50 protein-coding genes and 3 tRNA genes (2 of these 53 running past the window's edge) are annotated in these 56,815 nt (G+C 60.0%); 35 read left to right on the forward strand and 18 right to left on the reverse strand.

The genetic code is table 11. From position 1 onward, the window contains the following. Positions 1-364 carry the 5' portion of a TonB-dependent receptor gene (locus tag ACYVI2_RS06780; protein WP_415820508.1) on the reverse strand. Its footprint begins 1,655 nt before the window's first position, so 364 of the gene's 2,019 nt are visible here — the first part of the coding sequence; the start codon lies at positions 362-364; its stop codon lies off the left edge, out of view. A gap of 364 nt (positions 365-728) precedes the next feature. Between ACYVI2_RS06780 and ACYVI2_RS06785 the strand changes: the two genes are divergently transcribed. From ACYVI2_RS06785 to ACYVI2_RS06795, 3 genes are read left to right on the forward strand one after another with little or no spacing between them, the layout of a single operon-like run. Next, a complete protein-coding gene (locus ACYVI2_RS06785; RefSeq protein WP_094822418.1) occupies positions 729-1,016 on the forward strand; it encodes an iron uptake protein in 288 nt (95 codons plus the stop codon). A 33-nt stretch (positions 1,017-1,049) separates the two neighbouring features. Then, the gene (locus ACYVI2_RS06790) at positions 1,050-2,729 is read left to right on the forward strand and encodes a PepSY-associated TM helix domain-containing protein (protein WP_415820507.1); all 1,680 of its coding nucleotides are present in this window, start codon (positions 1,050-1,052) and stop codon (positions 2,727-2,729) included. Next, positions 2,722-3,048, forward strand: coding sequence for a DUF3325 domain-containing protein (locus ACYVI2_RS06795; RefSeq protein ID WP_415820506.1), 327 nt, complete (start codon positions 2,722-2,724; stop codon positions 3,046-3,048). Before ACYVI2_RS06790 ends, ACYVI2_RS06795 begins: the two co-directional genes overlap by 8 nt. A 49-nt stretch (positions 3,049-3,097) precedes the next feature. Here ACYVI2_RS06795 and ACYVI2_RS06800 read toward each other — a convergent pair whose 3' ends face one another. Further along, positions 3,098-4,048, reverse strand: coding sequence for a DUF3829 domain-containing protein (locus ACYVI2_RS06800; protein WP_415820505.1), 951 nt, complete (start codon positions 4,046-4,048; stop codon positions 3,098-3,100). A gap of 340 nt (positions 4,049-4,388) precedes the next feature. On the opposite strand from ACYVI2_RS06800, the gene ACYVI2_RS06805 reads away from it, so the two are divergent. Then, positions 4,389-4,952, forward strand: coding sequence for a DUF4878 domain-containing protein (locus tag ACYVI2_RS06805; protein ID WP_415820504.1), 564 nt, complete (start codon positions 4,389-4,391; stop codon positions 4,950-4,952). Further along, positions 4,949-5,569: a YiiX/YebB-like N1pC/P60 family cysteine hydrolase gene (locus ACYVI2_RS06810; RefSeq protein WP_415820503.1), complete on the forward strand. Its 621-nt coding sequence runs from the start codon at positions 4,949-4,951 to the stop codon at positions 5,567-5,569. Before ACYVI2_RS06805 ends, ACYVI2_RS06810 begins: the two co-directional genes overlap by 4 nt. Before the next feature lie 366 nt (positions 5,570-5,935). Here the strand turns inward: ACYVI2_RS06810 and ACYVI2_RS06815 are convergent, their stop codons facing one another. After that, complete coding sequence (locus ACYVI2_RS06815) at positions 5,936-7,768, reverse strand: PhoX family protein (RefSeq protein ID WP_415820502.1); 1,833 nt, start codon at positions 7,766-7,768, stop codon at positions 5,936-5,938. 291 nt (positions 7,769-8,059) lie between these two features. On the opposite strand from ACYVI2_RS06815, the gene ACYVI2_RS06820 reads away from it, so the two are divergent. The 3 genes from ACYVI2_RS06820 (at position 8,060) to ACYVI2_RS06830 (ending at position 13,304) form a co-directional block, all read left to right on the forward strand. Next, positions 8,060-10,171: a hydantoinase/oxoprolinase family protein gene (locus ACYVI2_RS06820; protein ID WP_415820501.1), complete on the forward strand. Its 2,112-nt coding sequence runs from the start codon at positions 8,060-8,062 to the stop codon at positions 10,169-10,171. A gap of 1 nt (position 10,172) precedes the next feature. Continuing rightward, positions 10,173-11,843, forward strand: coding sequence for a hydantoinase B/oxoprolinase family protein (locus ACYVI2_RS06825; protein ID WP_415820500.1), 1,671 nt, complete (start codon positions 10,173-10,175; stop codon positions 11,841-11,843). Between the two features lie 75 nt (positions 11,844-11,918). Beyond that, on the forward strand, positions 11,919-13,304 hold the full coding sequence (locus ACYVI2_RS06830) for an MFS transporter (protein WP_415820499.1): 1,386 nt from the start codon (positions 11,919-11,921) through the stop codon (positions 13,302-13,304). Between the two features lie 67 nt (positions 13,305-13,371). Here ACYVI2_RS06830 and ACYVI2_RS06835 read toward each other — a convergent pair whose 3' ends face one another. Next, on the reverse strand, positions 13,372-14,340 hold the full coding sequence (locus ACYVI2_RS06835; RefSeq protein ID WP_415820497.1) for a LysR substrate-binding domain-containing protein: 969 nt from the start codon (positions 14,338-14,340) through the stop codon (positions 13,372-13,374). A 356-nt stretch (positions 14,341-14,696) separates the two neighbouring features. Here ACYVI2_RS06835 and ACYVI2_RS06840 point away from each other — a divergent pair, with 356 nt between their 5' ends. Then, positions 14,697-14,915: a dodecin gene (locus tag ACYVI2_RS06840; protein ID WP_415820496.1), complete on the forward strand. Its 219-nt coding sequence runs from the start codon at positions 14,697-14,699 to the stop codon at positions 14,913-14,915. A 691-nt stretch (positions 14,916-15,606) separates the two neighbouring features. Here ACYVI2_RS06840 and ACYVI2_RS06845 read toward each other — a convergent pair. After that, positions 15,607-16,161, reverse strand: a complete 555-nt coding sequence (locus ACYVI2_RS06845; protein ID WP_415820494.1) for an NADPH-dependent FMN reductase — start codon at positions 16,159-16,161, stop codon at positions 15,607-15,609. A gap of 316 nt (positions 16,162-16,477) precedes the next feature. Between ACYVI2_RS06845 and ACYVI2_RS06850 the strand changes: the two genes are divergently transcribed. The 6 genes from ACYVI2_RS06850 (at position 16,478) to ACYVI2_RS06875 (ending at position 23,169) form a co-directional block, all read left to right on the forward strand. Further along, positions 16,478-17,023, forward strand: a complete 546-nt coding sequence (locus tag ACYVI2_RS06850) for an antibiotic biosynthesis monooxygenase (RefSeq protein ID WP_460490281.1) — start codon at positions 16,478-16,480, stop codon at positions 17,021-17,023. A gap of 177 nt (positions 17,024-17,200) precedes the next feature. Further along, on the forward strand, positions 17,201-18,499 hold the full coding sequence (locus tag ACYVI2_RS06855; RefSeq protein WP_415820493.1) for an imelysin family protein: 1,299 nt from the start codon (positions 17,201-17,203) through the stop codon (positions 18,497-18,499). Next, entirely contained in the window at positions 18,496-20,004 is a 1,509-nt protein-coding gene (locus tag ACYVI2_RS06860) for a di-heme oxidoreductase family protein (protein WP_415820492.1), read from the forward strand. Before ACYVI2_RS06855 ends, ACYVI2_RS06860 begins: the two co-directional genes overlap by 4 nt. Before the next feature lie 20 nt (positions 20,005-20,024). Further along, positions 20,025-21,098, forward strand: coding sequence for an imelysin family protein (locus ACYVI2_RS06865; protein WP_415820491.1), 1,074 nt, complete (start codon positions 20,025-20,027; stop codon positions 21,096-21,098). Beyond that, on the forward strand, positions 21,088-22,233 hold the full coding sequence (locus tag ACYVI2_RS06870) for a DUF1513 domain-containing protein (RefSeq protein WP_415820490.1): 1,146 nt from the start codon (positions 21,088-21,090) through the stop codon (positions 22,231-22,233). Before ACYVI2_RS06865 ends, ACYVI2_RS06870 begins: the two co-directional genes overlap by 11 nt. Before the next feature lie 114 nt (positions 22,234-22,347). After that, complete coding sequence (locus tag ACYVI2_RS06875; RefSeq protein ID WP_415820489.1) at positions 22,348-23,169, forward strand: mechanosensitive ion channel family protein; 822 nt, start codon at positions 22,348-22,350, stop codon at positions 23,167-23,169. A 52-nt stretch (positions 23,170-23,221) separates the two neighbouring features. Here the strand turns inward: ACYVI2_RS06875 and ACYVI2_RS06880 are convergent, their stop codons facing one another. Then, positions 23,222-23,983: an IclR family transcriptional regulator gene (locus ACYVI2_RS06880; RefSeq protein ID WP_415820488.1), complete on the reverse strand. Its 762-nt coding sequence runs from the start codon at positions 23,981-23,983 to the stop codon at positions 23,222-23,224. 175 nt (positions 23,984-24,158) lie between these two features. On the opposite strand from ACYVI2_RS06880, the gene ACYVI2_RS06885 reads away from it, so the two are divergent. After that, positions 24,159-25,151: a Bug family tripartite tricarboxylate transporter substrate binding protein gene (locus ACYVI2_RS06885; protein WP_415820487.1), complete on the forward strand. Its 993-nt coding sequence runs from the start codon at positions 24,159-24,161 to the stop codon at positions 25,149-25,151. Between the two features lie 85 nt (positions 25,152-25,236). On the opposite strand, the gene ACYVI2_RS06890 is transcribed toward ACYVI2_RS06885, so the two are convergent. After that, complete coding sequence (locus ACYVI2_RS06890) at positions 25,237-26,022, reverse strand: RNA methyltransferase (protein WP_415820486.1); 786 nt, start codon at positions 26,020-26,022, stop codon at positions 25,237-25,239. 152 nt (positions 26,023-26,174) lie between these two features. Between ACYVI2_RS06890 and ACYVI2_RS06895 the strand changes: the two genes are divergently transcribed. From ACYVI2_RS06895 to ACYVI2_RS06905, 3 genes are all read left to right on the forward strand, one after another. Further along, on the forward strand, positions 26,175-26,957 hold the full coding sequence (locus ACYVI2_RS06895; protein WP_415820485.1) for an inositol monophosphatase family protein: 783 nt from the start codon (positions 26,175-26,177) through the stop codon (positions 26,955-26,957). A 284-nt stretch (positions 26,958-27,241) separates the two neighbouring features. Further along, positions 27,242-28,825 carry a TerC family protein gene (locus ACYVI2_RS06900; RefSeq protein WP_415820484.1) on the forward strand — a complete coding sequence of 528 codons (1,584 nt, stop codon included), beginning with the start codon at positions 27,242-27,244 and terminating at the stop codon, positions 28,823-28,825. Positions 28,826-28,849: 24 nt separating this feature from the next. Next, positions 28,850-29,716: an undecaprenyl-diphosphate phosphatase gene (locus ACYVI2_RS06905; RefSeq protein ID WP_415820483.1), complete on the forward strand. Its 867-nt coding sequence runs from the start codon at positions 28,850-28,852 to the stop codon at positions 29,714-29,716. Positions 29,717-29,818: 102 nt separating this feature from the next. On the opposite strand, the gene ACYVI2_RS06910 is transcribed toward ACYVI2_RS06905, so the two are convergent. The 3 genes from ACYVI2_RS06910 to ACYVI2_RS06920 form a co-directional block, all read right to left on the reverse strand. Continuing rightward, complete coding sequence (locus ACYVI2_RS06910) at positions 29,819-30,589, reverse strand: UDP-2,3-diacylglucosamine diphosphatase (protein ID WP_415820482.1); 771 nt, start codon at positions 30,587-30,589, stop codon at positions 29,819-29,821. Further along, positions 30,582-31,091, reverse strand: a complete 510-nt coding sequence (locus tag ACYVI2_RS06915) for a peptidylprolyl isomerase (RefSeq protein ID WP_415820481.1) — start codon at positions 31,089-31,091, stop codon at positions 30,582-30,584. The genes ACYVI2_RS06910 and ACYVI2_RS06915 overlap by 8 nt, the downstream gene beginning before the upstream one ends. 131 nt (positions 31,092-31,222) lie before the next feature. Further along, entirely contained in the window at positions 31,223-31,828 is a 606-nt protein-coding gene (locus ACYVI2_RS06920) for a tetratricopeptide repeat protein (RefSeq protein WP_415820557.1), read from the reverse strand. A 261-nt stretch (positions 31,829-32,089) separates the two neighbouring features. Here ACYVI2_RS06920 and cysS point away from each other — a divergent pair, with 261 nt between their 5' ends. The 7 genes from cysS (at position 32,090) to ACYVI2_RS06955 (ending at position 39,109) form a co-directional block, all read left to right on the forward strand. Continuing rightward, positions 32,090-33,553 (forward strand): cysteine--tRNA ligase, encoded by a 1,464-nt coding sequence (gene cysS / locus ACYVI2_RS06925; RefSeq protein ID WP_415820480.1) that lies wholly within the window; start codon positions 32,090-32,092, stop codon positions 33,551-33,553. A 15-nt stretch (positions 33,554-33,568) separates the two neighbouring features. Beyond that, entirely contained in the window at positions 33,569-34,213 is a 645-nt protein-coding gene (locus ACYVI2_RS06930; RefSeq protein ID WP_415820479.1) for a DNA-3-methyladenine glycosylase family protein, read from the forward strand. A gap of 37 nt (positions 34,214-34,250) precedes the next feature. Then, complete coding sequence (locus ACYVI2_RS06935; protein WP_415820478.1) at positions 34,251-35,216, forward strand: acetyl-CoA carboxylase carboxyltransferase subunit alpha; 966 nt, start codon at positions 34,251-34,253, stop codon at positions 35,214-35,216. A gap of 25 nt (positions 35,217-35,241) precedes the next feature. Beyond that, a complete protein-coding gene (gene tilS, locus ACYVI2_RS06940) occupies positions 35,242-36,234 on the forward strand; it encodes a tRNA lysidine(34) synthetase TilS (RefSeq protein ID WP_415820556.1) in 993 nt (330 codons plus the stop codon). Positions 36,235-36,698: 464 nt separating this feature from the next. Next, positions 36,699-37,964 (forward strand): aspartate kinase, encoded by a 1,266-nt coding sequence (locus ACYVI2_RS06945; RefSeq protein ID WP_415821698.1) that lies wholly within the window; start codon positions 36,699-36,701, stop codon positions 37,962-37,964. 70 nt (positions 37,965-38,034) lie between these two features. Continuing rightward, positions 38,035-38,127 (forward strand) — tRNA-Ser (locus tag ACYVI2_RS06950). A gap of 124 nt (positions 38,128-38,251) precedes the next feature. Further along, positions 38,252-39,109: a polysaccharide pyruvyl transferase family protein gene (locus tag ACYVI2_RS06955; protein ID WP_415821697.1), complete on the forward strand. Its 858-nt coding sequence runs from the start codon at positions 38,252-38,254 to the stop codon at positions 39,107-39,109. A 100-nt stretch (positions 39,110-39,209) separates the two neighbouring features. Here ACYVI2_RS06955 and ACYVI2_RS06960 read toward each other — a convergent pair whose 3' ends face one another. Then, positions 39,210-40,163 carry a M14 family metallopeptidase gene (locus tag ACYVI2_RS06960; RefSeq protein ID WP_415821696.1) on the reverse strand — a complete coding sequence of 318 codons (954 nt, stop codon included), beginning with the start codon at positions 40,161-40,163 and terminating at the stop codon, positions 39,210-39,212. 327 nt (positions 40,164-40,490) lie between these two features. On the opposite strand from ACYVI2_RS06960, the gene ACYVI2_RS06965 reads away from it, so the two are divergent. The 4 genes from ACYVI2_RS06965 (at position 40,491) to ACYVI2_RS06980 (ending at position 44,828) form a co-directional block, all read left to right on the forward strand. Further along, positions 40,491-41,636, forward strand: coding sequence for a muconate/chloromuconate family cycloisomerase (locus ACYVI2_RS06965; RefSeq protein ID WP_415821695.1), 1,146 nt, complete (start codon positions 40,491-40,493; stop codon positions 41,634-41,636). 48 nt (positions 41,637-41,684) lie between these two features. Further along, positions 41,685-42,620 (forward strand): catechol 1,2-dioxygenase, encoded by a 936-nt coding sequence (gene catA / locus ACYVI2_RS06970; RefSeq protein ID WP_415821694.1) that lies wholly within the window; start codon positions 41,685-41,687, stop codon positions 42,618-42,620. A gap of 68 nt (positions 42,621-42,688) precedes the next feature. Then, positions 42,689-44,032: an MFS transporter gene (locus ACYVI2_RS06975; RefSeq protein WP_415821693.1), complete on the forward strand. Its 1,344-nt coding sequence runs from the start codon at positions 42,689-42,691 to the stop codon at positions 44,030-44,032. A 16-nt stretch (positions 44,033-44,048) separates the two neighbouring features. Further along, the gene (locus ACYVI2_RS06980; RefSeq protein WP_415821692.1) at positions 44,049-44,828 is read left to right on the forward strand and encodes a 1,6-dihydroxycyclohexa-2,4-diene-1-carboxylate dehydrogenase; all 780 of its coding nucleotides are present in this window, start codon (positions 44,049-44,051) and stop codon (positions 44,826-44,828) included. A 94-nt stretch (positions 44,829-44,922) separates the two neighbouring features. Here ACYVI2_RS06980 and ACYVI2_RS06985 read toward each other — a convergent pair whose 3' ends face one another. After that, positions 44,923-45,594 (reverse strand): O-methyltransferase, encoded by a 672-nt coding sequence (locus tag ACYVI2_RS06985; protein WP_415821691.1) that lies wholly within the window; start codon positions 45,592-45,594, stop codon positions 44,923-44,925. Between the two features lie 114 nt (positions 45,595-45,708). On the opposite strand from ACYVI2_RS06985, the gene ACYVI2_RS06990 reads away from it, so the two are divergent. Together ACYVI2_RS06990 and ACYVI2_RS06995 are read left to right on the forward strand one after the other, a co-directional pair. Beyond that, positions 45,709-46,566 carry a LysR substrate-binding domain-containing protein gene (locus tag ACYVI2_RS06990; protein ID WP_415821690.1) on the forward strand — a complete coding sequence of 286 codons (858 nt, stop codon included), beginning with the start codon at positions 45,709-45,711 and terminating at the stop codon, positions 46,564-46,566. 50 nt (positions 46,567-46,616) lie between these two features. Continuing rightward, a tRNA-Arg gene (locus ACYVI2_RS06995) sits at positions 46,617-46,693 on the forward strand. A 110-nt stretch (positions 46,694-46,803) separates the two neighbouring features. On the opposite strand, the gene ACYVI2_RS07000 is transcribed toward ACYVI2_RS06995, so the two are convergent. After that, positions 46,804-47,157 (reverse strand): DUF1428 domain-containing protein, encoded by a 354-nt coding sequence (locus tag ACYVI2_RS07000; protein ID WP_415821689.1) that lies wholly within the window; start codon positions 47,155-47,157, stop codon positions 46,804-46,806. Between the two features lie 221 nt (positions 47,158-47,378). Between ACYVI2_RS07000 and ACYVI2_RS07005 the strand changes: the two genes are divergently transcribed. Then, positions 47,379-47,972, forward strand: a complete 594-nt coding sequence (locus ACYVI2_RS07005) for a hypothetical protein (RefSeq protein ID WP_415821688.1) — start codon at positions 47,379-47,381, stop codon at positions 47,970-47,972. Positions 47,973-48,058: 86 nt separating this feature from the next. Here the strand turns inward: ACYVI2_RS07005 and ACYVI2_RS07010 are convergent, their stop codons facing one another. The 3 genes from ACYVI2_RS07010 to ACYVI2_RS07020 all read right to left on the reverse strand — a co-directional run bounded on the left by ACYVI2_RS07010 (position 48,059) and on the right by ACYVI2_RS07020 (position 50,449). Next, on the reverse strand, positions 48,059-49,171 hold the full coding sequence (locus ACYVI2_RS07010) for an alkene reductase (protein ID WP_415821687.1): 1,113 nt from the start codon (positions 49,169-49,171) through the stop codon (positions 48,059-48,061). Between the two features lie 62 nt (positions 49,172-49,233). Next, positions 49,234-49,527 (reverse strand): ArsR/SmtB family transcription factor, encoded by a 294-nt coding sequence (locus ACYVI2_RS07015; protein ID WP_415821686.1) that lies wholly within the window; start codon positions 49,525-49,527, stop codon positions 49,234-49,236. A gap of 118 nt (positions 49,528-49,645) precedes the next feature. Then, the gene (locus ACYVI2_RS07020; protein ID WP_415821685.1) at positions 49,646-50,449 is read right to left on the reverse strand and encodes an AraC family transcriptional regulator; all 804 of its coding nucleotides are present in this window, start codon (positions 50,447-50,449) and stop codon (positions 49,646-49,648) included. A gap of 222 nt (positions 50,450-50,671) precedes the next feature. On the opposite strand from ACYVI2_RS07020, the gene ACYVI2_RS07025 reads away from it, so the two are divergent. After that, on the forward strand, positions 50,672-51,955 hold the full coding sequence (locus tag ACYVI2_RS07025; RefSeq protein WP_415821701.1) for an MFS transporter: 1,284 nt from the start codon (positions 50,672-50,674) through the stop codon (positions 51,953-51,955). A 47-nt stretch (positions 51,956-52,002) separates the two neighbouring features. Further along, positions 52,003-52,079: transfer RNA gene (locus tag ACYVI2_RS07030), tRNA-Arg, on the forward strand. 131 nt (positions 52,080-52,210) lie between these two features. Here the strand turns inward: ACYVI2_RS07030 and ACYVI2_RS07035 are convergent. Next, positions 52,211-53,725, reverse strand: coding sequence for an efflux transporter outer membrane subunit (locus tag ACYVI2_RS07035; RefSeq protein WP_415821684.1), 1,515 nt, complete (start codon positions 53,723-53,725; stop codon positions 52,211-52,213). Further along, positions 53,722-56,815: the 3' portion of an efflux RND transporter permease subunit gene (locus ACYVI2_RS07040; RefSeq protein WP_415821683.1), read on the reverse strand. The gene runs 92 nt beyond the window's last position; 3,094 of the gene's 3,186 nt are visible here — the last part of the coding sequence; its start codon lies off the right edge, out of view; it ends in the stop codon at positions 53,722-53,724. Before ACYVI2_RS07040 ends, ACYVI2_RS07035 begins: the two co-directional genes overlap by 4 nt.

The raw sequence follows: 56,815 nt of genomic DNA on the forward strand, positions 1-56,815 counted from the left end.
CGACGCGCTCGATGAACTCCATGGGCACGTGGCTGATGGGCAATATGCCGTACATGCCGTTCAGGCCGATATCCGTTGCCGTGACGCCAAAACCGCGAATGGTGAAGTTCTCGATCAGATGCCCGCCGTTGGTCGTGTACTGCACCGACGGATCGTTCAGCAGCACATCGCCCAGGCTCATGGCAATCTGGTCTTGGGCCAACTCGGATGTATACGACTTGACGCTGAAGGCCGCATCCATGACGTTGGCGTTGCCCAGTATCCCGAGCCGCGCGCCTGTGGCGGTCTTGCCGCCAGGTGCGACCGCAGGCAGGTTGTTATCGCTTTCGCTCGTGCCAGTGACTTTGACGTCTGGCAGCGTCACCGTCGCCTCCGTGGCGTTTTGAGATTGGGCCGTGGCAGACAGATGGGCGCCCATCATGGCAAGGGCGGACAAGCAGGCAAGCGTGGTGACGCGTCGGTTCGGGAGGCGGGGTGTCATCGGAAAAATGGGATGCGAGGGCGTGGATCCTCCTGCCGCATTGTTGGGGACGGTACGATCGGCTGGCAGGGAGGATATAAAGCCCTTGAATTCTAAACAAGAATCAATCTTATAATCGAATTTTAAAAAATTCTTTCTTCTATGCGATTTTGTGTCAATATTGACAGTTAGCTGAAAAAGTGAGGCTGGGCGCATGCCGTCCAGAGGGCTGGTGACACGCCATCAGCGCAAGACTCGCATATCAAATATGACTACAGAACAGATTCACATCGCCGGGCGTATTGGGGCGGCTTTGCTGGGCGGCTATGTCTTTACCTGGGGTGGGATCGCCCTGGGCGTGGCAGGCCTGTTTGCGGCAGGGATGGAGTTTCACGATGCCGAACACCTGTGCAACATCTTGGGATTCCTGGTGTTCCTGGTGGTTTTTTTATGGGCGTTTGCCGCTCGCAGCATGCCGCGCGTGTGGCTGGTGCTATTAGGCGGAGGCGGGCTGATGACGGCATCGGCTTCTTTGATTCAGCACATGTTGGTCTGAACCGACGAAAATTAAAAAGAGATCGGAGCCTCTATGTTCCAGAATTTACGCCTCAGTATGGCTTGGTTGCACACCTGGTTCGGCCTTGTGCTCGGGTTTGTGTTGATGATTGTGTTCTTCTTTGGCGCCTTGTCGGTATTTGACCGCGAGATCGATCGGTGGGCGATCCCGTCCTCGCGTTTCGAGGCGCAGCCCATGCCGTCGTTTGATCAGGTGCTCAAGCCCGTTTTCGAAACGATGCAGCCCTCGGCCGAACGGATCGATCAACTGCGCAACAAGGTCAATGGCCCGGTTCCCACGCACTTTACGACGCCGTCAGTCTGGGGCGCGTACACCACGCATCGGGATCCCGTGCTGGGGTTGTTTGTCGGCTATGAAGTGCCCAATGCCAAAGAGCACGATACGCGTGTGTTTGCGCTGCGTACGATTGATCCCCGTTCCGGAGTGTCTCTGCCGGACGACAGGCTCAAGATAGGCAGCAGCTTTTTCTATCCTATGCACTACAGCCTGACGTTTTATTGGAAGAATGTCGGCTATTGGATCGTAGGGTTGGCGGCACTGATCATGTTAGCGGCCCTGGTCAGCGGTGTGATCATGCATCGCAAGCTGTTTCGGGAGCTGTTCACTTTCCGGCCCAACAAGAACAAACAGCGCAGCCTGCTCGATCTGCACAATCTCACCGGCGTGGTGGCGTTGCCGTTCCATTTCTTCTTTGCCTTTACCGGCCTGGTGATATTTGCGGGGATTTATTTTCCCATCACGCATACGCAGCTGGAGCCGTTGCACGAGCTGCACGAGCGTCTGGATGCCGAGGAAACGGGATTGCCGCATGACCGGGCCGGCGTTGCTGCGCCGATGGCTTCTGTCGATGCGATGGTCGTCGAGGCGCAACGCCGCTGGGCAGAAAAGGGCATGGCCGGAGAGGTCGGGTTCCTGGCGATGCGGCACGTCGGTGACGCGAATGGCTACGTCAGTGTTTACCGCGCCGGCACGGATCGTATCGCCTTGACCGGCGAGGGGATTCACTTCAAGGCGTCCACGGGTGAGCTGTTGCGCGAGGATCCGCCAAGCAGTGCGGTCGATAGCGTGAACGAGTTTCTGACTGGTCTGCATTTGCAGCACTTCCGTCATTGGCTATTGCGATGGCTGTATGTGTTGGGCGGGCTGATGGGATGCGTGTGCATCGCCACGGGCTTTTTATTCTTTGTCGAAAAACGCAAACGGCAACACGCCAAGCAGGGCAGTCAAGGGGCGCGCGTGGTAGACGCGTTGGCGGTGACCACCGTGACAGGCATGGTGGTCGCGACCTTGGGGATTTTGATTGCCAATCGATTGCTGCCTGATTCCATGGGAGCGGGCTGGCCGGAACGGCAGGCGATGGAACGCTATATTTTCTGGGGTGTCTGGGCGTTCGCCATGGTGCATGCGTTTTGGCGGTCGGGGCCGGTCGCGCAGGGACGGTTGAATCCGGCGTGGCGCGAGCAATGCCTGGCGGTGGCCGGTTTGGCCGTCGTCGCGGTGTTGCTCAATTGGGCCACGACGGGCGATCACTTGCTGCGTACGCTGGGTGCGGGCTACTGGCCGGTGGCGGGAGTGGACCTGTTCATGTTGGCGGGTGCAGTCGTCGCTTTATTTGCCGCTCGCAAACTGAAGCAGCGCGCGCAACGGGTGCCCGTGTTGCAGCCTGAGTCCTCGGGGCCTGCCCATGCCTGATAGCTTGGTGTTGTTGTTTGCCTTTGTGCTCGCCCTTGCCGGGATGGGGTGGCTGGCATTGGCGATGGAGGCGCACTGGGAGCAAGTCTATGGCGAGGTTGCATGCTCGCCGGCATTAGGGCGACGGCTCCGGTGGCTGGGCGGACTATCCCTGCTAGGGGCTTTGATGCTGTGTCTGGCGGTGGATCACGCGACGATGGCGGCGCTGGTGTGGTTTATGACCTTGGCTGCTGCGGCGCTGGTCGTCGCCTTTATGCTGTCGTGGCGCGCGCGTTGGTTGGCGGTATTGCTACCGGGAATTCGTACCGAGCTGAACTAGACGCGAGCGGGCTCGGGTTGCCCTGAGCTCGCTCGCTCACGCTGTGCGTTTAGCAGCGTTGTTCGTTCAGCTTGTTGATTAGATTGTTGAAATCCTGGGTAAAGCTCTGCGCGTCCATTTGCATCGGGCCCATGAGCATGCCTTGGCCGCGCTGGTAGTCTCCGCGAGCGGCGTGCGCAATCGCGTTGCGGCCGCTGCTCAGAAAGCTGTTCATCGCCATCGTCACGCTGGAGCAGCCACCGGGCTTGGCTTCGGTCACTTTCTTGTTCCAGCCGTCCACCATCTCAGCGGTCTTGTTCAGGCTTTCCTTGAGAGCGTCCGTGGCTTTCTGTTCGCCCTTGGTTTCAAAGAAGGCGTCCGAACGATTGGCGGCCTCCTTGGCGTACACGATCAGGCCGGCGCGGTAATACTCGATAGTGTCTTTGGGAGCCTTTTCAAAGGCCGCGCGCGTGTTGATTTCATCACGCTTGGCGATCGCCTCAAAGAACGCGTTCTGGGTCTTGGCGACCTCGGTGAGCGCGGCGACAAATTCCGCTTCTTTTTCCTGAGCTTTTTTGCTGTCATCGGCCAGATAGCCTTTTGATTCCGCGTAGTTGCTCAGCTCGGCATTGATAGGCTCGAGCTTGGCCAAGGCTTCTTTCAGCGGCTTTCCAGTTGCGTCGAGCTCGGGCAAGTTGCCGGGCAGGGCCAGGGCCTTGTCCAGCTCCTCGCGCGTGGCTTTGATGTTATAGGTGCTGACCACAGAATAATTGGTCAGAGGCTTTTTATTCTTGATATCGTCCGCGTAGTATTTCAAGTGATCAGCGAGATCCTTGGCAAACGAATTGCCGTTGGCCGCGTCGATGAACGCGTTGTACTTGATGATGTCCTGTTGCTCCGCGGACACCTGCGCAGCTTCGGGTTGTTGGGCGGCCTGTTTGTTGTCGTCATTGCAGCCGCTCAGAATCAGCGTGCCCGCAACAACGAGGGCAGCAAACAGGGGTTTCATTTGAAAAGACATATAGACTCCAACACAGTTGCCGGCCTGACGGCAAGCTGCGTCATTTAACGTAGTGGTGGAACAAGACAACCGTCGTATTCAGATTTTCGTCAGGAACATTGACGCATCGCGGCGCACAGGCGAGAGACCCGCGCAAGAGACTGATGAGGAAACATCAGACAGAGAGAGAACGGTGCTGACAGGGCAATGCCACTATTCATGACACCGGGCCGGCCATGCGCAATCGGATGGCCATTTACTGCTGCGAAAAAAATATGCATATCGACGGTCAGGCTTAACATCGCCTAAAGGCGCTTTTGTCAGCCTATGAGGCAGGCGGGAGTGTACGCCTTAAATAGGGATGGATCAGCTGCATGACAACAAAAGAACCGTAAAGATACGTTTAGTTATTCGTGTGCATCAAATTGATGCATATGCGCAGGCATGGCGAAAAAAATCTGGATATGATTCGGCGCGATGCGCACGTTCAATGCCGCGTTCTCATTTATCCAAGGAAAAGAAGATGTTCCCCTCTCGCATATTTTCGGCTTTCTTCATGGCGGTATTCGCTCTGGCCTTGACGGCATGCTCCGGTGGCAAGCCCGAGTCGACAGTAGAAACTTTTTACGAGGCCGCCGCAAAGGGTGATGTAGAAAAAGCCACACAGCAAATCTCATTTTCGAGCGTTCCCGCCGCGCAGATGATGGCTGCCAAAGGAAAAGTGCAAATGATCGTCGGCGAGATGCAGGCACGCATCCAGGCGAACGACGGTTTGGACAGCGTAGAGACCCTGGAATCGAAGATCAACGAAGAGGGAAAACTGGCCACCGTCCGCTCCAAGGTCAAATTCAAGAACGGCAAGGAACAGACTGAAAACCATCGCCTGATCAAAGAAGACGACAGCTGGAAAATCCTGTTGAAATGATTTCGGTCCGTCTACATCGGCTAGCCGCGCTATGTCTCGGCGGCTGCCTGATACTGACACAAGCCTATGCAGATCAAGTGGTATTGCCCGACGCGGCGCAGCCAGGCGATCTGATTTTTCGCGAAGGCACCGAGCCCGTCAGCGATGCCGTCATGGCAGTAGACGGCGGTCCATTCAGTCATGTGGGAATGCTGATCGGCCAGCCGGGCGATTGGCATGTGCTGCACGCAACCCCCTCCGAGGTACCGGGCCGGCCAGACGGCGTCGTGTCCGATACCTTGGCGTTCTTCGTCGACCCCAAGCGCTCAAAACGCTATGCCATCTATCACGTGGACGCCGATGCGACGCATCGCACCCAAGCAGTCCAAGACGCGCAGACCATGTTGGGCAAACCCTTTCGCGTGGCAGACCCGACCGGAACGTACTGCACAGTTTTAGTGTGGAATGCCTGGCGCCAAGCCGGCATAGATCTCGACGTGCCCTTCACCCAATTGAATTTGCCATTACTGAACGGCGAATACCTATTGCCCAGTTCATTGCTAGCATCAAAGAAACTACATCCACTCACACCCCAGCCCCAGCCCAAGGCCCAGGCGAAGCCATCATCCGCTATGTGAGCACAACGCCAGCCAGGGGCTGCCTTGTACAGGCGGTGCCGGCCCGTTGAGTCCGCCGAGCCAGTCTCATCAGGCGGGGGGAAGTCGGCTGGGCATGTTTGAGCGAAGCGAGTTTGCCCAGCCGCCCCGCCTGATGAGGCTGGCGAAGGGCAGTCTGGCCGCGCAGGCGGCCAGACCGGACGATAGGGCCGGCACCGCCTGTACAAGGCAGCCCCTGGTGCTTAAGAACCATATGCTTGCTTGCAAGACGCATAACACGCATGATGAACACGCCCTCTACTCGAGAGAGAGGGCGTAAAACTCCACCAGCCAAGAACTCTGGAGAGGAGCCGTCCATACAGCAACGACCCCTTCCGCCACCATCAATCAAGCGCCGACAGGCCTACCGTCTTCACGACGCACAACAATGGTAGCCGAGCGTGCATCACCACCCTCTGCGCGCACCGTATTCCACACCCCACCCGGGTGCTGAATATTGATGAAGAACGCCGTCAGATCAGGCGAATACGCAATACCGGTAATTTCGCAATCTGCCGGCCCGACGAGGAAGCGTTTCGATTCGCCAGTTTCCTGATCGATGTAATACATCGAGTTATTGCCGAACCCCGTCGCGCCTGAGTCAGTCTGCACCCACAGGCGGCCTTGAGGATCCACACGGATGCCATCCGGGCTGGAGAACGTATCGCCATTGATATTGCCGGTGACATTTGCAGCCTCACCTGCAGACGCATCAAAGCCAGCCAGCAACAACAGATCCCATTGGAACGTCGTAGCCAGCGGAGAATCACCGGTTTCTTTCCAGCGAACGATGTGACCGTGCCGGTTTTCAGTGCGGGGGTTGGCGGCGCTAGTGCGCTTGCGGCTGCTGTTGTTCGTCAGCGTGCAATAGAGCGTCTTGTCTACACCGACAGTGATCCATTCCGGACGATCCATCAGCGTAGCGCCTGCCACGCGTGCGGCAGCCTTCGTGTTGATCAGGACATCAGCCTGAGTCTTGAAATCGATCAGCGACGATTCGGGCAGCGTGCCCACGGCGACCTGGGTGTAATTGCCCGGATCGACAGCGCCAACCGTCAGATTGTTTTTGCCGACCGTCAACTCGATCCAGTTGCCCGAGCCATCATCGTTGAAACGAGCCGCGTACAACGTGCCCTCATCCAGCAGGCCGAGGTTGTTGGCACGGTTGGCCGGATCATAGGCTTTGCTGGGGATGAACTTATAAATGCAGCCCGGCGTACCATCATCGCCCATGTAGAACGCGACACGATTGTTCTCGTCCAGCATATAGGCGGTGTTTTCGTGATCGAAACGGCCCATGGCGGTGCGCTTGACCGCCGTCGAACTTGGGGTATAAGGATCGATCTCCACCACCCAGCCATAGCCTTCTTCTGCCTGCGTCGGATCCCAGTAGTTATCGGTCGTTTCTTCGCAGGTCAGGTACGTGCCCCAGGGGGTGGGACCGCTGGCGCAGTTGTTCAAAGTGCCGACCACAGTCGAACCCACGGCCGAGGCGGCGGGACCGCTGACGCTGTAAACGGTGTTGCCGCTATAGCGCTTGTTGTAGCTCGAGTTGGTGTTGACCGACCATTTGCCGTCATCGGAACGCGTGAGCTCGATGACCGACACGCCAACGTTGGACAGGTTGGTCTGAGTCTCGTTGGTGCTCAGGTCCAGAGTCTCGCTGTCGACGTTTTCGTGATTCAGAACCAGCAGGCCGCCCTTGTTGGGGTCTACGCCGTCCAGCGGATAGAAGTGCATGCCGTCGTGCTGGCCGCCCGATTGCTTCTCGGTGGTCGGGTACGACTGGGGCGTGCCGGTGTAGCCGATCGAGCCGATTTCGCACTTGTCGCCGGCCGAATACAGGATTTCTACCACATAGCCTTGCGGCACCGTGACGGTGTCGGCGGTGATCAGATCATCCAGCGGGGTAAAGGTGACCGAGTAGTCGGGGCCGGGAGGGGGCGTCGAGCCGCCGTCGTCACCGCCGCTGGAGTCGTCATCATCGTCATCACTGCCGCTGCCACAGGCCGTCAGCGTTGCGCCAAATACGGAAAGCAACGACAGGCCGATACTGTTTCTCAAAAGCGTGCGACGGGCGGGGTTGGCCGCTACGATGTCCTCGAGCATTTGGCCCGGAACGGTGATTTCTCCGCGAGCCTCACGGCTGGGAGCACGCAATTTATCTGTCAAATATGACATGTAGACCTCGTTGGGTGTTAATCGTTTTCAGGAAAACGTCAGAGAGCGGACGAGAGACTACGGAGTCTGTATGACGGGGATATGGCGAAAGACAAAAAACATCGTATTTCGACATTTTTTGGGTAAGGGTAGTCCCTTAAGGGTAATTGCTGGCCTAGCCTGGCTTGCCCTAATGCGCGTTATTACTTGTTTGTCATCATTGCCGGACTTGGCCGATGATGAGGCCGGAGCAATGTGGCGCAGACCGCGCGGCACATCGCCAGAACCCTTTCATCCGTACATGGGTAATACATGAGCGACACGAATTTGGCTTGCAGGGCAGGGGTCGACATCGGTGGGACATTCACCGATGTGGCGTTGGAATACCAAGGGCGGCTGTATACCGCCAAGGTGCTGACCGATTATGAAAAGCCCGAGCGGGCCATTGTGCGGGGCCTGCAGCTGGCGATAGAACAAGCAGGGATTGCGCCTGCGGCGATTCAGTCCATCGTACATGGTACGACGCTGGCGACCAATGCGCTGATCGAGCGCCGTGGGGCCAAGACGGCATTTATTACGAGCGACGGGTTTCGCGATGTCATCGAAATGCGCAACGAAGGCCGTTTCGAACAGTATGACCTGACGATTCAGTTGCCCGCGCCGTTGATCCCGCGCTGCGATCGTTTTCCGCTCAAGGGGCGTCTGGATGCGTCCGGGCGTGAACTGGTGCCTCTCGATATCGAAGGCCTGGACCGCATTATCGATGAGATTCGCGACGGCGGCTTTACCAGCGTGGCTGTCGGGTTGATGCACAGCTATCGCAATGGCGACCATGAGCGTCTAGTGCGTGACCGTCTGCGGCGTGCTCTACCCGATGTGTCGGTATCGATCTCGTGTGAGGTATCGCCCCAAATTCGCGAGTTCGAACGGTTCAACACGGTCTGCGCGAATGCTTATGTCAAGCCGTTGATGTCGTCATACCTGAATCGCCTGGCCCAGGCCTTGGCGGTCGAGGGAATGGCATGCCCGCTTTATATGATTCACTCGGGCGGCGGCTTGATGTCATTGGCGAGTGCCGCGGAGTTTCCGGTGCGCTTGCTGGAATCCGGCCCCGCGGGCGGAGCGATCTACGCTAGCCACGTCGCCGCGAAATACGGGTTGGATCGCGTCTTGTCGTTCGATATGGGCGGAACGACTGCCAAGATTTGCTTGATTGAAGACTTGCATCCCAAGACTGCGCGTACGTTCGAAGTGGCGCGGACCTATCGATTCAAGAAGGGCAGCGGTATGCCGATTTCGATCCCGGTGATCGAAATGGTGGAGATCGGTGCGGGTGGCGGTTCGATCGCGCATGTCGACGATTTGAAGCAGGTCCGGGTCGGCCCGGAAAGCGCGGGATCTGAGCCGGGGCCTGCCTGCTATGGCCGAGGCGGCGAGCGTCCGACAGTGACGGATGCGGACCTGGTATTGGCAAAGCTGGACGCCAAACGGTTTGCGGGCGGCTCGATTACCTTGGACGAGCAGGCATCGCGCCAGGCATTGCAAACCCATATCGCGGATCCGCTGCAGAGCGTGAACGTGCAAGCCGCCTATGCGGTGGCCGAGATGGTGGACGAGAACATGTCCAACGCCGCGCGCATGCACGCGGTCGAGAGCGGCCGTGATTTGAGCGAATACACGATGATCGCCTATGGCGGTGCCGCGCCGCTGCATGCAGTGAGGCTGTGCGAAAAGCTCGGGATGGAACGTCTGCTCGTGCCGCCGGGCGCAGGCGTCGGGTCGGCCATTGGTTTTCTGCGCGCGCCTTTTGGCTATGAGTCGCTGCGCAGCGCGGTCATGCGTTTGAGTCAGTTCGATGCCGGCATTGTGAACGGCATGATTGACGAGATGAATGATGAAGTCGCGAGCTTCCTGCGGGAAACGGGACATGGCGAGGATGCCGTCCGCGAATTGCGGGCGTATATGCGCTATGCCGGCCAGGGCTGGGAAATCCCGGTGGATGCACCCGCGGGGGTGTTGAACGATGCCAGCCTTGAAGTCTTGCGCGCGAATTTCGTCAAGGCCTATACGCAACTGTTTGGCCACGAGGTGGCCGGGCTGGACGTCGAAGTGGTGAGTTGGGCGCTGTCTCTGCGCACCGAAACGGAAATGCCCCCGCGCATCGAGCCGAGCACGGGCGACAGTGCGGGATCGCGTGAACAATATCCGCCGATTGATAGGCGTAACGTGTTTGACGCCAAATCCGGCGATTTCCATGATTGCGCGATCTATGACCGGGCCAGCTTGCCGCGTGCCGTGCGGCTGGATGGGCCGTTGATTGTGACGGAAAAAGAGACCTCGACCTATGTCAGCCCGGACTACAGCTTGATCCTGCAACAGGACGATAGCTTACTCATCCAACGTCAACATAAACAAGGGGTGTGACATGAGCACCAACATCAAAGTCCGCGAACAAATCATGTGGAATCGCCTGATCTCGGTGGTCGAAGAGCAGGCTGCGACCTTGGTTCGCACGGCGTTCTGCACCAGCGTGCGCGAGGCGGGTGATCTGTCGGCAGGCGTGTTCGACGCGCAGGGGCGCATGATTGCGCAGGCCGTGACCGGCACGCCGGGGCACGTCAATTCCATGGCGGATTCCGTCGGGCATTTCGTGGCCAAGTTCGGCGAGAATGGCCTGGTGCCGGGTGACGTCCTGGTGACTAACGACCCGTGGATGGGAACCGGGCATTTGCACGATATCACCATGGTGACGCCGGTCTACCGCCAGCCCACGGCCGATGCGGCGACTCGCCTGATTGGTTTTTTCGCCTCTACGGCCCACGTGGTGGATATCGGCGGGCGCGGCTTTGGCCCCGATGCCGGCGACGTGTACGAAGAAGGTATACGCATCCCGTTGATGAAGTTCTACAAGGGCGGCGTGCTGAATGAGGATCTGGTCGAGATCTTGCGCAATAACGTGCGCGAGCGGGATCAGGTCGTCGGGGATTTTCATTCGCTGGTCGCTTGCAACGACACGGGCCGCCGCCGTCTGGAAGCTATGCTGGATGAGTTCGGGTTGCCCGATCTGACAGAATTGGCGGCGTTTATTTTCGAGCACAGCGAGCGCGCCACGCGTGACTACATTGCGGCGCTGCCCCAGGGCAAGCACAGCTACGAAATGCGAGTCGATGGTTACGAGAGCCCGATTGATCTGCGGGTGACGGTGCAGCCGCAGGGCGGCACCATGTACGCGGATTTTGCGGGGACCTCGGGTACGAGCCGCTACGGTATCAACGTGCCGCTGACGTATACCAAGGCCTATGCATGTTATGCCTTGAAGTGCGCCATCGCCCCAGAGATCCCGAATAACTGGGCGTCGCTGCGTCCGTTCGAAATCACTGCGCCGGCGGGTTGCATTTTGAATGCGCCGTTCCCCGCTCCGGTGGCAGTGCGGCACGTGCTGGGGCATCTGATTCCCGATGTGGTGTTGGGAGCCTTGCAGAGCTATCGCCCGGATTTGATTCCCGCCGAGGGGGCCAGCGCATTGTGGAACCTGCAGATGCGGTTTCAGGGCGCGCGTGAGCATAACCGCGAATCGCGTCACGAGATGCTGATTTTCAATACGGGCGGCACAGGGGCTCGACCCAATAGTGATGGGTTGAGTACGACGGCTTTCCCGAGCGGTGTGCACACCATGTCCTCGGAGGTGACGGAGAGCATCGGCCCGATCGTCGTATGGCGCAAGGAACTGCTGCCGGATTCGGGGGGTGCAGGACGTTGGCGCGGCGGCCTGGGGCAGCGTATCGAGATCGGCGCTCACGAGGGATACCAGTTCACGTTGAATGCGATGTTTGATCGCGTGGCTTTTCCGGCGCGCGGCCATCATGGCGGCAGCAACGGCGGAGCGGGCAAGGTCGGGCGGGATGACGGCACGGTGTTGCGCGCCAAGGGCAGCCAGTTGATTGCAGAAGGGCAGCGGCTGGTGCTGGACTTGCCGGGTGGCGGCGGTTTTGGTGCGCCGGCTGAGCGGCCTGCCGAATTGGTCAAGCGCGATGTGCAATACGGCTATATCAGCGAGGCTGAGGCGCGTCGCGATTATCCACACGCGTTTGATTGATCGCAAGGCGGTGCTGCCGGTGTCTGTGCAGATACCGGCAGTGTTCATTCAATATCAATGCATGATGGGGAAAAAATGAATACCAATGCAATCAGCGCTGGCCGTCCCGTATCAGGGGGATTTTCCGACCAGGACGTGCAAGACACTGCGGGCGTGGCACCGCGTAAAGTCGGCAAGAAAGAGTTGAACCGTGTCGTGCTGGCCTCTGTCGTGGGCAGTTTTGTCGAATGGTTCGAGTTTTCTGTCTATGGTTATCTGGCCGCAATCCTGGGCAAAGTGTTTTTCCCTTCCAGCGAGCCGGGAATGCAATTGATCGCCTCATTGGCGGCGTTTGCGGTTGCATTTTTTGCACGGCCTTTCGGTGGTTTTCTGTTTGGGCCGATTGGCGATCGCTATGGCCGCAAGAACGTACTGACGGTCACGATCCTGATGATGGCGCTGGCGACATGCGCCATTGGCTTGATCCCATCGCACGATACGATCGGTATTGCCGCGCCTATATTGCTGGTGGTGATGCGCTTGCTGCAAGGCATCTCGGCGGGAGGCGAGGGCAGCGGCGCTGCGATTTTCGTAGCGGAGTATTGCTCTGACAAGCATCGCACGGCGGTGACGAGCTGGGTCGAGGTGGGGTGCATCAGCGGCTTTGCGTTTGGCGCCATCATCACGACGATTTTGACCAGTCTGTTCACAGCGGATCAGATCAATGATTGGGCCTGGCGCGTGCCGTTCCTGTTGGCATTGCCCTTGGGGGCGATTGGCCTGTATATCCGCAACCATCTGGAGGAAACGCCGACTTTTCAAGCGGTGCGGGAAAGCAAGGCCGCGCCTCCCAAGGTCAGCTGGCGGCATTTGTTTGAAACGCATAGAGGCCCGCTGTTGCAGTCTTGCGGCTTGATCATTGTCACCAACATCACTTTGTACACGGTGGTGACATATATCCCGACGTACTTGATCAGCACCTTGACGATGGCGCCTGCCCAAGGGTTCATGCTGTCGCTCGGACCGCAGATTTTCCTGATTGTGATGATCCCGGTCATGGGATGGCTGGCCGATCGCATCACGCGCAAAGCGACGATGCTGGCAGGCAGCGTGGCGATCCTGGTGTTGGCGATTCCGTGCTTCAGCATGTTGTCGACGGGGGGGTATCTCGAGAAACTGGCCGCCTTGATGGTGATGAATCTGTGCCTGGCTGCCATGCTGGGATGCATCTTTGCCGCCGTGCCCGCGTTATTCGCGCCTCATGTGCGTTTTACGGGAATGGCGATCAGCTACAACGTGTCGGTCGCGTTGTTCGCAGGTACTGCGCCGATGTTGAATGCGTGGCTGATTCAGCGTACGGGCAACCCGATGATGCCGGCCTACTATTTGATGCTGGGGGCCTTGGTGGGTGTAGTGGCGTTGTTGTATAGCCGTGATCGTACCGGCGAACCCATGCATGGGGATGTGGCGCGTCCGCACTGAACATGCAGGGGTGATGCCCCTGTCGTAGTGATAACGCACGGAAGATGTCGGTTTTTTCGCGAGGCTCTCAGCGCTGCGCGGCGTTCGACGCGCTGGAAACCTGGCGACACGTTGAGGGATAGCCCACGATGTCTTCTGTGCAAACGTATTCCAACAACCATGCGGTGAACTGCTTGAGCAACGGCGAATGCTTGCGATCAGGTTTGATCAGCAGCGTGAAGCGAGGCGTTTTTTCTGCGGAAAGTTGTTTGAGCAGATCGATGCCATAGGGCGCCACGAGCCGGCCCGCGGCGATTTCTCTGACGGCATCGGCATAGGAGATGAACCCCACGCCCAGGCCCGCGAGGATGGCCTCCATCATTGCAGCGTGGGTGTGCAGCAGCATGACCCGTTGCGAGGCGCGTTCCTTGACCTCTAGCAGGTCCAGGGTGTCGTCCCAGAGCGAGTTGGCCACCAAGGACGTGACTACGCTGTGTTTGAGCAAGTCCGCGGGGGTGTTCAACGGGATCCGTTCCAGCAGGCCGGGCGTGGCGACCAGTACTTTCAAGTCATCGATCAGCGGCGTCTCGATATAGTCGGCGTTGCCGCCGTAATCCCAGTGAATGGCCGCATCCATCCCACGGTCGTCGAGCTCGATCAAGTCCACGCCCACCGCCATACGAAAATCGATGCCAGGAAACAGGGCGGTGAATTGGCCCAGCCGGGGTACCAGGAATTCCGTCGCAAAATACGGGCTGACATACAGATATAACTGTTGTGCCGTGCGCGAGGTCTGGACGGCGCTGATGCCTTGAGAGAACCGATCGAGGCCATCGCGCACGTGGTCATACAACGTATGCGCGGCTTGTGTCGGGGTGAGGCTGCGAATATTGCGTTGGAACAGGGTTTGTTCCAAATGGGCTTCGAGTTGCTTGAGCTGTTGGCTGACGGCTTGCGGGGTGAGACACAGCTCTTCTGCGGCCTGACGTATCGAGCCCCGGCGCATGATGGCCTCGAAGATACGTAAGGTATTTAAAGGAGGAAGGCGATAACGCATGGTCGCGGATGGGACGCTCGATGGAGTGCGATACGGAATGAAAGACGTCCCGCTATCACCAGATCACGTGGAAACCCTCAATCGTAATCCTTTCTGAAGCAGGTCTTGGATCGGCAAGTATTTCTGGTTCGGGTTCGCTGGCGCTCGGTGATTTCCGAGGGAGGACCTGCGCGTTTCCTGCATGCGCAATCGGCAGAGGCTCAGGCATTGCAGTTGCTGACAAACACATCAATAATGAGTTGCAGAGTGCGCCGCCGGTGTCGTGGGGCGATTCTCCATGACGGGCGGTGTCCAGCGATTGGCGCGCCGTCACGTGGTGACAGAAGCGTGGGACCTTTTCTCTAGGAGGTACAGCAATGTCCAATAGCCATATCTACAAGCAGATCGAATTGGTGGGATCGTCTACGAAGTCTTCGGACGATGCCATTGCGCAGGCGATCGCTCGCGCATCGGAAACGTTGCGCAACCTGGACTGGTTCGAAGTCACGGAAGTGCGTGGCCATATCAAGGATGGCAAAGTCGCGCACTGGCAAGTGAGCCTGAAGATCGGGATGCGTCTGGAACAAGAGCCCTGACGCGGCGGTGGCGCAGCGATTCCCGATTGCTGCGCATTTTTTCACCATGCATCGTAAGTGATTGCGGTGTAAGGACTTTCTTTGCTTGTCCGAAAACTGTTCAGTGGTTTGTCCACACTAGACGGGGATAAACCCAAGGTGTGTGGATAGTTCAGACGCGAGTGGGTGTGCCAAACATCGCGGACCCGGAAATTTTTCGCTTCGGGATACGGTTTGTCCACTGGTCGGCGTCAAAAGCCGGATAGAAGCGCTGATTGATCATTTTTTGACCGGTGATCGTAAGCCTTTGTCGCGAAAGGCGATTCTCTGCTTGTCAGAAAACTGTTCAGTGGCTTGTCCACATTCTCCGGGGATAAGCTCGGGGTGTGTGGATAGTTCAGGATCAGGACGGCCTCAGAAAAGACGAAAAGAGACGGTTTTGTTGTCGTCGACGCCGTTTTGCGCGCTTTGGTCAGTGCAATGGTGTGTCCAGGCGTTGATTGGGCATTTTTTTACCAGCGCTTGTAAGTCGTTGTCGTGAAAGGTGATTCCCTGCTTGTCAGAAAACTGTTCAGTGGCTTGTCCACATTAGACGGGGATAAGCCGAGGGTGTGTGGATAGAAAAAAACGGGGGAAAGGTGTGGGCCTTTCCCCCGTTGTTGTTGTTGTTGTTGTTGTTGTCTGCCGGTATATCGTCGGCAGTGATCTGTTCCTATGCCTTGAGTTTGTTCACCCAGGCGATATAGCCATCGAGCCAGCCTTGCAGGAACTGGCGGGTACGTTCGTTGGTGATGGTGTACTGATCGTCGATCAGTCCGGCTGCATCTTGCAGAAACACTTCAGGGGTGGTGTACACGTTGACGCCCTCGGCGGCGAGGATGTTGCGCAGGTGTTGTTGGGCCATGGCCGTGCCCGCGGCGCTGGGCGAGGTGCCGAGCAAGCCGCCGGGCTTGCCGGGCCACGAGTTTTGTCCCCAGGGACGGGAGCCCCAGTCGATCGCGTTTTTCAAGGCCGCCGGTATCGACCGATTGTGCTCGGGAGTGACGAACAGCAGGCCATCGGCCTCGGCGATCAAGGCTTTCAGTTTGGCTGCCGGTGCGGGCAAATCTGTCTCAAGATCTTGGTTGAACAGGGGGATGTCACCCAGGCTGGCATATTCAAACTGGACGTCTGAGGGCGTGAGTTTTTCCAGGGCGCGAGCCAGGCGCAAATTGATAGAGGCGGCCCGCAGGCTGCCCACGAAAACCGCGATCTTGGTGTTGCTCATTGCACATGCTCCAGACGAGGGGAAAGCGCCTAGTGTAGACCTGCGTCTTTGCTGCCTCAATACACGGAACGTATATATCGGTGGCGATGAAAAGCATGTGGGGCGGACATATGTCTTGCACTATTTTGGTGCAAACGGCGTTGAGATCCATGCATGTTGGATTTGAATTGGTGCAATGCAGCAAAAGTTGCGGCCCGTGCAACGGCGGTCCCCCCGGGACGAGCGGATAAGCGCGAATTGGCATGCCATTTGCTAGGGTAATTACTAAGAGGCCGGACTCAACTGACACCGGCCCGCAAGCAGCCAGGAGTTTTGTATGTCCGCTCATGTTCCCGCACCGGTCACCATGCTGGTGACCCGCCATATTTCTCCCGAACGTTATGGGGATTTTCTGACTTGGATGCGCCAGGGTGAAATCCTGGCGGCAGGCTTTCCAGGTTTCTTGGGGTCGGGGGTATTGCAGCCTCCCGAGGGGGGCGATCAGTATCAGATCGTCTTGCGTTTTGTCGATGCTGCGAGTCTGGCTCGTTGGGAAAATTCGTTGCCGCGCCGTATGTGGCTCGAACGCGGGGCGAACCTCGTGCGCACGAGCCGTGTGCATCGGGTCAGCGGGATGGATACTTGGTTTGGTGCGGCGCGCAGCGCGCCGCCTCGTTGGAAGCAGGCCGTCAGTATCTGGTTGGCGTATTTTCCGATGCTGTTGCTGTTCAGTTTGCTGCTGAACGAGCAATTGAGTGCTTTGCCGATATTCTGGCGCGTATTGGTCACGACGGTTTGCATGACGCCCGTGCTGTCTTTTATTTGTATTCCGGTTATTACCCGCCTATTGCGCGGATGGCTGCAACCGTCTGCCAGGAATTGATCGTGAAGCGAGGTAGTTGGCCGGAGTTATCGGCTAATTCTGACAGTTAGGATAAAGAACACTGACATTAGGCTGAACATTAAACGAAAATTGTTTACACTTGCGTTTATCTCATCCGATTTCTAAGAAAGCGCGGCCACGCGGGGCGCGCTTTTTTCAACAAAGGAGATTGTTCCGATGCGCAAGTTGCTCTATGGCGCGCTGCTGATGGCCGCCCTGACGGGAGGCGCCGTCCAGGCGGCTGCCGAACCCAAGGCGGTGGTGAAAACCTATTCTGACATCGCGTTGGCGGGTTATGAGGATTCCCTCACCACGGCACAGGCCTTGCGCACGGCGATTGATGCCCTGGTCGCCAAGCCCAGCGCCGAGACGCTGAAAGCCGCGCGCACCGCATGGTTGGCGGCCCGAGTGCCGTACCAGCAAACGGAGGCGTTTCGCTTTGGCAATCCCATTGTTGATGACTGGGAAGGCAGCGTGAATGCCTGGCCGCTGGACGAAGGCCTGATCGATTACGTGGACGCGTCGTACGGTACGGAAAACGACCAGAATGCGTTCTATGCGGTCAATGTCATTGCCAATTCCAAGATCACTGTAGGCGGCAAGACGATCGACGCCAGCAAGATCACGCCCGAACTGCTGTCCGAGACGCTGCACGAGGCCGACGGTAACGAGGCCAACGTGGCGACGGGTTATCACGCCATTGAGTTTTTGTTGTGGGGACAGGATTTGAACGGCACGGGCGCAGCCCCTGCCGATCGTACCGGCACGCCGCAGGAACGCCACTCGGGCAACCGTCCGCACACGGACTTTGATCCCGCCAATTGCACGGGCGGCAATTGCGAACGCCGTATTGAATATCTCAAGGCGGTGACCGATCTGCTCGTCTCCGACCTGGAGAGCATGGTCGCTAACTGGAAATCCGACGGCGCCGCACGCAAGGCCGTCGAAGAAGATCCCAAGGCTGGCTTGATCGCCATGATGACGGGGCTGGGCAGCCTGTCGTACGGTGAGTTGGCCGGCGAGCGTATGAAGCTCGGTTTGATGCTGAACGATCCCGAAGAAGAGCACGATTGCTTCTCGGACAATACGCATAACTCGCACTATTACAACCAGATCGGTATTCGCAACGTGTATCTGGGCGACTATCAGCGCACGGACGGCAAGACGGTCACGGGTGCGAGCCTGTCTGATCTGGTGAAGGCACGCGACGCCAAGTTGGACGCAGAAATGCGCGCCAAGCTGGATGCGACGGTCGCGGCAATGCAGGCCATGCGTGATCGCGCAGAAAAAGTCGAGACTTATGACCAGATGATCGCGTCGGGCAATGCCGAGGGCAATGCGGTGGTGCAGAAAGCCATCGACAGCCTGATCGATCAGACGCGCAGTCTGGAGCGTGTAATTGCTGCTCTGGAATTGGGCGACGTCGCATTGGAAGGCTCGGATAGTCTGGACAAGCCGGAAGCCGTATTTCAGTGAACAAGCTCGCAGTTGCAATACTGACGGCGCTGGCGGCAGCCAGCGCCGTTGGCGCCTCTGACGGGCGTGATGATTTGACAGAAGAGGACCGTGCGCGGGTGGCCAAGGTCACTGCGCCGACGCGCGATTTTTCAGCACCGGAGTCATTCGAGACCTTGCCTGCCGGGGCCGGGACCACGCGCAAGATGATCAACGCAGATATCTTTTCGCATCCCTCGGCCAATCTGACGTTCGAAGGGCGTCAGGAATTCCTGGTGGGCAATGGGTTGTTTCGCAAGGACTGGGTCTCGTCGCCGTCATCGACACAGGCGTCGGATGGCCTGGGGCCTTTGTTCAATGCGCGCTCGTGCCAAGCCTGTCATACCAAGGACGGCCGAGGCACGGTGCCAGGATTCGATCCGCTCGAACGCTCGGATACGGTGGCCTTGTTGCTGCGCTTGTCGGTGCCTGCGACGACGGACGAGCAGCGTCAGCAATTGGCGTCGGGCCATTTGCCCTTTGTGCCTGAGCCGGTTTATGGCGTGCAGTTGCAGAATTTCTCGGTAGCCGGATTGCCTTCCGAAGGCAGTCTGGAAATCGAGTATGAGCCGGTGACGGTGGAACTGAATGGCGGCGAGACGGCGACGTTGATGAAGCCGACCTACCGCATCGAAAACCTGGGCTATGGCCCCATGCGCGAGGATGTACAAATATCGCCGCGTATCGCCCAGCCGATGATAGGCCTGGGACTGCTGGAGGCGATCCATCCCGCCGATATTCTGGCCAATGCGGCTGCCGATCATGGTGATGGCATCAGCGGCCGGCCCAATTGGACACGTGATCGCCGCACCGGCGAGCGTGTGTTGGGGCGCTTTAATTGGAAAGCCAGCCAGCCGACAGTAGAACAGCAAAGCGCAGCGGCATTTTCGAATGACATGGGGTTGTCTACGCCGTTGTTCCCCAGTCATTACGGCGAGTGCACCAAGGCACAAGCAGCGTGCTTCGATATGCCGCATGGTGCGCAACCGCATCTCGGCGAACACGAAGTGCCCGCCGAGCTGATGGATTTCGTGACGACGTATTCGGTGAATCTGGCTGTGCCGCAGCGGCGTGATGTCGATGACGCTCGGGTGCTGGCCGGGAAAAAATTGTTTTACGAGGCAAATTGCGTTGCCTGTCACGTGCCTAAGTATGTGACGCGGCGAGACGCGGCGCGAGAGGAGCATCGCTTTCAGTTGATCTGGCCGTATACCGACATGTTGCTGCACGATATGGGCGAGGGGCTGGCGGATCAGGTTTCCGAGGACGAAGCCAGCGGCAGCGAATGGCGCACGCCGCCCTTGTGGGGCATAGGCCTGACGCGCACCGTGAATCCCAATGCGACGTGGCTGCACGATGGCCGCGCGCGATCGCTGCTGGAGGCGGTGCTGTGGCACGGAGGCGAAGCCCAGGCTGCGCGCGACCGGGTTGTCGCGATGACGCCGGAGGAACGGGCAGACCTGATTCGATTCCTGGAGTCGCTGTGAGCGGTCCGAGAGGAGTAAGTATGTTCAAGACAAAGCAATGGATATCGGCTGCGGTCATGGCGATTGCGCCTTGGCCCGCCTTGGCGCAGGCGCCCAGCGATTTGGGCCAACGCCTGGCCGATGGTTATGCGCGGCCCGCTGTTGCCAAGCTGGCCGAACAGGCCACGCATTTGGAGCAGGCCTTAAAGACGTGGTGCGATAGCGGCGGACAACCTGATGTGAAAGGCGTGCAGCAGGCTTTTGCAGGAACGGTGCAGGCTTGGGCCGGCGTGGAGTTTTTGCGTTTCGGTCCGTTGGTGCAGGGCAATCGCTATGAGAAATTAGCGTTCTGGCCGGACACTCGCGGGGTGATGCAGCGCCAGGTCCGCGCGCTGTTGGCCGCGGCGGATCCGGCTGCAGTAGCACCGGGGGCGCTGGCCTCGCGCAGTGTGGCCATGCAAGGTCTGCCTGCATTGGAATACGTGTTGTACGACACGCCGGGTCTGGTGAAATCGGCGCCGGGCAAGGATACGGCCTATGCGTGCAGCTACGCCGTGGCTGTGGCGGGCAATGTCGCGGCTGTGTCGGGCGAGTTGCAACAAGCCTGGAGCGCCAAAGGGGAGTTTGGCCGGCAGTTCACTGCACCTGCCGCGGGCAATGATCTCTATCGCACTCAACAAGAGGTCGCCGCCGAGGCGATCAAAGCGTTATCGACCGGCCTGCAATTTGCGCGCGACGTCAAACTATTGCCTGTATTGGGCGACTCTGTGCAGGCAGCCCGCGCGCAACGCGCCGCCTTCTGGCGCAGCGAATCGACCATACCGATGCTGGCCGCAAGCGTAAAAGGGATACGTGCGTTTTACGACGCGGGGGGGTATCGCTATCCCAAGGGCGAAGAGTGGGTCGGGGTTTCGTTGACCGGTGAACTCGATCGCGCCGCGGAGGTGTTGGACAACGTGAACGAGCCGTTGCAGAAATTGTTGGCCGATGAGGCTGGCTGGCAACACCTGGCATTGGCGGGTTTGATCCTGAAAAATGCCAAAGACATTGTGGATCAGAATTTTGCGCCTGCCTTGGGCGTCACGATTGGATTTAATGCGCTCGATGGAGATTGATCGCCGCCGCTTTTTGGCCTTGGCCGCATTGGCCGGTCTGTCGCCTGCTGCGTTGCGTGCTGCTACGGGTGTATCCGAGGAAGTGGCCAGCCGTACGGGCCGTTTGGCCGCTTCCGAGGGCCCGCTGTATGTGGCCGCGCGCAAGGCTCACGGTCGTTATGAGGCCGTTGTATTAGACGTTCAGGGCCGGGATCAACTGGTTGTGCCCATGCCCGCACGCGGCCACAGCTTTGCGCTGGATCCCGCGCGAGGGCGTGCCGTGGTGTTCGGCCGCCAGCCGGGGTTTTTCGCAGTCGCTTTTCGTATAGACGGTTCGCAGTCTCCCATTGCGCTAGAGGCTGCAAGCGAGCGTCATTTTTTCGGTCACGGTGTCTATCTGCCCGATGGCAAACGTATGGTGGCAACAGAGAACGCCTACGAAGCGGGCAAAGGCGTGCTGGGCATTTACGATGCGTCGGAGGGCGGAAACTATCGCCGTATCGGTGAGTTTGAGACCGGCGGCATTGGTCCTCATGAGGTCGTCCTGTTGCCAGACGGCAAGACGCTTTGTGTGGCCAATGGCGGCATTCTGACGCATCCGGACTACGGCAAGCTGGAGCTGAATCTGGATACGATGCGCCCTTCGTTGGCGTATATCGATGCGAACGATGGACGCTTGATTGAGCGTGTCGAATTGACGCAGGACCTGCATCGTCTGTCGATTCGTCATTTGACTTTGGCGGCTGATGGCGCAGTGTGGTTCGGTTGTCAGCATATGGGGCCCGCCAGCGAACGGCCCCCGCTGGTGGGGCGGCATCGCATGGGACATGAGCCAGAGTTATTCGCGGGCCCCGAAGACGTGCTGCGCGACTGCCGCAATTACATTGGCTCGGTGGCCGCGGATCCATCAGGAAGCGTGATCGCGACCAGCAGCCCCGTAGGCAACCAGGTGGTGTACTGGGATGCGGTCAACGGCCGCGCGTTGGGGGTGACCAGCCTGTCGGATGGTTGCGGTGTGGCGCCTCTCGCACCGGGACGCTTTTTGCTCAATAGCGGCATGGGCGCGCTCGTGCAGGCAGGCCCCGGCTCATCGGCACAATCCATCCTGACGCCGTCTTCAGGTCTGTCCTGGGACAATCATTTCCGGCGTTTGTGACGGAAGCCAACAAGACTCGGCAGGGTCACCGTGATTTGATACAGTTTCCAGCTGTTTAATCATTCGGTGCACAGATAACGCTGTGTGCTGAATTTCGACCTGTTGGAAAAAGACATGCGTGAGTACTTGATGAGTCTGGAATCCCTGATGCCGCGGTTGACCGAAGGCGCGGTGAATATCGCCATGGCGCTGGTCATATTGATCCTGGGCTGGTGGATATCGTCGTTGCTCGGTAGCTGGGTGCGGCGCGCCGCAACACGATCGCCGCGTATCGATGCCACGATTGTGCCGATGTTCTACAGCGTGGTGGTGTGGACCGTGCGGATTTTCACGGTCATTGCCGTATTGGCGCGATTCGGTGTGCAAACGGCCAGCTTGATTGCGGTGCTGGGTGCCGCGGGCTTGGCCGTAGGCTTGGCGCTGCAAAATACGCTGCAGAATATTGCCGCGGGCATCATGCTGTTGATCTTGCGTCCTCTACGCACAGGTGAATATATTGCGCTGAGCACAGGTACCGAGGGGACTGTCGAAGAAGTCGGCCTTTTTTTATGCCGCCTGGTGCAGGCTGATGGCATTCATATCACGCTGCCCAATAGCGTGGTCTGGGGCGCGACCATCACCAACTACAGTCGCAACGTGACGCGTCGCCTGGATCTGCCTGTCACGATCCATTATGGCGATGACCTGGATGCTGCGATCGCGAGCCTGACCAAGATCGTCGAGTCGCATCCCTTGGTGCTGAAAGACCCCGCGCCGCTGGTCAAAGTCAGCGAATACAAAGATAACGGCACGGTGGTCAATGTCCGCATGTGGTGCGCAGCCGCGCAATACTGGGATCTGCGCTGGGGGCTGTTTCATCAGATCCGTCAGACCCTGGCCTCTGCAGGCTTCAAGGCGCCAATTCCTGTGCGCGAAATTCAAGAGCCGGCTAAATAAGCCATCCTCCCCGCGTCCCGGGGCCGGTATTGCCGGGCCCGGTTCGATGCCGTCAACTGCTGCGCAATGAGAGGCGAGCCAGCTCCGCGTGGATCCAGCCCGCGATTTCTCTTTGCCGGGGCGCTGGCATGCGGTCAATGATGGCAGTCACGCTGATCGCCAAGATGGGTGCTCCTTGGGGGTCAAGCAGGGCGCAGCCCACTCCCAGCGCACCGCGCACGGCATGGTTGCCGACAACGGCATAACCCCGCGCGCGCGTGTTTTCGATCAGGCGCAGCATCTCGTGCGGCGTCATGCCGCCATATTCATCCAGGTATCCTGAGTTGCGTTCCACAATGCTGTGTGCGACGGCGTCGGGCAGGGCGGCCAGGATCGCCATGCCGCCTGAGCCGACACCCAGAGGCTGGCGTTTGCCGGCATAAGTGGCCAGGATTTGCACAGGATAACCGCCGATTTCCCGGTGCAGGCTGACGGACTCGTCGCCTTCGCGTACCACGAGAAACACCGCGTCCCCGGTGCGTTCGGCCAAGCGTTTCAGGCTGGGCAGGGTCTGGCTGACGCGTGGGTCCGGCGTCACCGTGTCCGGCGTCGTCGCCCACTGCGCCCGGTATTTCTTGGTGCCGGGCACGGGTAGTACCAGCCCCGCGTCCAACAGCGCCGCGAGCAGACGGTAAATCGTCGGGCGCTGGATGCCCGTCAAGCGGGCTAGATCGGTAATGCTCAAGCCGCCCGCGCCGTGATCGCGCAGGGTGGCCAACACCGTCAGGCCGCGGCGCAGGGTGCGCGGGCCGGAAGAGCTCTCTGAAATCGACATGCTGCACTCGAACCTATGACCAATAACGATGGATGGGGGGCTCGTAAAGTGGCGCCCACGAAAATCGTCCGTGGTGTGGACTCTACCTTGCCGGATCGGTGTTGACTAGTGGAAAATCCGGTCGGTATTCCCAATCATAACGTCCGTACTATGGACACTTCACAGGAGACACGACATGACCACAGGTCAAAAGCCCCGTTTTCTTCGCCATGCCGCGTCGCTGCTTGCCGGTGCTCTGGGTTCGATGGCGATTGCTGCCAGCGCCCAGGCTGCCTACCCAGACAAGCCCGTGCATATTGTTGTGGGTTTCTCGGCGGGCGGTACGACTGACGTGATCGCTCGCATCATGGCCAAGGAGCTGACGCAGACGTTGGGTCAATCCTTCGTCGTAGAAAACAAGCCCGGCGCCGGCAGCAACATCGCGACTGACTACGTAAAGCGTGCGGATCCCGATGGCTACACACTGTTGTTTGTGGCCGTGACCAGCGCCATCAACCAGACGCTGTACCGCAACGTTTCGTTCGACCTGACCAAGGATTTCGTCCCGGTCGCATTGGGCGCCAAGGTCCCGAACATTCTGGTGTTGAACCCGAACGTGCCGGTGAAGTCGGTGCAAGAGTTGGTGGATTACGCCAAGGCGAATCCCGGCAAACTGGCGTTTGCTTCCTCGGGCAGCGGCACGTCGATTCACATGGCCGGCGAGCTGTTCAAGATGCGTACCGGCATCGACGTATTGCACGTGCCCTACAAAGGCAGCGCGCCGGCGGTGACCGATCTGATCGGCGGCCAAGTGCAGTTCATGTTCGACAATATGCCGTCCTCTTGGCCGCATGTGAAAGGCGGTAAGTTGAAAGCATTGGCGGTGACCACGGCCAAGCGCTCGCCCTCGGCCCCCGATCTGCCTACGATGCAGGAACTGGGCTTTGACAAATTCGACGTGTCTTCGTGGTTCGGTTTGATCGCGCCGGCAGGCACGCCGCCGGAAGTCATCGAAAAGCTCAACGCCGCCATCGTCAAGGCGCAAGACAATCCCGACGTGCAGAAAGCCTTTGAGGGCCTGGGCGCTGTGGGTGAAAAGACGACGCCTGCTCAGTTCGGCGCGTTCATCAAGTCGGAAGTCGAAGGCTGGGCGCCGGTGGTCAAGGCGTCGGGCGCACAAGTCGACTGAGGGGTGTAAGACCGGGTGGGCGTTTGACCCGGACGACCTGATAGGTCAGCAAGGAAACCCGGTATCGCGTTTCCTTGCGAGTGCTCTATTTATTCCCAGTGGCTTTCGTTTTGCGCAGCATCGCCGTGCAGACGCCGCGCAGCATGTCGACTTCGTCGCGGGTGAGGCCGCTGCGGCTGAACAGGTGCCGCATGCGCGGCATCAGTTTTTTGGGATGGGCCGGATCGAGAAACTCGATCTGGATCAAGGCTTCTTCCCAGTGTTTCAGAAAAGCCAGCACGGCCTCGCTGGGGGCGAGCGCCGCGCCCGGGTCGGCCTGTTGCGCAGTCGAAGCGGGCAGCATGGCTGCGCCTGCCGCCTGGAGCAAGGCGTACCGCAGTTCCCACGCCGCCAGTTGCAGGGCCTGGGCGACGTTCAGCGAGCTGTATTCCGGATTGGCGGGAATATGGCAAATGCGATGGCACAATGCGATTTGCGCGTTGGTCAGGCCCGCCCGCTCGGTTCCCAGCACGATGGCGGTGTCGCCCGATTCGGTGTTGGCCAGATGGTCGCTGGCCAGCTCGGCCGCCTGACGGATGTCGCAGGGTGGAGGCCCCAGGTCCCGCACGCGCGCCGTCAGGGCAAATGCCAGCGTGACCGGCGCCAGGGCTTCTTCCAGGGTGGCGCAGACCCGGGCGTGTTCGAGGACGTCCACGGCACCGCTGGCCAGGGCAATGGCCTCGGGTTGGGTGGTCATGTCCGGAAATTTCGGCTCGACCAGGACCAGATTCTGAAAGCCCATCGTCTTGATGGCACGTGCCGCCGACCCGACGTTTCCGGGGTGGCTGGGCTGTACCATGATGAACTGAACGCGTGAAAATGCTTGAGTCATTTAAAATACCCGGTTTGGCCTAGTGCCATCCTGATTTTTCGGGGCTTTGCCGCGCGATTGTGGCAGGGCCGCCCCATGTTGTTGCTCCAGGGGAAACGGCTGGTGAAGCCTGGCATTTCCCTTTGAGCCTTATTGCATACGTACGGAATTTTATGCACCCGATGCTCAATATCGCCATCAAGGCGGCCCGGCGTGCCGGCACCATCATTAATCGTGCCAGCCTGGACTTGGAACGTATCAGCGTAGCCCGCAAGGGACCGCGCGATTATGTCACGGATGTCGATCGTGCCGCCGAGGAGTCCATCGTCGAGACCCTGCACGCAGCCTATCCCGATCATGCGGTACTGGGCGAGGAATTCGGCCTGCAAGGGCCGGAGCAGGCCGAATTTCAATGGATCATCGATCCGCTGGACGGCACCACCAACTTTATCCATGGCTTGCCCAACTACGCCGTGTCGATCGCCTTGACCCAGCGTGGCCAGGTCACGCAGGCCGTGGTGTACGACCCGTCGCGCAACGAGTTGTTCACTGCCAGCCGTGGCAGCGGCACGTTCCTGAATGACCGCCGTGTGCGCGTGTCGAGCCGCACGCGTTATGCCGAGGCGTTGCTGGGCGCGCACTGGCCGCGCTCGGGCGATGCCGATGCTGGCGGCGGCCGATTCCGCCAAATGACCGAGAACTGCAGCGGCGTGCGCCGTATGGGCTCGACCGTGCTGGACCTGGCCTATGTGGCCACGGGCCGCCTGGACGGTTTCTGCGGTCTCAAGCTCAAACCCTGGGATGTGGCGGCAGGCAGCCTGCTGATCCAGGAGGCCGGCGGCCTAGTCGCCGACCTGGATGGCGAGCAAGAGTGGATGGATTCCGGCAACGTGCTCGCCGGCAGCCCCAAGATCTTTACGCAGATGCTGGCTGCCTTGCAGCCCAAGCAGGACTGAGCAGGGTATTGCACAGGCTCGGGTGCGGGCCAGCCGCTCGGACCTGAGGTCTGCATAGGCCAGGCTGAATCCCGGAGGCGCCTCGTGGTCCGATACAGGGCGCGAGGCGCTGGCCGGTGTGTGCTGTCGGGGCTTTGTCACGTTGCTAAGGCCCCGTATCGCGGGGATTGGCCCCATGCTGGGGCAAATCCGCCGCCCGATTTTTCCTCATCTGCCGGCATGTTGCCGGCAAGTCGCGCCATTTCCATGTACGATTGGCGGTTCCAAAACTTTCGGAGCTCTTGATGGAGTGGCTGCAGGACCCCGCCGCGTGGGTCGGCCTGCTTACCCTGGTCGTTCTTGAAATCGTCCTGGGGATCGATAACCTCATTTTCATTGCCATTCTGGCTGACAAGCTGCCCCCCGCGCAGCGCGACCGCGCGCGTATCGTGGGTCTGTCCTTGGCGCTGCTGATGCGTCTGGGCCTGTTGTCCGTCATGTCGTGGCTGGTCACTCTCACTGCTCCACTGTTTTCTGTCGGGCCGCTGACGTTCTCGGGTCGAGATTTGATCCTGATGGTGGGCGGCCTGTTCCTGCTGTTCAAAGGAACCCTCGAACTCCACGAACGCATCGAAGGCAAAGCCGCTGAGGTGTCCGGGCCGCGCGTTTACGCCAGTTTCTGGGTCATCGTGACGCAGATCGTGGTGCTGGACGCCGTGTTCTCGTTGGACTCGGTCATTACTGCCGTAGGGATGGTGGATCATCTGGCCATCATGATGATGGCGGTGACCATTGCGATTGGCGTGATGCTGATTGCTTCCAAGCCGCTGACGCGTTTCGTCAATGCGCACCCCACCGTGGTGGTGTTGTGTTTGGGCTTCTTGCTGATGATCGGTTTTTCGCTGCTGGCCGAAAGCTTTGGCTTCAAGGTGCCCAAGGGCTATCTATACGCTGCGATCGGCTTCTCGGTGGCGATCGAGGCGCTGAACCAGGTGGCGCGCCGCAATCTGTTGCGCCTGGATGCGACCCGCCCGATGCGCGACCGTACGGCCAGCGCCGTGCTGCGCATGCTGGGCAAGCGCCCGCCGGCCGAAAGCGACGATACCGCGATCGCGCGCCCGGACCGGCCCGACACGCCGGCCTTTGGCGTCGAAGAGCGCAACATGGTCAGTGGCGTATTGACGCTGGCCGAGCGATCGATACGCTCCATCATGACGCCGCGCACCGATTTGTCATGGATCAATATTGATGACGACGCGCAGACCATACGCACGCAGTTGACCGAGGCGCCTCACAGCTTTTTCCCAGTGTGCCGCGGCTCGCTCGATGAGGTCATCGGGATTGGCCGCGCCAAAGACCTGGTTGCAGATCTGATTACCGACGGCCATATTCGTCGTAACCGTTTGCGTGATCCGATCATCGTGCACGAATCTATTGGTATCCTGCGCTTGATGGACACGCTGAAGCGCTCGCGCGGGCAACTGGTGCTGGTGGCAGACGAGTTCGGTGCGATCGAGGGCCTGGTCACGCCGATCGATGTTTTCGAGGCGATTGCCGGCGAGTTCCCAGATGAGGACGAACTGCCCGACATCACGCCGCTGGAGGACAACGTCTGGAAAATCGACGGCGCTGCCGACCTGCATCATGTCGAGCAAGTGCTGGAAACCGAAGGGCTGCTCGACGATGCGCAAGACTATTCCACGCTGGCGGGCTATTTGTTGGCGCGTTTTGGCCATTTGCCGCGGCCTGGCGATAGTTGCGAATACGAAGACCTGCATTATCGTTTCCGCTTCGAGGTGATGGAGCTCGATGGCCGCCGCATCGCTTCGGTGCGCGTTGAGCGCATGTATCTGATGCCGTCTGAGGCCGATGCCGATGGCGATAGTTAATTAATCTTTTTTTCTACGCACACTGTGACCGATAGCACGCTATACCTGATCAAGGCTTTCTTCCTCGGCATCATCGAAGGGCTGACCGAGTTCATCCCAGTCTCCAGCACAGGCCACTTGATCGTCATCGGTGACTTGATCAATTTCACCTCGAGTTCCGGCAAGGTGTTCGAGGTGGTGATCCAACTGGGATCGATCCTGGCGGTGATGTGGGTATTCCGGGCGCGCTTGTGGCAACTGATCCGTGGCACGCTGACGGGTGTGCCCGTTGAAGTCGCGTTTACTCGCAACCTGCTGTTGGCTTTCTTGCCGGCTGCAGTGATCGGGGCGATTTTCATCAAGACTATCAAAAGCGTGTTCTATCACCCCGGCGTGGTCGCAGTGACACTGGTGTTGGGCGGCCTCGTCATGTTGTGGGTAGAGCGCCGCACGCACCATACACCTGGCGATGTGCCGGGGGCGGCCGATGATTCTGCCTCGGATGAGCGTGCCACGGCCCGCACGCTGGAGCAAATTACGTGGAAGCAGGCGATCGGCGTCGGCGTTGCACAGTGCGTCGCGATGATCCCTGGTGTGTCTCGTTCAGGTGCGACGATTATCGGCGGGATGATTGCCGGTATTCAACGCAAGACGGCAACGGAATTTTCGTTCTTTCTCGCCATGCCCACGATGCTGGGAGCTGCGGTCTATGACATGTACCGCAATATCGATTTACTGAGCAGCCATGATTTGTCGGCCATTGCGGTGGGCTTCGTCGCGGCCTTCTTGAGTGCGCTGGTGGTAGTGCGGGCGGTCCTGCGCTTTGTGGCTAACCACACCTATCGCGTGTTTGCCTGGTACCGGATTGCACTGGGCATTGTGGTGGCTATTTGGCTTACGACGCATGCCTGATGTGGCGGCCCTTCAGCTGCAGGCCTGAAATAAAAAACGCTGGATTCGCGATATCGTGAATCCAGCGTTTTTTTCAGGCCCTTGCCCAGAGTCAGGCAGCGATCAGGCGATATCCAGATCGTAAGGCGTGATGCCGTCGCGGTCGATCACCAGCCAGCCGCCACGCGGCGGATTGGCATGATCGCATTCCCAGTCGGGCAGCACCCAGCGTTCGCGGCGGCGTCCATCGACTTCCAGGACATGCCGGGCGGGACGATGGGTGTGGCCGTGCACCAGGATATCGATGTCGGCCTCGCGAAAGGCCTGCTCGATCGCTTGCGCGTTCACGTCCATGATCTCGGCGGATTTCATTTGATTCGCCGATTGGCTTTCACCGCGCGCCTGTTGCGCCATGGCCATCCGTTCGGGAATGGTCTTGGCCAGAAACTGGGTCTGCCACTGCGGATTGCGCACCATGGTCCGAAACTGCTGGTAGGCCGCATCGTCCGTACAGTACTCATCGCCGTGGGTCAGCAGGATACGGCCAAAGTCCGTTTCCAACAGGGCGGGCTCGGGCAGCAAGTGCGCGCCCAGCGCATTGGCCAGATCGGCGCCCATCAAGAAATCGCGGTTGCCGCGTCCCAGCCAGACTGGAATGCGGGCCGCCGTGCGTTGCAGCCCTTGGAGTGCTGCCGCCAGCCAAGGCGGCGCGATCTTGACGACATCGTCGCCGATCCAGGCGTCAAAAATGTCGCCAGGCAAGAGCAGGGCGGCGGCTTCGTCTGCCGCCGTATCCAGAAACCCCAGAAATGCCTCGGCCGTGGCCGGCGTGGCCGGCCCCAGGTGCACATCCGAAGCCAGCCAGACAGGGCCCTGCAATGTGACCTTATTCAAGGACTTCGGCCTTTTCGATGACCACGTCCTCGGTCGGCACGTTTTGGTGGAAGCCACTGTTGCCGGTTTTTACGCCTTTGATCTTGTCGACGATCTCGGTGCCTTCGGTGACTTTGCCGAACACGGCGTAGCCCCAGCCATTAGGCGTGGGGGCGGTGAAGTTCAGGAAGTCGTTGTTCGACACATTGATGAAGAACTGAGCCGTAGCCGAATGCGGATCGCTGGTACGCGCCATGGCCAGGGTGTACTTGTCGTTCTTCAGGCCATTGTTGGCCTCGTTTTCGATCGGGGCTTGCGTGGGTTTTTGCTTGAGACCGGCTTCGAAGCCGCCGCCCTGGATCATGAAACCGTCAATGACGCGGTGGAAAATCGTGCCGTTGTAAAAACCGCTCTTGACGTAGCTCAGGAAATTTTCCACGGTCTTGGGGGCTTTTTCCGCATCCAGGGTAATCACGATATCGCCCTGATTGGTTTGCAGTTTGACGCGGGGAGAGGTGCTCATGGGTTGGGTGCCTTCTTTGGAGGAGGGGGTTGATGGGGTTGCTGCCTGGGCGCTCGCGGCTGCCGGCACGATCGCCAGGGCAACACTGCAGGCCGCTAAACGCAGCAAATGTAGAGGAGAGTAGCGCGAAATCATCTGTGTTGGCTTTCCTTCAGCATGTTTTCGATTTCACGTGCCTTGGCGTTCATGCCAGGCACGCCCTGGTTCGCAGCATTACGGTAGGTACGCAGCGCCATCATGAGTTGAATGTCTCCCATGTTGGCGCGTGCGGCTGGGTAATTTGGGTCGGCGCGCAGCGCCATTTCGAGGGCATCGTGTGCCCGGTCCAGTTCGCCTTGCTGCGCATACAGCGCAGCCAGATTGTTCCAGGGTTCGGGCAATTCTGGAAATCGGGTCGTCATCTCGGTGTAGAGGCTCACTGCTTCGGACGTACGCCCCAGTGCCGCCAGCGCGCGCGCATGCTGGAACATGAGCTGCACATCGGTGCCACGCTGGTCTTTGATGGCGGCCTCGCGCTGTTCGATCATCGCGAGGGCTTCTTCGTTCTTGCCGTCATTGAGCAGGCGCTCAATATGCGTCGTGATCTGGGACGGCGTCGGGTCCAGGCGTGTGTCCACGCCCGGTTTCAGGGCTTCGAGCAGATTGGCCAGGCCCTTCCAGCCGCCCTCGGGGCGTGGGGGATCCAGCTTGGTGCGCGTCTCCATGTCGTTGTAGGGCAGGTTGCCACCTCCGCCCATGGCCTGCCCGAAAGCGGCGCCGCCGGGCAGGGCCACCAGCGGCAGGATCAGCATGGTTATACGGAAAAGGCGGTTTAGGGTCACTGTGGTATCCGTTAAAAATGGAGACGCGTTGGGCGCGTAACGAGGCCGCTTGCTATACTTGACGACCGCCATTTTAGCCCCGGTTGCGTTCGTCGTTTATCCGCCGATGTTTCGCCTGCCGGCACCGACCGCTCCGCGGGACTTGCACCGCAATCTATCGAGGCCTGTTCAAGCGTCATGCTGCACATCTACAACACGTTATCGCGTACGAAAGAACCCTTCAAGCCGGCTCAGCCCGGCCAAGTGCGCATGTACGTGTGTGGCATGACCGTGTACGACTATTGCCATCTGGGCCATGCCCGCATGCTGGTGGCTTTCGATGTGGTGCAGCGCTGGCTGCGTGCCAGCGGTTTGGCGGTCGACTACGTGCGCAACATCACCGATATCGACGACAAAATCATTCGCCGGGCGGTCGAGACCGGGCGGAGAATCGGCGAGGTTACCGAGTACTACATCGCCGCCATGCATGCCGATGAGCGCGCCCTGGGGGTACAGCCTCCCGACCGTGAGCCGCGGGCCACCCAATATGTGGGCGATATGCTCGACATCATAGGCAAGCTCGAGCAAAACGGCCTGGCCTATCGGGCCGATGACGGCGACGTGAATTACGCGGTGCGCGGCTTTGCCGGCTATGGCAAGCTCTCGGGCAAGGCCCTGGACGACTTGCGCGCCGGCGAGCGCGTGGCCGTAGGCTCGGCCAAACGCGATCCCCTGGATTTCGTCCTCTGGAAGGCCGCCAAGCCCGACGAGCCCGAAGACACCAAATGGCCGTCTCCCTATGGCCTGGGCCGTCCCGGCTGGCACATCGAGTGCTCCGCCATGAGCAAGGCCCTGTTGGGCTTGCCCCTGGACATCCATGGTGGCGGTCCCGACCTGAAATTCCCGCACCACGAGAACGAAATCGCCCAGACCGAGGGCGCATTCGGCGGCACCTTGGCCAACATCTGGATGCATTGTGGTCCGCTGATGGTCGATTCGGACAAAATGTCCAAGTCCCTGGGCAATTTCCGTACCATCCGCCAGACTATCGCCCAGGGCGAGGCTGCCGCTGACCAGGCCGATTACGCGGTCAATCTGCGCGAAGCCGAAATGTTGCGTTTCTTTATCGTGCGCAATCACTATCGCAGCCCGCAAAACTACGCGCCGGACAACCTGGTCGATGCGCAAAACGCCTTGGATCGTCTCTATCAGGCGCTGCTGAACGTCGCGCCCGACGACAGTGCGGTGGATTGGAATACCCCGCAGGCGCAGGCCTTCAAGGCTGCGATGGATGACGATTTCAATACCTCGGGCGCGTTGGCGGCATTGTTCGAGCTGGCCTCCGATGCCAATCGCACCCGTGACGCGCACGCTGCCGGCCAGCTCAAGGCGCTGGCCGCGGTGCTGGGGCTGCTGCAACAGGACCCGGCCAGCTACTTTCAATGCACCACCCGCTATTCGGCGACCAGCCTGGCACAGGGGGGCGCTGCCGCCACCAACGAGTTGGACGCCGAGCAGATCGATGCCCTGATCGCTGCGCGCGCGGCAGCCAAACAGGCACGCGACTACGCTGAGGCCGACCGGATCCGCGCCCAGTTGCGCGAGGCCGGCATCGAGCTCGATGACAAACCCGGTGGTATCACCCAATGGCGCCGCGCCTGAGGAACCCGCACTGTCATGTCTAGCGCAGATATCGCCATCGCCAAGCCCGACTACTGGGAAGAAGCCGTCGCCCACCTGATGCGGCGCGATCGCATTCTCAAGAAAATCATTCCGCAGCACAGTGAAACCTGGCTGACGTCGCGCGGCTCGCCGTTTATCACGCTGGCGCGCGCCATCCTCGGCCAGCAGATTTCCAGCAAAGCCGCGGATACACTATGGCAGCGGTTTCTGGATACCGTCGGCAAGCGCCCCACGCCGGGCAGTGTGCTCAACATTGGCGTACAGGGCTTGCGGCAAGCCGGCCTGCCGCAACGCAAGTGTGAATACGTACAAGATTTAGCCGCGCATTTTGGCGAACGCCGTGTGCACCCGGAAAAATGGGCCGCCATGGACGACGAAAGCGTGGTATCAGAATTGGTCGCCATTCGTGGCATCGGCCGCTGGACGGCCGAGATGTTTCTGATCTTTCATTTGCAGCGACCCGATGTGCTGCCGCTGGACGATCTGGGATTGCTCAAGGCAATCTCGTTACACTACTTCAGCGGAGAGCCTGTCTCGCGCTTCGAGGCCCGAGAGGTCTCGTCGGCGTGGCAGCCTTGGCGTACCGTGGCGACCTGGTACCTGTGGCGCAGTCTGGAGCCTCATACGGCTCTGAACTAACGCACCACCTGGCACCCAATAACGGAAACCCTACTTCATGCGCAATACCTTCCTTGAATTTGAACAACCGCTGGCCGAGCTCGAGAACAAAATCGAGCAGCTGCGCTACGTCCAGGCCGATTCTGCCGTCGACATTTCTGACGAGATCGGCCGGCTGCAGCAAAAAAGCCAGACGCTGGCCAAGGAAATCTACGGCAAATTGACGCCGTGGCAAACCGCCCTGGTGGCCCGGCATCCGCAGCGCCCCTATACCCTGGACTATGTCCGGGAGATCTTCACCGACTACCACGAACTGCACGGCGACCGCATGTTTGCCGATGACCAGTCCATTGTCGGTGGCCTGGCGCGCTTTAACGGCGAATCCTGCATGATCATCGGCCACCAAAAGGGCCGTGACACCAAAGAACGCGCCGCACGCAATTTCGGCATGCCGCGTCCCGAAGGCTATCGCAAGGCCCTGCGCCTGATGCGCCTGGCCGAAAAATTCAAGCTGCCGATCTTCACGTTTGTCGACACCCCGGGCGCGTACCCCGGCGTCGGTGCCGAGGAACGCGGCCAATCCGAAGCCATCGGGCACAACCTGTATGCCATGGCCGAACTCAAAGTTCCGGTCATCACGACCATCATCGGCGAGGGCGGCTCCGGCGGCGCCTTGGCGATCGCCGTCGGCAACGCCGTGCTGATGCTGCAATACGCCACCTACTCGGTGATTTCGCCCGAAGGCTGCGCCTCCATCCTGTGGCGCAGTGCGGACAAGGCCTCCGAGGCTGCCGAGGCCCTGGCCATCACCGCGCCGCGCCTGAAAGACCTGGGCCTGATCGATCGCGTGGTCAACGAGCCCGTGGGCGGCGCTCATCGCGACCCCCGTGTCATGGCACGTCTGCTGCGCCGCGCACTGGGCGACGCCCTGCGCCAGTTCCGCGGCATGACAGCCGAACAACTGGTCGACCAACGCGTGCAACGCCTGCTGTCGTACGGCAAATTCCAAGAAGTCCGCAACTGAGACTGCCGTGTTCCCCAGCCCTGATTTGACCGCAGCCCTGCGCAAAGTATGGCAGGGCGTGGCAAATCCGGCGGTGCGTCTCGCCGTCGCCACCAGCGGCGGCGCAGATTCCGCGATGCTTGCCGCACATGCTGCCGCTCTGGCACGCGAGTCCGGCACGGAAATCATCCTGTTCCATGTCCACCACGGCCTGCAGACGGCCGCCGATGGCTGGGCCGATCACGTCCAGGCCTTGGGACGCATCCTGGGCGTACCCGTTGCTACCGCACACGCTCAGGTTGACGCCACTACCGGCCTGGGCATCGAAGCCGCCGCTCGCGATGCGCGCTACGCTTCGTTAGCTGAACTGGCGCATCAACACGACGTCCAGCACATCCTGCTGGCTCATCACCAGAACGACCAGGCCGAAACCGTCCTGCTGCGCCTATTGCGCGGCACGGGCCCCGACGGCATGGCCGCCATGGCACCCGCCATGCAGCGCGACGGCATCACCTACCATCGCCCCTGGCTGAACCAAAGCCGCGCCAGCATCCTGCAATCCGCCCTAGCATTCGCCGAACAGCACGATTGGCATGCCGTCCAGGACCCCACCAACGCGGACCCTCGTTACACCCGTGCAGCCGTTCGCGAGTTGTTATCCCCAGTTCTGGACGCCCGCTGGCCCGGCTGGCAAGCCCGCCTGGCCAGCCACGCACGCCACGCTGCCGAGACAACCGCCATCCTCGAAGAGGTCGCACAAAACGACTTGGCCACCTTGGATCTCTCGCCCGACGGCAAGAGTTTTTCCCTGGCCCAATGGCGCAGCCTGCCACCCGCCCGGCAATCATTGGTGCTACGTCATTGGTTGCGCTTGAATGGCGCCCGCATGCCCACCGAAGCCCGCATGGCAGACCTGCTACGCCAACTGCGCCAACTACACAGCCTCGGCCACGACCGCCAGATGCAAGTCGCCCACGCCCAGCACGTCATCCATTGCCACCGCGGCCGAGTCCGGATCGAGCCTCGCAGCGAGGCATAAACCTCATACCCAACCACAGGCGAGGCACCCTTATAAAGAAAAAGGGAATAAGCACGCGTTCCAAAAAAACGATGTGCTCAACAAAGGGTTTCACCGCCCGCAGCATGCCTCCATCGCGAGTACCGGCGGCGTGTCTGAGGCGGCGCTGGCCCGTTGAGTCCGCCGAGCCAGTCTCATCAGGCGGGGGGCAGTCGGCTGGGCATGTTTGAGTGGAGCGCAGCGGAGCGAGTTTGCCCAGCCGCCCCGCCTGATGAGACTGGCGAAGGGCAGTCTGGCCGCGCAGGCGGCCAGACCGGGCGATAGGGCCAGCGCCGCCTCAGACACGCCGCCGGTACGTCTAAATAGAGATAATCTGAACGCTCAACACCCCCAGAATTCACCCACCCCTGCGCAAATTTTCACCACGCGTTAAAATACTCAGCTTTGCCTGCCCAGCAGTGGCAGGTTTCCAGCCAGAGTACGAGATGTCCCTGATCGTTCACAAATACGGCGGTACCTCGATGGGCTCAGTCGAGCGCATCCGCAACGTCGCCCGCCGCGTTGCCAAATGGCATGCCGCTGGCCACCAAGTGGTCGTCGTGCCGTCGGCCATGGCCGGCGAAACCAACCGCCTGCTGGGCCTGGCCCGCGAAATCGCGCCCCAGCCCGACCCCCGCGAACTCGATATGATTGCCGCCACTGGCGAACAAGCCAGCAGCGGCCTGCTCGCCATCGCCCTGCAAGCCGAAGGCGTCGCCGCCCGTAGTTATACAGGTTGGCAGGTGCCGGTCCGCACCGACTCGTCCTTCAGCAAGGCGCGCATCACCTCCATCGAAGACGCCCGCATCCGTGCTGACCTCGATGCTGGCCGTGTCGTCATTGTGACGGGGTTCCAGGGCATCGATCCCGAGGGGCATATCACCACGCTCGGCCGTGGTGGCTCGGACACCTCGGCCGTGGCCGTCGCTGCTGCCCTCAAGGCAGACGAATGCCTGATCTACACCGATGTCGATGGCGTCTACACCACCGACCCGCGCGTCGTCCCGCAGGCACGCCGCATGTCCGTCGTGTCCTTCGAAGAAATGCTCGAAATGGCCTCGCTGGGCTCCAAGGTACTGCAGATCCGCTCGGTGGAATTCGCCGGCAAGTACCGCGTCCCCACCCGAGTGCTGTCCTCGCTGACCGACCCGCTTATCCCGCTCGAAGAAGAAATGACTTCGGGCACGCTGATTACTTTTGAGGAAGACGAAAAAATGGAAGCCGCCGTTGTCTCCGGCATCGCCTTCAGCCGCGACGAAGCCAAGATCACCCTGTTGGCCGTGCCCGACACCCCGGGCGTAGCCTTCTCCATCCTGGGCCCTGTCGCCGCTGCCAACATCGACGTCGACATGATCGTGCAAAACCAGTCCGTCGCTGGCACGACCGATTTCTCGTTCACAGTCAACCGTAACGAGTTCCAACGCACCATCGAACTGCTCCAGCGCGAAGTCGTACCCGCGGTCAAGGCACGCGAGCTGGTCACCGATGACAAAGTCGCCAAAGTCTCCATCGTCGGTATCGGCATGCGTTCGCACGTCGGCGTTGCCAGCCTGATGTTCCAGACCCTGTCGCAAGAGGGCATCAACATCCAGATGATCAGCACCAGCGAAATCAAGACCTCGGTGGTCATCGATGACAAATACATGGAGCTGGCCGTCCGTTCGCTGCACAAGGCCTTTGGCCTGGACCAAGTGCCTGCGGAAAAAGTCTGAGTCCGCGCAGATTTTTGGCGTGCGCCATTGGCGTACGTCAAAAAAATCGTGCTAGAATTGCAAGTTCTGCGGAGACGTGGCCGAGTGGTTGAAGGTACTCCCCTGCTAAGGGAGCATGTGGCTTAAAACTGCATCGAGGGTTCGAATCCCTCCGTCTCCGCCAAAAGCATCATGAGAAAAGCCCTGCTAATGCAGGGCTTTTCTCATGATGCTTTTTTGTTTCTTGCGATTAGATTCGGTCTTATGCACTAACACGACTGCGTTCGTGCTCGACTATCCTTCTTCTCATGACGAAACCTTCGCAACCCGTTGATCATCTTCCCTTGGCTGACGGCCATACCGTACCTGTCTATCGTTGGGTGCCCAATCGTCCCAACGCCTCAAATTTTGGCGATGAGCTCGGACCGATGATCGTGCGTGCCTTGCTGGCGCAGCATGGGAAACACCATCTTCAGGTTATCGATGCGCCCGCGGCAGGACGTTCCAAACTATTGTCGGTCGGTTCAATCATTCACAACGCGCGCAAAGGCGATGTGATCTGGGGCGCGGGCATCAATGGCAAGGTCTGGCCCATACACGTGAACGGCAAAATCGGCATTGTCGCCACCGCGGTGCGTGGACCGCTGACACGAGAGGTCCTCAAGACACGCGGGATCACATGTCCCGAAGTCTATGGCGACCCTGGCCTATTGTTTCCTCGCCTGTTTGCTGCCGAGCTCGAGCAGGCCATCGAAAAGCGCCGCAGTGCCGGCCCCACTGGGGGCATTGTGTACATTCCGAACTTGAACGATGAGCGCCTCATGTCGACGGGGCATCTCGCCCTGACTGCCGATATTCGCAGCGTGAGTCCGGGAATGACACCCTGGGATGTGGCGGCAGAGATCGCCGTCGCGGATCTCGTACTGGCGAGTTCACTTCACGGCATTGTCCTGGCCGAGGCGCTCGGCACGCCGGTCCGCCCGATTGCGAGCCTGTTTGAGCCGGCATTCAAGTACATGGATTATTTCCTGGGCACAGGCAGGCCGTCTGCGGCGTTTTCGACTTCCATTCCGCAAGCGCTGCAATCTCCCGATCTGCCTGCTCCAGTCTTTGATGCAGACGCGCTGATGACCGCTTTTCCGCTGGCAATGCTGGATCTGGCTTAGCGTTCAGTCTTCTGAGTCAGTTTGCACCGCGGTTCCCTGACGGCGGGAAAGCGTGCTTGCTCCCCCGAGCATCACGCTGGCATGCTCAATGGCTTTGAATTCAGATAGCTTGCGTTAGATAAACCGCCTCCCGTCCAACGATGGGCAATCGCGTAGGCATGAAAATCGTGCATTCATCGCAGGGCGAATGAATAGGTTCAGTGCCGTTCATCGCGATCAATTCGCCCTTGTCAAAGGTCTCAAATCCGATAACGGGGCGAGTGAAACTAAAATCCTCTGACTTTACGACGTGCGTTTCCAATAAGCGATACCGTCGCGGCACAGGCGGAGGTGGTGCATCTGGGCGAGCCTCGATCAATCCCAGATGGGTGAGAAACCGCAGCGATACATCGGTAGCCAGCTCGGCGGCTGCGCGGGAGAAATGCTGGCCGCATTCGACTACCAACGAGCCGCCATTTGTTGCGGTTGGATCACCGTGGCGACCGTAGCCGATCACGGGTGTGCCCGGGAATTTGGCTGGAGACATCACCAGGTGCACGATCGGCGCACCCACTGCCGAGGCCAACGCCGTATTGCGGTCTGCCTCGTTATAAACCCAGAACGGCTGCACGGGCGTGCTTGTTGAATGGATATCGAGGACGAAATCAGCAGCATCCAGCACCGGGCGCAACTCGCGCGCGCGACGAACCTCGGGGCTGCCATCGTCCGCATCCAACATATTCGCCGTCCAGATGCGGTTCAAATTGTGAACCAGCTGCCGGTTGGCATAGGGGTCTTCGATATCGAAGGCCTCGTAGGCCTCGATATGTGCAAAGCTGATCGTCAGTGTGCCGATTTTTGGCCGGATATGGTTATCCAGCAGGTGCGTCGCGGCCACCATGCCGCAGATCTCGTTGCCATGAGTAATGGCGTTGATCAACACGTGCGGGCCAGGCTGGCCAGACTCAAACCGGTGAACGTAGGGAATGCCTATGTTGCCTTCCCGATAAGCGGACAGATCGCGCGGCAATATTTCCAAGGGCGGATCGGCAGGGGCGAGCGTGGAGATATTCAACTAGGGCTCCAAGAAAACACCGGCATTCAAGTGATGTCGGGGAGAGCGGAGCTCCTCGGTGCCAAGGCTGCGGGATTGCTCTGCTCTCGGGCTGCGGGTGAATTGATTCTACTCAATGCGGGGCGAGGTGACGAAACCTGCAGGCACCATACAAGGGTTTTCTCGTTATAGGGGGAGAGCTTGAGTGCCGGCTAGGCAATTAGTTGGGCCACATGAGAAGGAAGGGTGAAATACCTTTAAGGTATAGATGTGATCCATAAAGTATTGGACGTTGAAAGTGCGCGGATCTTATAAAGCAGGCTGTGACTCAACTCCACAGCCTCAAAAATGTCCGTAGCAACAATCGAACGCGTCGAAACATCTCTGGTGGATCTGCCTACCATCAGGCCGCATAAGCTGTCGGTGGCCACAATGTATGGCCAGACCTTGATGTTAGTGAAAATCTACTGCAGTGATGGCGTCGTGGGCGTTGGCGAAGGCACGACCATTGCCGGTATGGCCTACGGCCCCGAAAGCCCGGAAGCCATGAAACTGTCCATCGATACCTATTTTGCGCCTGCCATGATAGGCCAGGACGCCTCGTGCATTCAGGCGTTGATGGCGCATTTGGGAAAACTGGTCAAGGTCAATCACTTTGCCAAGAGTGCATTGGAGACGGCTTTGCTCGATGCTCAAGGCAAGCGCCTGGGCGTGCCTGTCAGCGAACTGCTCGGCGGCCGGCGCCGTGACCGTCTGCCCGTCGCATGGACATTGGCGTCGGGCGATACGGCGCGCGATATCGCCGAAGCCGAGGAGATGCTCGATAGACGCCGTCATCGGATTTTCAAATTGAAGATTGGCGCGAAGGCCCCCGACGTCGATATCAAACACGTTGCCGAGATCAAAAAGGTATTAGGCGATCGCGGCTCGGTGCGTGTGGACGTCAACATGGCCTGGAGCGAAACGCAGGCCAGCTGGGCCATTCCGGCGTTGGCCGATGCAGGTTGCGAATTGGTGGAGCAGCCCGTCGCCAGCGTTGCTGCCCTGGCGCGTTTGATGCGCCGTTTTCCCGTTGCCTTGATGGCCGATGAGGTCTTGCAAGGGCCAGAAAGCGCTTTTGAGATTGCCAAACAACATGGCGCGGATGTCTTTGCCATCAAGATCGAGCAGAACGGCGGCTTGTTTGCCGCTCAACGGGTAGCCGCCATTGCGGATGCGGCCGGCATCGAACTGTATGGCGGCACCATGCTGGAAGGCGCGGTCAGCACCATTGCTTCGGCGCATCTATTTGCCAGTTTTGCCCATCTGCAATGGGGCACCGAGCTGTTCGGCCCATTGCTCATTACCGAAGAAATTTTGACCCAACCTTTGGACTATAGCGATTTCGCGTTGACGGTTCCTCGTGGTCCCGGCTTGGGGATAGCGCTGGATGAAGCGAAGATAAAGCGGTTCACGCGTGACGGACTGACCAAGATCACTGATACGCAGCACTGAACGGACATCCGTTCACGCTGACTGATTATTTATTGGAGAGACAGAACCATGAGTGCAGACGTATTCAACACCAAAGAAGTCCAGGATCTGCTGACTGCGGCAACGAATATTGCAGGTCAAGACGGCAATGCCCGTTTTAAGCAGGTGCTGCATCGCCTGTTGAGCGATTTGTTCAAGGCCATCGACGACCTGGACATCACTCCTGATGAGGTCTGGGCGGGGGTGAACTACATCAACCAGCTCGGGCGTGATGGCGAAGCCGCCCTGCTGGCAGCGGGTCTGGGTCTGGAAAAATACCTCGATATCCGCATGGACCATGCAGACAAGCAGGCCGGTATCGAGGGCGGCACGCCCCGCACCATCGAAGGACCGTTGTACGTGGCAGGCGCGCCGGTACGCGACGGGATGTCAAAAATCGACCTCGATCCTGATCAGGACGCAGGCCCGCTTGTGATTCGCGGCGTAGTGACGGACACGGACGGCAAGCCCCTCGCAGACGCGATCGTCGAATGCTGGCATGCCAATTCGAAAGGTTTTTACTCGCACTTCGATCCGACGGGTGCGCAAACCGAATTCAACCTGCGCGGCGCAGTCAAGACCGGGGCAGATGGCCAATATGAGTTCCGTACCCTGATGCCCGTAGGCTACGGCTGTCCGCCGCAGGGGGCGACGCAGCAGCTGCTGGATGAAATCGGCCGGCATGGCAATCGTCCTGCACACGTGCACTTCTTTGTCAGTGCCGACGGCCATCGCAAACTGACCACACAGTTCAACATCGAGGGCGATCCCTTGATTTGGGACGACTTTGCTTATGCGACGCGCGAAGAACTGATTCCTCCTGTCGTGGAGAAAACTGGTGGCGCAGCGCTGGGCTTGAAAGATAACGCGTACAAGGAAATCGAATTCAACTTTGCGTTGACCAACCTCGTGCAGGGTCAGGACAACCAGCTTGTTCATCGCCTGCGCGCAGCCGTTACGGCATAAACCCGTCCGACGGCAACCTCACTACATTACATCCATAACACTCGCGCATATTGCGCGAGGAGACACTCATGGCCGCAACGCTTTCCATTCCCGCCCTGATAGATCAGGAGCGAGTCAGCGCCTTTCAATGGCGCGTGCTGATCCTCTGCTTTCTCATCGCTTTGTTCGATGGTTTTGATACGCAGGCGATGGCATTCACTGGGCCCGCTATCCTGGCCGCCTTTAATCTGCAGTCCGGGGAGCTCGCTCCGATTCTGACGGCGGGCATTGTGGGTATGGCTATCGGCGCGATGTCGCTGGGGCTGATCGGCGATCGTATCGGCCGCCGTCCTGCCGCCATGCTCGGTGTTGCGGTCTTTGCGATTGCGACTCTCTTGACTGCCGCGGCGACTGAAACATGGCACATTCTGGCCTTGCGCTTTATTGCCGGCCTGGGAATGGGGGGGTGTACGCCTATCGTGTTGGCGCTGGCGGCCGAATATGTGCCGGCCCGTCTGCGTGGGACCGTGATTACCGGTGTGCTGTTGGGGTTGCCCGCAGGCGCCATGTTGGGTGGCTTGTTGGCTGCCCGCATGCTGCCCGTCATTGGTTGGGAAGGCATTTTCATTGTGGGCGGTGTCGCGCCGCTGATCTTGCTGGTGGCGCTGGTGGCGCTATTGCCTGAGTCGCTGCAGTTCAAGGCAATGCGTGGCGATGCTGCCGGGCAGGATTATGTGGGCCGCATTCTGGCGAAAATCACAAGGCAACCTTTGGTGTCCGGCGCCAAGTTTTCCGTGCCGGAAGACGCCAAGGTCCGCGCCAGCGTCAAGGCGCTGTTCTCGAACGGCTACGCACGCAAGACACTGGCCATCTGGACGGTATATCTGCTGAACTGGGTGGCATGGTTCATGTTGCTGTCGTGGTTGCCCACCGTGCTGAAGGCGGCGGGATTGCCGGCGGACCAGGCCCCCATGGGCACGTTTGCCGTGAACCTGGTGTTTATCATTTGCGCGATTCCGTTGTCGGCGGTGATGCCGCGCGTATCGACCCGCTCGCTGCTGATTGTGTTGTTCGTCCTGGGTATCGTGGTCGCCTTGGGCCTGGGTTACGCGGGAACGAACTGGACGCTGGTTTTCATCCTGGTGGGTGCTGCCGGTCTCGGTATCGGAGGCCAGCAATTGGCGCTGAACTATCTCGTCATCGGTGCTTATCCTACGGCGCTGCGCGCCACTGCAACAGGCTGGTCCATCGGTATTGGCCGTGCGGGGGCCATCATCGGCTCGGCAATCGGCGGCAGTATCCTGACGTTGCTCGGCCCGTCTGGCTTTTTCATGGCGCTGGCTATTCCCTTGTTGGGCGCGTTGCTGGCGGTGTTGGCCGTAGAGATCAAATCGCCGGAGCCGGCAGCCGGCAACCTGTCGAGTGCGCACTGAGGTAGAGAGGATTCCTATGAATCGTTTTGAAAAACAGATAGCCCTCGTCACCGGCGCTGCGCAAGGGGTGGGCCGTGCTGCGGCCAAACGCTTGGCCGCAGAAGGGGCCACGCTGGTCCTGGTGGACCGCGCGGTCGAGCAAGGCCTGTCGGTCGTCGAGGAAATTTGTGCGCAAGGCGGGCAGGCGTCGTTCATCGACGCCGATCTGGAAACGCATGCCGGCGCACAGCGGATGGTGCAGTATGCGTTGGACACTCACGGCCGCATCGACGTGTCGGTGCATAACGTCGGTGGCACTATCTGGATGAAACCGTTCTGGGAATACACCCCCGAGCAGATGCAACGGGAGATCAATCGCTCGTTGTGGCCGACGCTATGGTCTTGCCGAGAGGTTATTCCTGTCATGCGCAAACAGGGCCGTGGCGCGATCGTCAACGTAGGGTCCAATGCGACACGAGGCATCTACCGCGTGCCGTATTCGGCTTCTAAAGGCGGCGTGCATGCAGCAACTGTATGTATGGCGTTGGAACTGGCTGGCAGCGGCGTGCGGGTGAACTGCGTTTCGCCGGGTGCCCTGGATAACGGCGTGCGAGCCATTCCGCGTAATACTGAGCAGCCCTCCGATCAGGACCTGGCCTGGACTCGCGAGATGTACGAAGACTGCCTGGCAGGAACGCCGATGCATCGCGTGGGAACGGCGGACGAGGTGGCTGCCGCTATTTGCTTTATGGCAGCGCCAGAGGCGTCCTACATTACGGGTCAAGTGATGTACGTCGCAGGCGGGCATCAGGGCTGATGCGCGAGCGCTCGCGCGCTGGTGCGCGTGCGACGTCGGAACATCACTCGTACCGCGTATGGCCGGCAGGTGGTGCACGATAGCGCGCCGCCTGCTAGCGCGACACGCGCGCCAAAGAAAAGCCATCCCATCCTTTGATCCCCACCGTCTGGATCGCAGTCGATGTCAACCGCAGATCGTGGCCTAATGTTTCTAGAAAACGGCGAGCGCCCAGGACATCAGGCTGGTCGGCAGCTTCAGGATCGGCGATACGTCCGCCACGGACGATGTTGTCGCCCACAATGATGGTGCCATCGCGAGCCAGGCGCAACGCCAGCTCCAGATAGCGCGGATTGTCGGCCTTGTCGGCATCGAGAAAAATCATGTCAAAGGGCTCAATATCCGAAACCGCCCACTGCTGCAGAATGTCGCGTGCATCGCCCACGACGATTTCTGTGCAGTCTGCGAGCCCGGTGGCAACCAGATTGGCGCGCGCCACATCGGCATAGGCCGCATTGCGCTCCAGTGAGATCAGCTTGCCCGATGGAGGCAAGGCGCGGGCCAGCCAGATCGTGCTATAGCCGCCGAGCGTGCCGATTTCCAGGATGCGCCTGGCTTGGACCATCTGTGCAAAAATTTGCAGTAAACGGCCTTGATTCGGCGCTACATCATGAGGTGGCAATCCAGCTTCGCGAGCGCAGTTTAGCGCATGTTCCAGGGCTGGGTCATTGAGGTGCAATACCTCTTCAAAATAATTGTCTACAGTATTCCAGAGTGCTTGTTTCATGACGGTCTGCTTGCCAGCAATGAGTGAGAATGTCTGAAATCGTACGCACTCGTCCGGCCTGCGGATATCGAATTATTCTTTGCAGTACGTCAGTTTTTCTCACATACTCGGAGGATGAGATCGCTTCCTCCTTTATCGGCCCTGAAGGTCTTTGAGGCCATTGCCCGCACCGGCTCGGTGACAGCCGCCGCCGGCGAGCTGCATCGTACGCACGGTGCGGTGAGCCGTCAGCTGCGGATGTTGCAAGAGCACGCAGGGATCGCGCTATTTGATAAACAAGGCAATGGTTTGCGCCTGAACGCCCATGGTGCTGAGCTATATGCTCTGATCCGCCCCTTGTTCGATCAACTGGAAACAGGTTACGAGGGCCTATTGCGCCGTGCCCGTCATCCCGGCCTGCATGTGGCGTGCAGCGCGACGTTCGCCATGCGCTGGCTGGTGCCGCATCTGCCGGATTTTTACCGCCAGCATCCCGATATACGCATTCGGCTGTCCATGACGTCGGCGCGCGAGCTGCGCAGCGAGGGTGCGGATCTGCTGATTGCCTGGGATCTCAGCAGCACGGCCTATTCGCAGGCCGATCTGGCCGCAGCGGTACCACTGGCCCCGGTGGCGTTCGGCCCGGTACACGCGCCAGGCCGCAAGGGCGCGCGCAAACCCACGGTCCGCATCGCCCACGATTTCACCACCAGCGCCTGGACTCAGTGGCACCGATTGTCTGGACGAGACCTGAAACTGACGAGCGAGATCACGTTTCCCCATACGCACCTGTGTATTGAGGCGGCGGTGTCGCGTTTGGGGGTGGCCCTGGTCGAGCAGCGGCTGGTGCGCCAGGAGCTGGACGACGCGGCATTGGTCGCCCCATACGGTTTTGTGACCTTTCTGGAACCGTTGATGGCTTTGCCGGCCCAGGGGCGAGCACTCGGCTCAGAGGCGAGCGTGTTCATGGACTGGTTGCGCGCCGCGTTGTGACTGTTGTGTTGCGCAGTCATTGAAAAACGTGCTATAGTCTTTTTCTTGCAGCGCCCGTAGCTCAGTTGGATAGAGTACTTGGCTACGAACCAAGGGGTCGTGGGTTCGAATCCTGCCGGGCGCGCCAAATTTAAAAAGGGTCTCCATTGCGGAGACCCTTTTTTCTTTGCGCAGAGTCTGGGCTTGGGATTGAGCCAACCCCGTTTCGCTGACTCCCTTGCGCCAGCCCCCGTCGTTTCAGACATCTAGTATGGGGGCAAATCCACCGAAAATCATGCGCATGCCGTCGAACGGCATCGTGTCGCCCATGCCTTTCATGCGCGGGTCGCTCATCATTTTTTCATTGGCCGCATCGCGTACTTCTTTAGACGGATATTCGAACCACGAAAACACGACGACTTCGTCGTCTTTGGCCATGACGGCTTTGCGAAAGTCGGTGAGTTTGCCATCGGGGACATCGTCTCCCCAACATTCCACCATACGCGTGACGCCAAACTCTTTGAAAAGCGGGGCGGCCTCGGCGGCATGTTTCAGATAGGACTCTTTGTTGGCAGCGGGGACTGCCAATAGAAAACCTTCCACGTACTTCATCGTCTGCTCCTTGAGTGGGACAGGGCGAGCTCCTGTCATGAGTGAGGCGAGAATCGTTGTGAGGTGAGGGTTCGGTTTGATAGTACCGAGGTGGATATCGTAAACGCTCGATGTTGCGGCATGTAGGCTGTCGACAAACTCTTACATGTATAAAGAGGGTTTGATTAACCCCGGCGAGCCGTGATGGACAGGATTCGCCACTCCTGAGGAGCACCAGCAAGGTGGAGACGCAGGTCTATTCGGTACACGATATCTATCCACACATCCGTATTGTGATGGGGATGGTGATTGGTCTGGGTGTGACTCGATTGTTGTCGGGCGTCGCACGCATTGTCCAGCATCCCACGCAATACAGGCTGTATGCGATTCATTTGGCGTGGGTCGCGTCAGTCCTGCTGATGCTGGTTCATTTCTGGTGGTGGGAGTTCGGCCTGTATGAGGTATCGCACTGGACGTTCGGCAAGTATCTCTTCATCATCGGCTACGCCATCGTCTTGTTTCTCCTGAGTGCGTTGTTGTTTCCCGATTCGATGCACGGCTACGAGAGTTACAGGGATTTTTTCTACGCGCGCCGGGCCTGGTTTTTTGGATTGTTGGCGGCGACGTATGTATTCGATGTGGTCGATACCCTGCTAAAGGGGGAGGCGCATTTTGCGCGGTTCGGCAACGAGTACATGATTCGTACGCCGATTTTCGTCATTGCCTGCCTGCTGGCAATTGTCGTGAAGAGTCCCCGCTATCACGCGAGTCTGGTGGTGCTGACGTTGGTGTACCAGGTATGGTGGATTCTCAGGTTGTTTGACACGCTCGAGTGAGTGGCATGCGGAGCTGGCATTTGCCAGCCAGCTCCGGGCCCATCAGATCGCAGCGTGGTCTGATCCTGTGTTTTTCCCGGTCAGAGTCAAGCCAGCACGGGGTAGTCGATATATCCTTTGGCGCTGCCGCCATAGAACGTCGTATTGTCCGGCGTGTTCAGCGCCGCGCCTTCGCGCAGGCGGCGTACCAGGTCGGGATTGGCGATGAACGGCTTGCCAAAGGCGATCAGGTCCGCCTGCCCCGATTCGACAACGTCTTCCGCGAGTTTGCCGTCGTATCCATTATTGGCCATCCAGGCGGCTTGGCCGCCGGCTTGTTCATATGTCTGGCGCAGCGCCGCGTAATCAAACGGTGCATCGCCCTGTTGGAACTGGCGGTCGCCGCCGGTGGCGCCTTCGATGACGTGCACGTAGGCCAGTTTGTAGCCAGCCAGAATGCGCACGACGTGGTCGAACAGCGGCTGCGGGTTGGGATCGCTGGCGTCGTTGGCGGGCGTGACGGGAGAAATACGGATGCCGGTGCGGCCGGCGCCGATTTCCTCGGTGATCGCCTGGACGACCTGGCTGAGCAAGCGGGCGCGGTTTTCGATGCTGCCGCCGTACTCGTCAGTACGCAGGTTGCTGCCGCTGCGCAGGAATTGATCCAGCAGGTAGCCGTTGGCGGCATGGATTTCCACACCGTCAAAGCCGGCCTCGATCGCTGCGCGGGCTGCGCGGCGGTAGTCTTCGACAATGCCCGGCAGTTCGCTCAGTTCCAGGGCGCGCGGCTCAGAGGTCGGGACGAATTCGCCCGTGCCGTCATCGTGCACCAGATAGGTTTTGGATTTGGCTTGTACGGCCGAAGGGGCGACGGGCGCGCCGTGGTTCGGCTGCAGCACGTTGTGCGAAATACGGCCTACGTGCCACAACTGCACGACAATTTTGCCGCCTGCTTGATGGACGGAGTCCGTGACGCGTTTCCAGCCGGCGATCTGTTCGGCCGAGTAGAGGCCGGGGACCTGCGCGTAGCCTTGGCCCTGATGGGTGATCGCAGTGGCTTCGGTGATGATGAGGCCGGCGGTGGCGCGCTGCGTGTAATACGTCACCATGTCAGCGGTCGGGACGGCGCCGGGCGCGCGGTTGCGGGTGAGGGGCGCCATGGCGATGCGATTGGACAGTTGCAGGTCGCCAGCGGCGATGGGGTCGAAAAGAGTAGGCATGGTTCGGGTCGTGTAATGAGTGGCGGGGTGAGGGAAGTCGTACGTCAATAGGGGCGAGGGCCCTAAAGGTCCTGGCCTAGTTCACGTAAAAAGGCCGAGATCGTGTCCTCGTTGCGTTTGTAGAAAATCCACTGGCCGATGCGGCGCGTCGTAACCAGGTCGGCGCGCTGCAAAACAGCCAGGTGCGTGGACATGGTGGATTGAGACAGCCCGCAGCGCTCGAATTGGCCCGCACATACCCCGATATCCAGGGGGTGTTCCTGGGCAGAGAAATGCTTTTCGGGCGTTTTGAGCCACTGCAGAATTTCGCGGCGCACCGGATTGGCCAGCGCTTTGATGATGAGATCAATGTCCATGTCGTATGGATTCAGTATATCGGGTTTTTTCGAATTATAAATCCGTAAATCTAGATATATCAATATGCTGAAAATTGGGGGCGGCAGATCTCCGTGCCAGGGATTCCGAATAGCGCGCTCAGGCCTCGCGCAGATAGGCTTGCGGGGGCGCACCCAGCGCCCGGCGGAACATGGCGCTGAACGCGCTGGGGCTGTGATAGCCGAGTTCGGCGGCCACGCGTGTGACTGGCTGGCCGAGCGACAGGCGATGCAAGGCATCGGCCAACCGTACCTGCTGTACCCATTGTCGATAATTCAGTCCCAGCTCCGCCTGAAACAGCCGGATCAAGGTGCGGCCGCTGGCGCCGACCTCGTCGCCCCAATCGTCCACAGTGCGGTTCAGGCTGGGTTGAGCCAGAATGGCTCGGCAGACAGTCTGCAGGCGCCGGTCTTTGGGCCAGGGGATCTGGATAGGGATCGTGGGTGCGGTTTGCAATTCGGTCAGCAGTAATGCGGCGATCTGCCCGCCCCGGCCCTCCAGCGCATATTCGATCGGCTCGGCCGCCAAGGCCAGGATCAATTCGCGCAACAGGGCGGATACTTCGATGACCTGGCAGTGTTTCGAGAGAACGTCGGCGGCGTCGGCACGCACATACAAGGTACGCATTTGCACCGTGCCCACCATCTCGATGCCATGGGTGATGCCGGGCGGCACCCACAGGGCGCGCAGCGGCGGCAGTGTCCAGAAACCGTCGGGCGTGCTGACGCGCATGGCCCCCTCGATTGCGTACACCAATTGGCCGCGCGGGTGACTGTGCGGTCCCGTGGTCGCGTTGGGCACAAAGGACTTGGCCAGGGCGGTGATCAGGCGCGGGACGTGCTGATAGTCGTCGGCGTTGCGGCTGCGGGTAGGGTCCAGTGGCGGGATGGAACGCGCGGGCATGATGACTCTGTCACTTTCGCGATAAAAATTGGCATGTTTGTGTGTTAGGGACTTTATACACTGTTTGTTTGCGGTAATCGCCCTCGCGTTTCGGGCGGGTGGACGATTTGTTGTCTGGCCCCGAAATCCCTGGTGAGCTGCCGTCCGGTCTCTGATTTCCTACGCGATTTGCTGACATCTATGACTTCTTCACAACCCGCCAATTCCGGCTCCGTCTCCGCCATGCCTGCGCCAGCGGGGGCGGGCTTGGCTGAACCTGCTTTTACCGCTGCAACGACGGGCCATGGCGTGCCGGCGTCTTCGGTACCTGCCACGCCCGTGACGCAATCTTCGACCTCGTTCAAGGTCCTGGGCGCGATCAGCGTGGCCCACATGATGAACGACATGATCCAATCGATCCTGTTGGCCATTTATCCCATGCTGAAAGATTCGTTCAATCTGAGTTTTTCGGACATCGGGTTGATCACGCTGACCTATCAGATCGCGGCATCGTTGCTGCAGCCTGGTATTGGTCTGTACACCGACAAACGACCGACGACGTATTCCCTGCCGATCGGCATGGGATTTACGCTGGTGGGGTTGTTGTTGCTGGCCTATGCCCCGTCATTGCCTTATTTGTTGGTCGCCGCGGCCCTGGTCGGAACGGGGTCATCGATATTTCACCCGGAGTCATCGCGCGTGGCGCGCATGGCATCGGGCGGGCGGCATGGTCTGGCGCAATCGTTGTTTCAAGTCGGAGGCAACGTGGGATCGGCGCTGGGGCCCTTGTTGGCCGCGCTGGTCATCATCCCTCATGGCCAGACCAGCGTCGCGTGGTTTTCCCTGGCCGCGTTGTTCGGCATGATCGTGCTGGTGGGAATAGGGCGCTGGTACGGCGCCAACCGAGCGCTGCTCAAGCCCAAGGCAAAGGCGGCTAGCGGCGGCACGACGTTGACCCGCAATCAGGTGCTGGGGGCGTTAGGCGTGCTGGGCCTGCTGATTTTCTCGAAATACTTCTACATGGCCAGCTTGAACAGCTATTTCACCTTCTATTTGATGGACAAGTTCGATATGCCCGTGCGCACGGCGCAGTTGTATTTGTTCCTGTTTCTGGCCGCTGTGGCATTCGGTACCGTGGCAGGCGGCCCAGTGGGCGACCGCATTGGCCGCAAGATTGTGATATGGGTATCCATCCTGGGGGTGGCGCCGTTCACGTTGATGTTGCCGTATGCCAATCTGTTCTGGACCGGCGTGCTCGTCGTGATCATCGGCGTGATCCTGGCCTCTGCGTTTTCCGCCATCGTCGTGTATGCCCAGGAACTGGTTCCGGGCAAGGTAGGCATGATTGCCGGGCTGTTCTTCGGATTCGCGTTCGGAATGGGGGGGCTGGGGGCTGCTGCACTGGGCTCGTTGGCGGATGCGACCAGTATTACCTACGTGTATGAGGTCTGCGCGTATTTGCCATTGCTCGGGGTGGTGGCGTTCTTGCTGCCGGATATCGAGGGCAAAAAACGGCGCGCCGCATAGCGGCTGGACAACTCAAAAATATCAGTTATAATTTCGCCTCTTTATCAGCGCCCGTAGCTCAGTTGGATAGAGTACTTGGCTACGAACCAAGGGGTCGTGGGTTCGAATCCTGCCGGGCGCGCCAAATTTAAAAAGGGTCTCCATTGCGGAGACCCTTTTTTGCTACTTGGTCCGAACAATAGCGGCTACGGCGTTAGTCAGGTGCCGCGGACGGGCCGGCAATTGACTCGCCCTGCAGGGCAGGCGCGGGGTGTTTTATAAAGACTCCCCCGTTGCCGATTGCGCGGCCTGTGCGGTGGGCTTGGGTCGTGGACTGCCGCCCATTGCATGGAACAGTGTGGCCGTGTCCGCCAACCGGGTGGAGGCGTAGTTCAGCTCGCGCAGGAGCGCCTGGATATAGTGCTGCTCGGCGGCGCGCCCTTGGTAGCCAGGCAAGGCCCCCAGCTCCACCCGGCGCATGGTGTTGCTGAACGATTGCTCAGCCGCCAGCCGTGCCGCTTCGGCTGCGGCCAAGGCTTCGTTGTCGGCTTCCAATGCGGCCAGGCTGTCGGCTACGTTGCGAAAGGCAGCGAGCACGGTCTGACGATAGGTCTCCACCGCCCCTTCATAGGTTTCGATCGCGGCGCGCCGTTGTGCGCGCAACGCGCCGCCATGGAAGATCGGCTGTGTAAGTCCCGCGCCGATACTCCAGATCAGTCCGCCCGACCCCGAGAGCGCGGTCGGCCAGTCAAAGCCGCCGCGTCCCATGGAGGCCGATAGCGACAGGCTGGGCAGCATCTGAGCCGTGCGAGCACCCACGTCGGCGGCTGTGCCCTCGAGAGCGGCCGCGGCTGCCTGCACGTCCATTCGGTTGGCTAGCAATTGTGACGGCACGCTCACCGGCACGTGGGGCGGCACCGAGATACGGTTGATTTCCAGATCAGGCGGAGCCTGATCTGGCGTGCGGCCCAGCAGCACCGCCAGTGCGTGACGCGTGGCCTGCCATTGGCTGCGCAGACCGGGCAGCGAGGCGGCCAGATCGCTGGCATTCTGGTCGGCGTCGAGCGCTTCTTGCTGTGAGGTCGAGCCGAGCTCGAAGCGGCGCCGCGCATCCTGCGCCACCTGGCGCGACAGTTCCACTTGGCGCGCAGTGAGCTCGACCTGCCGCGCTAGCGCGGCCGAGCGAATCGCGCCGGTCACGATATTGGCGGCGAGCGCGCGGCGCGAGGCCTCCAGGCGATGCGTCTGCTGGTCCACACGTGCAGCCAGGGCTGCGTTGGCGTAGCGCGCCGCACCGAATAGATCGAAGGTGTACTGCGCGCGTAGCTGGCCCACGAAGGTGTTGTAGAGCATAGTGGGCGGCTGCGCCGTCGGCATGATGAGCGCATCTTGCCGGTCGACTTGAGTGCCCGCGTCGATGCTGGGTAGCAGCGACTCACCGATTTGTGAGCGTAATTGCTCGCGCGCGGCGGCAAGGTTGCGGTCGGCTGCGGCCAGGTCCGGACTGTTGGAGAGGCCTTCGCGCACCAGCGCATCGAGTTCAGGCGAGCCGAACAGGGTCCACCAATCCGCGGCGGGCACGGCCGCGGCGTCAAAGGCCTGCGCCACGCCGAGTGCGGTTGCGCTCTGGGCCGGCATCGGCGTCACGCCGTAATGCACGGGTGCCGGCATGTCAGGTGCCTTGCCTTCGGGGCTCAGCGCGCAGCCGGCCAGGCTCAGGGCCAGCAGGCTCAGACTCAGCGTGCGGCGCGTGCGATGCGCCGAAACAAAGGAGGATAGATGCGTCTTCACGTAGCGTTGCTCGCGGCGTGGGGGTGGATCTGCTGGCTGGCATCTGCGCCCGGCGGCACACTGGGCGATTCGTTGCGCTCGTTGTTGCGCACGCGGAACCAAGCTGCATACAACGCAGGCAGGAAGAACACGGTGAGTACGGTGGCGCTGGTGATGCCACCCATTAGCGCGGTGGCCATGGGGCCGAAGAAATTGCTGCGCAACAGTGGGATCAGCGCGAGCACCGCGGCGGCGGCAGTGAGTGCGATGGGTCGGAAACGCCGCACGGTGGCGTTAACGATGGCGTCGACGCGCGCATGACCGGCGGCGATGTCCTGTTCGATCTGGTCCACCAAGATCACCGAGTTTCGCATGATGATGCCGAACATCGCGATCACGCCGAGCATGGCGACGAAGCCGAAGGGCTTGGCGAGCAGCAGCAGTGCTATCACTACGCCGATCAGGCCGAGCGGCGCGGTAAGCACCACCATCATCACGCGTGAGAAGCTCTGCAACTGGATCATGAGTAAAGTGAGTACCACGACCGCCATGAGCGGCATCTGCGCCATGATCGAGCGCTGGCCTTTTACGCTTTCCTCGACCGAGCCGCCAATCTGAATACGATAGCCCACCGGCAGTTCGGCACGCAGTTCGTTGAACTGGGCATCGAGCTGATGGGTCACGTCGATGCCCTGCGCGGTGCCCACGACGTCGGATTGCACAGTGATGGTGGGCTGGCGGTCGCGCTCCCAAATCACGCCGTATTCGAGTGCATAGTGCACGCGGCCCAGGCTGCCCAGAGGCACAGGGCCATTGGGTGTGGGCATCGACAGCGTTTCGAGCTGCGACGGATCGATGCGTTCGTTGGCGGGCGCACGCAGGTCCACGGCGATCAGCTTATCGCGCTCGCGGTATTGTGTGACGGTGGTGCCCGACAGCGTCATGGCGAGAAACGCCGACACGTCGGAGGAGGTCACACCTACCTCGCGTGCCTTGTTTTGGTCTACCTCGAAGCGCACTGATCGTTCCGACGGTTCGTCCCAATCGAACTGCACATTGGTTGTGCGGGCATCGGCGCGCATTACTCCGGCCAGTTTTTCGGCAATACCGCGCACGGTTTCGATGTTGTCGCCCGACACTCGGAACTGCACCGGAAAGCCCACCGGTGGACCATTTTCCAGGCGCGAGAGACGTGTCCGCACTGCCGGGTACTGCTCCCGCAGGATTGGTGTCAGCCATTTTGACAGCTCTTCGCGCTCTTGTACGGAATGCGCTGTGACGATGAACTGGGCGAAGTTGGGTTGCGATAGCTTCTGGTCGAGCGGCAGATAGAAGCGCGGCGCGCCGGTGCCCACAAAGCTCACCATGTGGGCGACCTCGGGCCGGTCTTTCAAGGTTTCTTCGAGGCGCAGCACTTGGCGTTTGGTGGCTTCAAACGAGGCGCCTTCGACCAGGCTCACGTCGATCAGCAACTCGGGCCGGTCGGAGCTGGGGAAGAACTGCTGAGGCACCAGTGAAAAAGCGGCCATGGCGCCCACGAATAGCAGCACGGTGCTACCCAGCACCCAGAACCGTCTCTCCACGCAGCGCGCTACCCAGCCGCGTAGCCGCCGGTAAAAGCGCGTGTCGTAGATGTCGTGTTCGTGATCGTCGGACAGGCTGGCGTCCTTCTTGCGCTCGGGCAGAAGCCGGTAGCCCAGCAGCGGGATCAGCACCACGGCGGCGAACCACGACGCGATCAGCGCGATGGCCGATACCTGGAATATCGAGCGCGTGTATTCGCCGGTGCCGGATTCGGCAAGCGCGATCGGCAGAAAGCCTGCCACCGTGACCAGCGTCCCGGTCAACATCGGAAAGGCGGTGCTGGTGTAGGCGAACGCGGCCGCGCGGGTGCGATTCCAACCCTGCTCCAGCTTTACTGCCATCATCTCGGCCGCGATGATGGCGTCGTCGACCAGCAACCCCAGTGCCAGCACCAGCGTGCCGAGCGAGACCTTGTGCAGGCCTATGCCGAACAGATACATGAAGAGCGCGGTAATGGCCAGTACGATGGGGATCGAGATCACCACCACCATGCCGTTGCGCATGCCCAACGACACCAAGCTCACCAGCAGCACGATTACGACCGCCTCGGCAACGGAACGCAGGAATTCGTCGACCGAATGCGAGACCGCGTGTGGCATGCTTGAGACCTGCGTGAGTGTGAGTCCGGCGGGCAGGAACTCGCTCAGCTGGGCGGTCTGAATATCGAGGGCTTGGCCCAGTTTGATCACGTTGCCGTTGGGCTGCATGGTGATGCCAATGCCGAGTACGCGTTTGCCGCCAGCGCGCATTTCGGTCACGGGAGGATCGATATAGCCTCGCCGGATCGTCGCGATGTCGCCTAGCCGCACGGTGCTGCCGTTCACGCGGAGCAGGGTCTCGGCCAGTGCGCGCATGTCCTGGATCTGGCCGGATGGCCGCACGAAGATGCGGTCGTCGGCGGTGGTGAGCGTGCCGGCAGCATTGACGCCGTTCTGCGCATCGATGGCACGCCCGATCACTTCGGGCGAGATGCCCAGCCGCGTGAGCTGCGCATTGGGAATCTCAACATAGATGCGTTCTTCTTGCTCGCCGAAATAATCGACCTTGGCCACTCCCGGCACGCGCAGTAGCACGGTGCGCATCGCATCGGCATAATCACGCAGGGTGGCGGGCGAGAAACCGTCGCCTTCGAGTGTATAGATGTTGGTGTAGACGTCGCCGAACTCGTCATTGAAGAATGGGCCTTGCACACCGCGCGGCAACGTGGCCTGGATGTCGCCCACCTTCTTGCGTACCTGGTACCACTCCTCGGGCACGTCCTTGGCCGGTGCGGAATCCTTCATGGTGAAGAACACCAGCGACTCGCCGGGCCGCGAATAGCTGCGTATGAAGTCGGTGTAAGGCGTCTCCTGCAGTTTCTTGGCGATGCGGTCGGTGACCTGTTCGCGTATCTGGTCTGCGGTGGCGCCGGGCCAGAAGGTCCTGATTACCATCACACGGAATGTGAACGGTGGATCCTCGGATTGCGCCAACTGCGAATACGACAGCACGCCGAGCAGCGTGGCCAGCGAGATCAGGAACACCACC

This window comes from Bordetella tumbae (genome assembly GCF_054780995.1).

Coding starts and splice junctions, on each gene's coding strand:
- ACYVI2_RS06785 (WP_094822418.1), top strand. CDS start 729: ATGACTACAGAACAGATTCACATCGCCGGGCGTATTGGGGCGGCTTTG.
- ACYVI2_RS06790 (WP_415820507.1), top strand. CDS start 1,050: ATGTTCCAGAATTTACGCCTCAGTATGGCTTGGTTGCACACCTGGTTC.
- ACYVI2_RS06795 (WP_415820506.1), top strand. CDS start 2,722: ATGCCTGATAGCTTGGTGTTGTTGTTTGCCTTTGTGCTCGCCCTTGCC.
- ACYVI2_RS06800 (WP_415820505.1), bottom strand. CDS start 4,048: ATGTCTTTTCAAATGAAACCCCTGTTTGCTGCCCTCGTTGTTGCGGGC.
- ACYVI2_RS06805 (WP_415820504.1), top strand. CDS start 4,389: ATGGATCAGCTGCATGACAACAAAAGAACCGTAAAGATACGTTTAGTT.
- ACYVI2_RS06810 (WP_415820503.1), top strand. CDS start 4,949: ATGATTTCGGTCCGTCTACATCGGCTAGCCGCGCTATGTCTCGGCGGC.
- ACYVI2_RS06815 (WP_415820502.1), bottom strand. CDS start 7,768: ATGTCATATTTGACAGATAAATTGCGTGCTCCCAGCCGTGAGGCTCGC.
- ACYVI2_RS06820 (WP_415820501.1), top strand. CDS start 8,060: ATGAGCGACACGAATTTGGCTTGCAGGGCAGGGGTCGACATCGGTGGG.
- ACYVI2_RS06825 (WP_415820500.1), top strand. CDS start 10,173: ATGAGCACCAACATCAAAGTCCGCGAACAAATCATGTGGAATCGCCTG.
- ACYVI2_RS06830 (WP_415820499.1), top strand. CDS start 11,919: ATGAATACCAATGCAATCAGCGCTGGCCGTCCCGTATCAGGGGGATTT.
- ACYVI2_RS06835 (WP_415820497.1), bottom strand. CDS start 14,340: ATGCGTTATCGCCTTCCTCCTTTAAATACCTTACGTATCTTCGAGGCC.
- ACYVI2_RS06840 (WP_415820496.1), top strand. CDS start 14,697: ATGTCCAATAGCCATATCTACAAGCAGATCGAATTGGTGGGATCGTCT.
- ACYVI2_RS06845 (WP_415820494.1), bottom strand. CDS start 16,161: ATGAGCAACACCAAGATCGCGGTTTTCGTGGGCAGCCTGCGGGCCGCC.
- ACYVI2_RS06850 (WP_460490281.1), top strand. CDS start 16,478: ATGTCCGCTCATGTTCCCGCACCGGTCACCATGCTGGTGACCCGCCAT.
- ACYVI2_RS06855 (WP_415820493.1), top strand. CDS start 17,201: ATGCGCAAGTTGCTCTATGGCGCGCTGCTGATGGCCGCCCTGACGGGA.
- ACYVI2_RS06865 (WP_415820491.1), top strand. CDS start 20,025: ATGTTCAAGACAAAGCAATGGATATCGGCTGCGGTCATGGCGATTGCG.
- ACYVI2_RS06870 (WP_415820490.1), top strand. CDS start 21,088: ATGGAGATTGATCGCCGCCGCTTTTTGGCCTTGGCCGCATTGGCCGGT.
- ACYVI2_RS06875 (WP_415820489.1), top strand. CDS start 22,348: ATGCGTGAGTACTTGATGAGTCTGGAATCCCTGATGCCGCGGTTGACC.
- ACYVI2_RS06880 (WP_415820488.1), bottom strand. CDS start 23,983: ATGTCGATTTCAGAGAGCTCTTCCGGCCCGCGCACCCTGCGCCGCGGC.
- ACYVI2_RS06885 (WP_415820487.1), top strand. CDS start 24,159: ATGACCACAGGTCAAAAGCCCCGTTTTCTTCGCCATGCCGCGTCGCTG.
- ACYVI2_RS06890 (WP_415820486.1), bottom strand. CDS start 26,022: ATGACTCAAGCATTTTCACGCGTTCAGTTCATCATGGTACAGCCCAGC.
- ACYVI2_RS06895 (WP_415820485.1), top strand. CDS start 26,175: ATGCACCCGATGCTCAATATCGCCATCAAGGCGGCCCGGCGTGCCGGC.
- ACYVI2_RS06900 (WP_415820484.1), top strand. CDS start 27,242: ATGGAGTGGCTGCAGGACCCCGCCGCGTGGGTCGGCCTGCTTACCCTG.
- ACYVI2_RS06915 (WP_415820481.1), bottom strand. CDS start 31,091: ATGAGCACCTCTCCCCGCGTCAAACTGCAAACCAATCAGGGCGATATC.
- ACYVI2_RS06920 (WP_415820557.1), bottom strand. CDS start 31,828: ATGGGCGGAGGTGGCAACCTGCCCTACAACGACATGGAGACGCGCACC.
- cysS (WP_415820480.1), top strand. CDS start 32,090: ATGCTGCACATCTACAACACGTTATCGCGTACGAAAGAACCCTTCAAG.
- ACYVI2_RS06930 (WP_415820479.1), top strand. CDS start 33,569: ATGTCTAGCGCAGATATCGCCATCGCCAAGCCCGACTACTGGGAAGAA.
- ACYVI2_RS06935 (WP_415820478.1), top strand. CDS start 34,251: ATGCGCAATACCTTCCTTGAATTTGAACAACCGCTGGCCGAGCTCGAG.
- ACYVI2_RS06945 (WP_415821698.1), top strand. CDS start 36,699: ATGTCCCTGATCGTTCACAAATACGGCGGTACCTCGATGGGCTCAGTC.
- ACYVI2_RS06955 (WP_415821697.1), top strand. CDS start 38,252: ATGACGAAACCTTCGCAACCCGTTGATCATCTTCCCTTGGCTGACGGC.
- ACYVI2_RS06965 (WP_415821695.1), top strand. CDS start 40,491: ATGTCCGTAGCAACAATCGAACGCGTCGAAACATCTCTGGTGGATCTG.
- catA (WP_415821694.1), top strand. CDS start 41,685: ATGAGTGCAGACGTATTCAACACCAAAGAAGTCCAGGATCTGCTGACT.
- ACYVI2_RS06975 (WP_415821693.1), top strand. CDS start 42,689: ATGGCCGCAACGCTTTCCATTCCCGCCCTGATAGATCAGGAGCGAGTC.
- ACYVI2_RS06980 (WP_415821692.1), top strand. CDS start 44,049: ATGAATCGTTTTGAAAAACAGATAGCCCTCGTCACCGGCGCTGCGCAA.
- ACYVI2_RS06985 (WP_415821691.1), bottom strand. CDS start 45,594: ATGAAACAAGCACTCTGGAATACTGTAGACAATTATTTTGAAGAGGTA.
- ACYVI2_RS06990 (WP_415821690.1), top strand. CDS start 45,709: ATGAGATCGCTTCCTCCTTTATCGGCCCTGAAGGTCTTTGAGGCCATT.
- ACYVI2_RS07000 (WP_415821689.1), bottom strand. CDS start 47,157: ATGAAGTACGTGGAAGGTTTTCTATTGGCAGTCCCCGCTGCCAACAAA.
- ACYVI2_RS07010 (WP_415821687.1), bottom strand. CDS start 49,171: ATGCCTACTCTTTTCGACCCCATCGCCGCTGGCGACCTGCAACTGTCC.
- ACYVI2_RS07015 (WP_415821686.1), bottom strand. CDS start 49,527: ATGGACATTGATCTCATCATCAAAGCGCTGGCCAATCCGGTGCGCCGC.
- ACYVI2_RS07020 (WP_415821685.1), bottom strand. CDS start 50,449: ATGCCCGCGCGTTCCATCCCGCCACTGGACCCTACCCGCAGCCGCAAC.
- ACYVI2_RS07025 (WP_415821701.1), top strand. CDS start 50,672: ATGCCTGCGCCAGCGGGGGCGGGCTTGGCTGAACCTGCTTTTACCGCT.